The 56975-nt window shown below is 68.9% G+C and carries 52 protein-coding genes, 1 tRNA gene and 1 pseudogene (1 of these 54 running past the window's edge); 27 read left to right on the top strand and 27 right to left on the bottom strand.

The genetic code is table 11. The annotated features are described in order from the left end of the window. Nucleotides 1-1436, bottom strand: the 5' portion of a protein-coding gene (locus tag AC0Z36_RS11730; protein WP_485462735.1) for a hypothetical protein. The gene continues 868 nt to the left of window position 1, outside the view; 1436 of the gene's 2304 nt are visible here — the first part of the coding sequence; it begins with the start codon at nucleotides 1434-1436; its stop codon lies off the left edge, out of view. 330 nt (nucleotides 1437-1766) lie between these two features. Between AC0Z36_RS11730 and AC0Z36_RS11725 the strand changes: the two genes are divergently transcribed. Together AC0Z36_RS11725 and AC0Z36_RS11720 are read left to right on the top strand one after the other, a co-directional pair. Continuing rightward, on the top strand, nucleotides 1767-2597 hold the full coding sequence (locus AC0Z36_RS11725; RefSeq protein ID WP_485462734.1) for an LLM class F420-dependent oxidoreductase: 831 nt from the start codon (nucleotides 1767-1769) through the stop codon (nucleotides 2595-2597). A 210-nt stretch (nucleotides 2598-2807) separates the two neighbouring features. Continuing rightward, nucleotides 2808-5381, top strand: coding sequence for a bifunctional FO biosynthesis protein CofGH (locus AC0Z36_RS11720; RefSeq protein ID WP_485462733.1), 2574 nt, complete (start codon nucleotides 2808-2810; stop codon nucleotides 5379-5381). Between the two features lie 77 nt (nucleotides 5382-5458). Here the strand turns inward: AC0Z36_RS11720 and AC0Z36_RS11715 are convergent, their stop codons facing one another. Beyond that, complete coding sequence (locus tag AC0Z36_RS11715; RefSeq protein WP_485462732.1) at nucleotides 5459-5962, bottom strand: hypothetical protein; 504 nt, start codon at nucleotides 5960-5962, stop codon at nucleotides 5459-5461. 244 nt (nucleotides 5963-6206) lie between these two features. On the opposite strand from AC0Z36_RS11715, the gene AC0Z36_RS11710 reads away from it, so the two are divergent. Continuing rightward, nucleotides 6207-7313: an ADP-ribosylglycohydrolase family protein gene (locus AC0Z36_RS11710; protein WP_485462731.1), complete on the top strand. Its 1107-nt coding sequence runs from the start codon at nucleotides 6207-6209 to the stop codon at nucleotides 7311-7313. 344 nt (nucleotides 7314-7657) lie between these two features. On the opposite strand, the gene AC0Z36_RS11705 is transcribed toward AC0Z36_RS11710, so the two are convergent. Next, entirely contained in the window at nucleotides 7658-8683 is a 1026-nt protein-coding gene (locus AC0Z36_RS11705) for a LacI family DNA-binding transcriptional regulator (RefSeq protein ID WP_485462730.1), read from the bottom strand. Between the two features lie 412 nt (nucleotides 8684-9095). On the opposite strand from AC0Z36_RS11705, the gene surE reads away from it, so the two are divergent. Continuing rightward, the gene (surE, locus tag AC0Z36_RS11700; RefSeq protein ID WP_485462729.1) at nucleotides 9096-10082 is read left to right on the top strand and encodes a 5'/3'-nucleotidase SurE; all 987 of its coding nucleotides are present in this window, start codon (nucleotides 9096-9098) and stop codon (nucleotides 10080-10082) included. Between the two features lie 66 nt (nucleotides 10083-10148). On the opposite strand, the gene AC0Z36_RS11695 is transcribed toward surE, so the two are convergent. Beyond that, complete coding sequence (locus AC0Z36_RS11695) at nucleotides 10149-10916, bottom strand: acyltransferase (protein WP_485462728.1); 768 nt, start codon at nucleotides 10914-10916, stop codon at nucleotides 10149-10151. A 121-nt stretch (nucleotides 10917-11037) separates the two neighbouring features. On the opposite strand from AC0Z36_RS11695, the gene AC0Z36_RS11690 reads away from it, so the two are divergent. Continuing rightward, nucleotides 11038-12078 (top strand): zinc-binding dehydrogenase, encoded by a 1041-nt coding sequence (locus AC0Z36_RS11690; RefSeq protein ID WP_485462727.1) that lies wholly within the window; start codon nucleotides 11038-11040, stop codon nucleotides 12076-12078. 100 nt (nucleotides 12079-12178) lie between these two features. On the opposite strand, the gene AC0Z36_RS11685 is transcribed toward AC0Z36_RS11690, so the two are convergent. Next, the gene (locus AC0Z36_RS11685; protein ID WP_485462726.1) at nucleotides 12179-12613 is read right to left on the bottom strand and encodes a YidB family protein; all 435 of its coding nucleotides are present in this window, start codon (nucleotides 12611-12613) and stop codon (nucleotides 12179-12181) included. 192 nt (nucleotides 12614-12805) lie between these two features. Between AC0Z36_RS11685 and AC0Z36_RS11680 the strand changes: the two genes are divergently transcribed. The 7 genes and pseudogenes from AC0Z36_RS11680 to AC0Z36_RS11650 all read left to right on the top strand — a co-directional run bounded on the left by AC0Z36_RS11680 (nucleotide 12806) and on the right by AC0Z36_RS11650 (nucleotide 19518). Further along, nucleotides 12806-13987, top strand: a complete 1182-nt coding sequence (locus AC0Z36_RS11680) for a thiolase family protein (RefSeq protein ID WP_485462725.1) — start codon at nucleotides 12806-12808, stop codon at nucleotides 13985-13987. Between the two features lie 2 nt (nucleotides 13988-13989). Continuing rightward, nucleotides 13990-14703 (top strand): protocatechuate 3,4-dioxygenase subunit beta, encoded by a 714-nt coding sequence (pcaH, locus tag AC0Z36_RS11675; protein WP_485462724.1) that lies wholly within the window; start codon nucleotides 13990-13992, stop codon nucleotides 14701-14703. Nucleotide 14704: 1 nt separating this feature from the next. Continuing rightward, nucleotides 14705-15283, top strand: a complete 579-nt coding sequence (pcaG, locus tag AC0Z36_RS11670) for a protocatechuate 3,4-dioxygenase subunit alpha (RefSeq protein ID WP_485462723.1) — start codon at nucleotides 14705-14707, stop codon at nucleotides 15281-15283. After that, complete coding sequence (gene pcaB / locus AC0Z36_RS11665; RefSeq protein WP_485462722.1) at nucleotides 15273-16604, top strand: 3-carboxy-cis,cis-muconate cycloisomerase; 1332 nt, start codon at nucleotides 15273-15275, stop codon at nucleotides 16602-16604. Before pcaG ends, pcaB begins: the two co-directional genes overlap by 11 nt. Continuing rightward, nucleotides 16601-17742: pseudogene (gene pcaDC, locus AC0Z36_RS11660) on the top strand (bifunctional 3-oxoadipate enol-lactonase/4-carboxymuconolactone decarboxylase PcaDC). The gene pcaB and the pseudogene pcaDC overlap by 4 nt, the downstream one beginning before the upstream one ends. Nucleotides 17743-17777: 35 nt before the next feature. After that, a complete protein-coding gene (locus tag AC0Z36_RS11655; protein WP_485462721.1) occupies nucleotides 17778-18569 on the top strand; it encodes an IclR family transcriptional regulator in 792 nt (263 codons plus the stop codon). A 202-nt stretch (nucleotides 18570-18771) separates the two neighbouring features. Then, complete coding sequence (locus AC0Z36_RS11650; protein WP_485462720.1) at nucleotides 18772-19518, top strand: SDR family oxidoreductase; 747 nt, start codon at nucleotides 18772-18774, stop codon at nucleotides 19516-19518. Between the two features lie 137 nt (nucleotides 19519-19655). Here AC0Z36_RS11650 and AC0Z36_RS11645 read toward each other — a convergent pair whose 3' ends face one another. Together AC0Z36_RS11645 and AC0Z36_RS11640 are read right to left on the bottom strand one after the other, a co-directional pair. Further along, complete coding sequence (locus tag AC0Z36_RS11645; protein ID WP_485462719.1) at nucleotides 19656-20300, bottom strand: hypothetical protein; 645 nt, start codon at nucleotides 20298-20300, stop codon at nucleotides 19656-19658. Between the two features lie 137 nt (nucleotides 20301-20437). After that, nucleotides 20438-21151 carry a hypothetical protein gene (locus AC0Z36_RS11640; RefSeq protein WP_485462718.1) on the bottom strand — a complete coding sequence of 238 codons (714 nt, stop codon included), beginning with the start codon at nucleotides 21149-21151 and terminating at the stop codon, nucleotides 20438-20440. Between the two features lie 245 nt (nucleotides 21152-21396). Here AC0Z36_RS11640 and AC0Z36_RS11635 point away from each other — a divergent pair, with 245 nt between their 5' ends. After that, nucleotides 21397-22566: a 4-hydroxybenzoate 3-monooxygenase gene (locus tag AC0Z36_RS11635; RefSeq protein ID WP_485462717.1), complete on the top strand. Its 1170-nt coding sequence runs from the start codon at nucleotides 21397-21399 to the stop codon at nucleotides 22564-22566. A 110-nt stretch (nucleotides 22567-22676) separates the two neighbouring features. Here AC0Z36_RS11635 and AC0Z36_RS11630 read toward each other — a convergent pair whose 3' ends face one another. Continuing rightward, on the bottom strand, nucleotides 22677-23252 hold the full coding sequence (locus tag AC0Z36_RS11630) for a TerD family protein (protein WP_485462716.1): 576 nt from the start codon (nucleotides 23250-23252) through the stop codon (nucleotides 22677-22679). A 335-nt stretch (nucleotides 23253-23587) separates the two neighbouring features. Here AC0Z36_RS11630 and AC0Z36_RS11625 point away from each other — a divergent pair, with 335 nt between their 5' ends. The 9 genes from AC0Z36_RS11625 (at nucleotide 23588) to AC0Z36_RS11585 (ending at nucleotide 32254) form a co-directional block, all read left to right on the top strand. After that, nucleotides 23588-24088, top strand: a complete 501-nt coding sequence (locus AC0Z36_RS11625) for a flavin reductase family protein (protein ID WP_485462715.1) — start codon at nucleotides 23588-23590, stop codon at nucleotides 24086-24088. A gap of 111 nt (nucleotides 24089-24199) precedes the next feature. Further along, complete coding sequence (locus AC0Z36_RS11620; protein ID WP_485462714.1) at nucleotides 24200-25183, top strand: ABC transporter ATP-binding protein; 984 nt, start codon at nucleotides 24200-24202, stop codon at nucleotides 25181-25183. Beyond that, complete coding sequence (locus AC0Z36_RS11615; protein ID WP_485462713.1) at nucleotides 25183-26031, top strand: ABC transporter permease; 849 nt, start codon at nucleotides 25183-25185, stop codon at nucleotides 26029-26031. Before AC0Z36_RS11620 ends, AC0Z36_RS11615 begins: the two co-directional genes overlap by 1 nt. After that, nucleotides 26028-27218 carry a sensor histidine kinase gene (locus tag AC0Z36_RS11610; protein ID WP_485462712.1) on the top strand — a complete coding sequence of 397 codons (1191 nt, stop codon included), beginning with the start codon at nucleotides 26028-26030 and terminating at the stop codon, nucleotides 27216-27218. The genes AC0Z36_RS11615 and AC0Z36_RS11610 overlap by 4 nt, the downstream gene beginning before the upstream one ends. Nucleotides 27219-27223: 5 nt before the next feature. After that, nucleotides 27224-27847, top strand: coding sequence for a response regulator transcription factor (locus AC0Z36_RS11605; protein WP_485462777.1), 624 nt, complete (start codon nucleotides 27224-27226; stop codon nucleotides 27845-27847). A gap of 105 nt (nucleotides 27848-27952) precedes the next feature. Continuing rightward, complete coding sequence (locus AC0Z36_RS11600) at nucleotides 27953-28696, top strand: PIG-L deacetylase family protein (protein ID WP_485462711.1); 744 nt, start codon at nucleotides 27953-27955, stop codon at nucleotides 28694-28696. A gap of 225 nt (nucleotides 28697-28921) precedes the next feature. Further along, the gene (locus tag AC0Z36_RS11595) at nucleotides 28922-29902 is read left to right on the top strand and encodes a Zn-ribbon domain-containing OB-fold protein (protein WP_485462710.1); all 981 of its coding nucleotides are present in this window, start codon (nucleotides 28922-28924) and stop codon (nucleotides 29900-29902) included. Nucleotides 29903-29922: 20 nt separating this feature from the next. After that, a complete protein-coding gene (locus tag AC0Z36_RS11590) occupies nucleotides 29923-30990 on the top strand; it encodes a lipid-transfer protein (protein ID WP_485462709.1) in 1068 nt (355 codons plus the stop codon). Nucleotides 30991-31090: 100 nt separating this feature from the next. After that, the gene (locus tag AC0Z36_RS11585) at nucleotides 31091-32254 is read left to right on the top strand and encodes a thiolase domain-containing protein (protein ID WP_485462708.1); all 1164 of its coding nucleotides are present in this window, start codon (nucleotides 31091-31093) and stop codon (nucleotides 32252-32254) included. 68 nt (nucleotides 32255-32322) lie between these two features. Here the strand turns inward: AC0Z36_RS11585 and AC0Z36_RS11580 are convergent, their stop codons facing one another. Next, a complete protein-coding gene (locus AC0Z36_RS11580; RefSeq protein WP_485462707.1) occupies nucleotides 32323-32916 on the bottom strand; it encodes a Uma2 family endonuclease in 594 nt (197 codons plus the stop codon). Nucleotides 32917-33259: 343 nt separating this feature from the next. On the opposite strand from AC0Z36_RS11580, the gene AC0Z36_RS11575 reads away from it, so the two are divergent. Further along, the gene (locus AC0Z36_RS11575) at nucleotides 33260-34384 is read left to right on the top strand and encodes an NAD(P)H-dependent flavin oxidoreductase (protein ID WP_485462706.1); all 1125 of its coding nucleotides are present in this window, start codon (nucleotides 33260-33262) and stop codon (nucleotides 34382-34384) included. 78 nt (nucleotides 34385-34462) lie between these two features. Here AC0Z36_RS11575 and AC0Z36_RS11570 read toward each other — a convergent pair whose 3' ends face one another. From AC0Z36_RS11570 to AC0Z36_RS11555, 4 genes are all read right to left on the bottom strand, one after another. Next, the gene (locus AC0Z36_RS11570; protein ID WP_485462705.1) at nucleotides 34463-35290 is read right to left on the bottom strand and encodes an MHYT domain-containing protein; all 828 of its coding nucleotides are present in this window, start codon (nucleotides 35288-35290) and stop codon (nucleotides 34463-34465) included. Between the two features lie 401 nt (nucleotides 35291-35691). Then, a complete protein-coding gene (locus AC0Z36_RS11565) occupies nucleotides 35692-36402 on the bottom strand; it encodes an MHYT domain-containing protein (RefSeq protein ID WP_485462704.1) in 711 nt (236 codons plus the stop codon). Nucleotides 36403-36694: 292 nt separating this feature from the next. After that, nucleotides 36695-37783, bottom strand: coding sequence for a P1 family peptidase (locus tag AC0Z36_RS11560; protein WP_485462703.1), 1089 nt, complete (start codon nucleotides 37781-37783; stop codon nucleotides 36695-36697). Then, the gene (locus AC0Z36_RS11555; RefSeq protein WP_485462702.1) at nucleotides 37780-38670 is read right to left on the bottom strand and encodes a TetR/AcrR family transcriptional regulator; all 891 of its coding nucleotides are present in this window, start codon (nucleotides 38668-38670) and stop codon (nucleotides 37780-37782) included. Before AC0Z36_RS11555 ends, AC0Z36_RS11560 begins: the two co-directional genes overlap by 4 nt. Nucleotides 38671-38884: 214 nt before the next feature. Between AC0Z36_RS11555 and AC0Z36_RS11550 the strand changes: the two genes are divergently transcribed. Beyond that, nucleotides 38885-40498 (top strand): MFS transporter, encoded by a 1614-nt coding sequence (locus tag AC0Z36_RS11550; protein WP_485462701.1) that lies wholly within the window; start codon nucleotides 38885-38887, stop codon nucleotides 40496-40498. Nucleotides 40499-40671: 173 nt separating this feature from the next. On the opposite strand, the gene AC0Z36_RS11545 is transcribed toward AC0Z36_RS11550, so the two are convergent. Further along, nucleotides 40672-41613: a threonine/serine dehydratase gene (locus tag AC0Z36_RS11545; RefSeq protein WP_485462700.1), complete on the bottom strand. Its 942-nt coding sequence runs from the start codon at nucleotides 41611-41613 to the stop codon at nucleotides 40672-40674. A 189-nt stretch (nucleotides 41614-41802) separates the two neighbouring features. Between AC0Z36_RS11545 and AC0Z36_RS11540 the strand changes: the two genes are divergently transcribed. After that, on the top strand, nucleotides 41803-42573 hold the full coding sequence (locus AC0Z36_RS11540; RefSeq protein WP_485462699.1) for a restriction endonuclease: 771 nt from the start codon (nucleotides 41803-41805) through the stop codon (nucleotides 42571-42573). Between the two features lie 397 nt (nucleotides 42574-42970). On the opposite strand, the gene AC0Z36_RS11535 is transcribed toward AC0Z36_RS11540, so the two are convergent. The 13 genes from AC0Z36_RS11535 to AC0Z36_RS11475 form a co-directional block, all read right to left on the bottom strand. Further along, the gene (locus tag AC0Z36_RS11535) at nucleotides 42971-43486 is read right to left on the bottom strand and encodes a Rieske (2Fe-2S) protein (RefSeq protein ID WP_485462698.1); all 516 of its coding nucleotides are present in this window, start codon (nucleotides 43484-43486) and stop codon (nucleotides 42971-42973) included. A gap of 247 nt (nucleotides 43487-43733) precedes the next feature. Beyond that, complete coding sequence (locus tag AC0Z36_RS11530) at nucleotides 43734-45074, bottom strand: vWA domain-containing protein (RefSeq protein ID WP_485462697.1); 1341 nt, start codon at nucleotides 45072-45074, stop codon at nucleotides 43734-43736. Continuing rightward, a complete protein-coding gene (locus tag AC0Z36_RS11525; protein WP_485462696.1) occupies nucleotides 45074-46384 on the bottom strand; it encodes an AAA family ATPase in 1311 nt (436 codons plus the stop codon). Before AC0Z36_RS11525 ends, AC0Z36_RS11530 begins: the two co-directional genes overlap by 1 nt. A gap of 92 nt (nucleotides 46385-46476) precedes the next feature. Further along, nucleotides 46477-47883 carry a hypothetical protein gene (locus AC0Z36_RS11520; protein WP_485462695.1) on the bottom strand — a complete coding sequence of 469 codons (1407 nt, stop codon included), beginning with the start codon at nucleotides 47881-47883 and terminating at the stop codon, nucleotides 46477-46479. A 235-nt stretch (nucleotides 47884-48118) separates the two neighbouring features. Beyond that, nucleotides 48119-48183 (bottom strand) — tRNA-OTHER (locus AC0Z36_RS11515). A gap of 154 nt (nucleotides 48184-48337) precedes the next feature. Further along, entirely contained in the window at nucleotides 48338-49201 is an 864-nt protein-coding gene (locus AC0Z36_RS11510; protein WP_485462694.1) for a GNAT family N-acetyltransferase, read from the bottom strand. An 84-nt stretch (nucleotides 49202-49285) separates the two neighbouring features. Further along, nucleotides 49286-49468, bottom strand: coding sequence for a hypothetical protein (locus AC0Z36_RS11505; protein ID WP_485462693.1), 183 nt, complete (start codon nucleotides 49466-49468; stop codon nucleotides 49286-49288). Nucleotides 49469-49473: 5 nt separating this feature from the next. Then, nucleotides 49474-50592 (bottom strand): radical SAM protein, encoded by a 1119-nt coding sequence (locus AC0Z36_RS11500; RefSeq protein WP_485462692.1) that lies wholly within the window; start codon nucleotides 50590-50592, stop codon nucleotides 49474-49476. Nucleotides 50593-50780: 188 nt separating this feature from the next. Next, on the bottom strand, nucleotides 50781-51890 hold the full coding sequence (locus tag AC0Z36_RS11495) for a methyltransferase domain-containing protein (RefSeq protein ID WP_485462691.1): 1110 nt from the start codon (nucleotides 51888-51890) through the stop codon (nucleotides 50781-50783). A 244-nt stretch (nucleotides 51891-52134) separates the two neighbouring features. Further along, nucleotides 52135-52686 (bottom strand): hypothetical protein, encoded by a 552-nt coding sequence (locus tag AC0Z36_RS11490; RefSeq protein WP_485462690.1) that lies wholly within the window; start codon nucleotides 52684-52686, stop codon nucleotides 52135-52137. A gap of 35 nt (nucleotides 52687-52721) precedes the next feature. Further along, nucleotides 52722-53147 (bottom strand): ATP-binding protein, encoded by a 426-nt coding sequence (locus tag AC0Z36_RS11485; RefSeq protein ID WP_485462689.1) that lies wholly within the window; start codon nucleotides 53145-53147, stop codon nucleotides 52722-52724. An 11-nt stretch (nucleotides 53148-53158) separates the two neighbouring features. Beyond that, complete coding sequence (locus AC0Z36_RS11480; RefSeq protein ID WP_485462688.1) at nucleotides 53159-53872, bottom strand: hypothetical protein; 714 nt, start codon at nucleotides 53870-53872, stop codon at nucleotides 53159-53161. A 337-nt stretch (nucleotides 53873-54209) separates the two neighbouring features. Beyond that, nucleotides 54210-54590 (bottom strand): hypothetical protein, encoded by a 381-nt coding sequence (locus tag AC0Z36_RS11475; protein ID WP_485462687.1) that lies wholly within the window; start codon nucleotides 54588-54590, stop codon nucleotides 54210-54212. 244 nt (nucleotides 54591-54834) lie between these two features. Between AC0Z36_RS11475 and AC0Z36_RS11470 the strand changes: the two genes are divergently transcribed. Then, nucleotides 54835-56178 (top strand): NsdA family TPR-like regulatory protein, encoded by a 1344-nt coding sequence (locus tag AC0Z36_RS11470; protein WP_485462686.1) that lies wholly within the window; start codon nucleotides 54835-54837, stop codon nucleotides 56176-56178. Between the two features lie 76 nt (nucleotides 56179-56254). Continuing rightward, nucleotides 56255-56791 carry a UTRA domain-containing protein gene (locus AC0Z36_RS11465; protein ID WP_485462685.1) on the top strand — a complete coding sequence of 179 codons (537 nt, stop codon included), beginning with the start codon at nucleotides 56255-56257 and terminating at the stop codon, nucleotides 56789-56791. The last annotated feature ends 184 nt before the right edge of the window (nucleotides 56792-56975 follow it).

Here is a 56975-nt window from a genome sequence, read left to right as displayed (position 1 = left end):
AAGCGGGCCAGACGGTCCAGGCTGAGCGCGGCCAGCGGAACCGCACAAACGTAGGTCAACAGGATGTACCGGGCCCACCAGGGGGCCGGGCTGGCCAGCAGGGTAAGGATTCCGGTGACCGCCAGAGGCACGACGGGGCCGTGCCGGTGGGTGCGGGAGAACATCCACATCCCCACGGCGGCCAACGAACCAGGCAACACCAGGAACAGCCACAGGGGCCCGAACCCGCCGACGCGGACGTCGTACCCCGGCGTGGTCGCCGGACCGGTCAGGCCGGTGGTCCAGGATTGCCACACCTGCTGCAGGTCGCTCAGGCCACGGAGTTCGGGAGGCGTGTTGGACACGATGATCACGTCGAAGACGGTGCCCGTCCCGGTGAACCCGAAGACGGTGAACGGGGTGAAGGGGTTGCCGACGGTGACCAGGTTGCGCAGATACCAGAAACCGCCGAGGGCCAGCGCCGGAGCCAGTACGAGGGCGATCCCCACCCGCAGGGAGAAGGAGCCCAGGGGGGAAGCGTTACGGAACGCGCCTACCGCCGACACTGCGACGACCAGCACGACCGGCAGCACGACCAGGATGGTGGGCTTGGTCGCGCAGGCCATGCCGGTGGTGGCGCCCAGCAGCGTCAGACGCATGACAAAGGCGGCACGCGGCAGTTCACCGACCTGCCGCAGCGCGCAGGCCTGGTAGAGCGCCGCCACCCCGAGCGCGGCGGCACCGGCGTCGACGTAGGCGGTCGGGGCCTGACCCAGGACGGCCGGGGTGCCGAGGAACACCAGTGCACCCAGCAGGGCGTACGGGCGCCGGGCGCCGAGCAGCCCGGCGAGGCCTGCCACCGACACCGCGCCCAGCGCGAGCACGGGGAACTGTGCCAGGGCTGCGTACCGCATCGTGTGCAGGAACACCCCCGGCCACGCCATGAGCAGTTCCATGTTCAGCGGATAGGCGTCGGTCCACTTGTTGATGCCGCCCTGGCTGATCCGGCCGCTGGTGATCCAGTGGTCCGGGCCGGTCAAGTGGTACATCAGACCGTCATAGTCCAGGTTCGGCAGGTAGAACACTTGAGCGGCCGCCGCCACGTACAGACCGCCGACCACAACTGCCAGGGCGCAGGTCGCGGGGTGGTGTACCACCGCGCGGACCAGACTTCGGATGGGGCGTCGGCCCTGGGGGAACCGGGCGGTCACCGGTCGCCGCACCGCGAAGACGGCGCAGACGACCGCAACACCGCAGCAGGTGAAAGTCAGGGCTACGGGGTTGTACGCGGTCACGACGCCGCCCACGGCCAGGGAGATCAACACGACTGCGGCCAGGAACGCGGACAGGATGAAGGTGGCGCTCTCACGGTAACCCCGGGGGTTACAGCGGGCCGCCAGGAAATAGGCCGCGAACAACAATGCGGCGCTCGATACAAGCAACTGGGTTAGTGGCACATATTCACTGTGCCTATGACAGGCGATACTTCGTGTCGGACACACTTGGTGCAGCAATTTTTCAGCCTGTTGATGCTTTCCCAGGGCTGATTCCACTGGTGATGCCGGGAGGACCGCATCCCGCCCGGTCGCGGGCACCCCCGTCCGGAGGCTGGGGGAGGATCCAGCCGCGGAGGGCCGCGGGGTGGACGCCGGAGGCGAGTCGGAGGCGAGTCGGAGGCGAGTCGGAGGTAAGTCGGAGGTAAGTCGGAGGTAAGTCGCGACACCGTTTCTGACTAGTCGTCAGCCCCTGGTTATGGTGGGCTCCTCGCACCACTCCGGGAGGCCCCAATGCGCATCGGCGTGACCATTTTCCAGACCGACCTGCTCATCAACCCGGTCGAGCTGGCCCGCGAGGCGGAGGCCAGGGGCTTCCACTCGCTCTACCTCCCCGAGCACACCCACATCCCCGTCAGCCGGCAGACGCCGTGGCCGATGGGCCGCGATGAGGACCTGCCGGCGGCGTACTCCCGCGTCCTTGATCCGTTCATCTCACTGGCGGCGGCGGCGAGCGTGACTTCGACGATCATTCTCGGTACGGGGATCAGCGTCGTCGCCGAGCACGATCCCTTGTCGTTGGCCAAGGCGGTCGCGACCCTCGACCACCTGTCCGGCGGGCGGTTCGTACTCGGCACCGGATTCGGCTGGAACAAGGAAGAGATGGCCGGCCACGGGGTGGACTTCGCCCAGCGCCGTGAGGTCACCCGGGAGTACGTCCTGGCGATGCAGTCCCTGTGGCGGGACGAGGTCGCGGAGTTCCACGGGGAGTTCGTGGACCTGGAGCCGAGTTGGGCCTGGCCTAAGGCGCCGGGCGTGCGGACGCTGCTCGGCGGCGGGGCCGGACCCAAGATGTTCGCGCACATCGCGGAGTACGCGGACGGCTGGCTGCCGGTCGGCGGCGGCGGTCTCACCGAGGCGCTGCCGAAGCTGCGTACGGCCTTCGAGGAGCGCGGGCGCGACCCGGAGACCCTTGAGGTGATCCCGTTCGGCACACTGCCGAGCGAGGCCAAGCTGGCCCACTACCGGGAGACCGGCTGCACCGAGGTGGTCCTGCGACTCCCCGAGGGCGGGCGGGACGAGGTCCTGCGGGCGCTCGACGAGCACAGCGAGTATCTGGACTGACGGGGAATAGTCCGACTCAACGGCTGTTGTCGCAGGTGCTGTGCATATCTAACCGTGTAAGTGATGTGGAGCACCTGTGATGGAGCCGCACCACCCGGCTGCCTACTCTGGGTCTGTTCGGTGCCTGTTCGAATCGTGGGTCCCGTACGTCCACAATCTGTGCTCCGGCACAGCGCCCTTGAAAGAACGACTGACAGCGAAGGTTGTCGAATGACCCAGGCACCGGCGGACGCCGTACCCACCCAGAACAGCATGCGGCGCGCCCTGCGCCGGGCCCGGGACGGGGTCATGCTCGACGTCGCCGAGGCCGCGGTGCTCCTGCACGCGCGGGGGGACGACCTCAAAGATCTGTGCGCGTCGGCGGCCCGGGTGCGGGACGCTGGGCTCGACGCCGTCGGCCGGCCTGGTGTCATCACGTACAGCCGTAAGGTCTTCATCCCCCTGACACGGCTCTGTCGGGACAAGTGCCACTACTGCACCTTTGTGACCGTTCCCGGGAAGCTCAAAAAAGACGGCCACGGGATGTTCCTGTCGCCCGACGAGGTCCTGGAGATCGCCCGGCAGGGGATGGCGATGGGCTGCAAGGAAGCCCTGTTCACCCTCGGCGACCGGCCCGAGGACCGCTGGCCCGAGGCGCGTGAGTGGCTGGACGCGGCCGGTTACGACGACACGCTCTCGTACGTCCGCGCCATGGCGATCCGGGTGCTTGAGGAGACCGGCCTGCTGCCGCACCTCAACCCGGGTGTCCTGTCCTGGACGGACTTCCAGCGGCTCAAGCCGGTCAGCCCGTCCATGGGCATGATGCTGGAGACCACCGCGACGCGTCTGTGGTCGCAGAAGGACGGGCCGCACTACGGTTCGCCGGACAAGGACCCGGCCGTGCGGCTGCGCGTCCTGGAGGACGCGGGGCGCTCCAACGTGCCGTTCACGACCGGCATCCTGATCGGCATCGGCGAGGACAAGACCGAGCGGGCCGAGTCCATCTTCGCGATGCGGAAGGTCGCCCGGCAGTACGGCGGCATCCAGGAAGTCATCGTGCAGAACTTCCGCGCCAAGCCGGACACGGCGATGCGACACGTGGACGACGCCGACCTGAACGAACTGGCCGCGGCGATCGCGGTGACCCGGATCGTGCTCGGCCCGAAGGCGCGCGTGCAGGCACCGCCGAACCTCGTCGGCCAGGAGTACGCGCTGATGATCGACGCGGGCATCGACGACTGGGGCGGCGTCTCGCCGGTGACCCCGGACCACGTGAACCCGGAGCGTCCGTGGCCGAACATCGACGAGCTGGCGGCAAAGACCGCTGAGGCCGGTTTTGCGCTCAAGGAACGTCTCACCATCTACCCGGAGTACATCCAGCGCGGTGAGCCGTGGATCGACCCCCGGGTGCTGCCGCACGTGCGGGCGCTGTCGGATCCGACGGGGATGGCGATTGAGGGGAAGAAGCCGGTCGGCCTGCCGTGGCAGGAACCGGAGGACATCTTCACCGCTACGGGCCGTACGGATCTCCACACGACCATCGACTCCGAAGGCCGTACGACCGACCGCCGCGACGACTTCGACAACGTCTACGGCGACTGGGAGTCCCTGCGCGAGCAGGTGGCGGCGGGCACGTACGAGCGGGTCGACGGTGACCTGAAGGGCGCACTGGCGCAGGCTGCTGACGATCCGTCAAAACTGACGGACAGTGAAGCGCTGACCCTGTTCTCGGCGGACGGCCCCGCGCTGGAAGCGCTCTGCGGTATCGCCGACGACCTGCGCCGCGACACGGTGGGCGATGAGGTCACCTACGTCGTCACGCGGAACATCAACTTCACCAACGTCTGCTACACCGGCTGCCGGTTCTGCGCGTTCGCACAGCGCCGTACGGACGCCGACGCGTACACACTGTCGTTGACCCAGGTCGCCGACCGGGCCGCGCAGGCCTGGGAGGTCGGTGCGACCGAGGTGTGCATGCAGGGCGGGATCCACCCGGACCTGCCGGGGACGGCCTACTTCGACATCGTCAGGGCCGTCAAGGAACGTGTGCCCGGGATGCACGTGCACGCGTTCTCCCCGATGGAGATCGTCAACGGCGCGACGCGCACCGGCATGTCGATCCGCGAGTGGCTGACGGCGGCCAAGGAGGCCGGGCTCGACTCGATCCCGGGCACCGCCGCTGAGATCCTCGACGATGAAGTCCGCTGGGTGCTCACCAAGGGCAAGCTGCCGGCCGCCACCTGGGTCGAAGTGGTCTCCACCGCACACGAGTTGGGCCTCCGCTCGTCGTCCACGATGATGTACGGCCATGTGGACAACCCGAAGCACTGGGTCGGTCACCTGCGGCTGCTCGGCGAGATCCAGGACCGCACCGGCGGCTTCACCGAGTTCGTGACGCTGCCGTTCATCCACACCAACGCGCCCGTCTACCTGGCCGGCATCGCCCGCCCGGGGCCGACGACGCAGGAGAACCGCTCGGTCATGGCCATGGCCCGGATCCTGCTGCACGGCAAGATCCGCAACATGCAGACCAGCTGGGTCAAGCTCGGTACGGAGGGCTCCCGGCAGGCGCTCACCGGCGGGGCGAACGACCTCGGCGGGACGCTGATGGAGGAGACCATCTCCCGGATGGCCGGCTCTGAGTACGGCTCGTACAAGTCCATCGCCGAACTGGAGGAGATCGCCTCCGGCATCGGCCGCCCGGTGCGGGTCAGGTCGACGACGTACGGCGAGGTGCCGCAGGAGCGCATCGACACCGCGCGCAGGCACGACGGGAAGCTGCCGGACCTGTTGCCGGTGGTGTGAATGTCTTAGCGGTCGCTTGAGGCTCCTCCGCCGGTCTGTGACTGGCGGAGGAGCCTCTTCTTTGTGTTACTGAACCTCTACGGCTGGAAACTCGCGTAAACCTGGTCGTAGGTGTTGCGGACCGTGATCAGGCCGCTCTCCGGTCCGGACACCCAGAAGTCGTAGGTGTGGCCGCCCACGACGTAGCTGAGGTTGACCGACCGACGCGGTGTCCCCTTGTCGTTCCAGCTGAACTCCCGCTTCGCCGCTGTGTTCCCGCGGTAGGTCGTCCGGATCAGCCCGATGAGTTTGTAGCCCGGGTTGTCCTTCGCCCCTGAGGCGTCGTCCCTGCTCAGGTCGGCGTACGGATCACCCGATGCGTCGCGTGCGTCGACGCGCGCCCCGAGCCGGAAGACGTTGCCTGGGCTGTGGTGGAAGATCCGGCCGTCGCTGTCGGTGGACCGCTCAGTCCAGTCGACCGGTACCAGAACCGAGAAGCCGGCCGGGTCGTTGATCCGCTGATAGCCGGACTGCGCAGGGGTGTTCGTGGCGGTCAGTGTGGTGGAGCCGGTGAGCGTCGCGATGCCGAAGTCGGTCAGCACCGCCCGGCCACGATCCGGTGTGCGCTGTCCACAGTGGTCCCCCCGATCTGTGGCAGCCTTCGGTCCGCTGCCCACACTGTCGGAACGAATGTACTGATGCCCGCGTATGCCGATGGCGTGAAATCGCTTCCGCGGCATGGAATCCGGGGTGTGACCAACGAGACGTCAGGCACCGCGCCGACCCCCGGTGTCCGACCGCGCCGGTACGCTGCGGCGGACAATGGGCAACGGGGGAAGCGGGTAGATGGCGGTGGAACTACCGATGGCCGGACTGTGGTCCCGGGGACAACAGCAGGATTTCCGGTCGCGGATCCGCGGCTGCCTGCTCGGTGGGGCGGTGGGGGACGCACTCGGGGCGGGGATCGAGTTCCTCAGCCTGGACGCCATCCGTGAGCAGCACGGCTCCGACGGAGTGACCGGTTACGTCCCGGCTTATCAGCGCATCGGGGCGGTGACGGACGACACCCAGCTGACCTTGTTCACCGTCGACGGGCTGATCCGCGCGCATGTGCGGCGGGACGTCACCGGCGGGTGGCACCCGCCGACCGACGTCCACGCCGCCTACTTGCGCTGGCGTTCCACCCAGACCGAGTGGGGACCCGACGAGCGGCTCAACGACGGCTGGCTGGTGCGTGAGGAGTGGCTGTACGCGGTTCGGGCCCCCGGGCACGCGACCGTGCGCGGCCTGGAGGACGGTCCGCGCGGCACGCTCGACGCGCCGCGCAACCCGGATGCGAAGGACGTCGGCGCGCTGATCCGCTCCGCGCCGTTCGGCCTGTTGGCCGGCTGGGAGCCTGAGCTCGTCTTCCAGCTCGCGGTGGAGAGCGCCGTGCTGACGCACGGACACCCCACCGGCTACCTGGCCGCCGGCGTGTTCGCGTCGATCGTGCACGGAGTCCTGCGCGGAAGACAGTTGGAGGACGCCGTACGGACCGCTCTCGCGCAGGTCGAAGCAAGACCCGGGGGCGGCGAGGTGGCGGCCGACCTCTACCGGGCCCTTGAGCTGGTGCGTGACGGGATGCCCAGCACGGAGCGGGTGGAGTCCCTGGGCAGCGCCTGGGTCGCCGAGGAGGCTCTGGCCATCGCCGTCTACTGTGCCCTGACCGCGCCTGACATCCGTACGGGAATGCTGACCGCCGTCAACCACTCAGGTAACAGTGACTCCACCGGGGCGTTGTGCGGGGCGCTGCTCGGCGCGGTGCACGGGGAGACGGCGCTGCCCGCCGACCTGGTGGCCGAGTTGGAGGGCCGGGGCACGATCCTGGCGCTGGCCGACGACTTCGCGATGGAGCTGACCCACGGAGCCGAACTGCACGGCGAGAGTGCCTGGCTCAAGCGCTACCCGGTCTGACCGTACGGCTGCGTGGGCGCGGCCCGTAGGGGAGGCCGGTCGGTGGTCTTGAGGGAACTGCCCGCGCGGGGCGCGGCTTCGGATCGGCAGTCGCACACCGAGCGGTACCGGCAGGTCTTGACGGGAGCGCCCGGCCTTCATGTCGACACGACTCACGCCCCGGTGTGTTCAGCGTCGAGGGGGATTCCGAAATCCCCCGGGGCGGTTGCCGCCGGGGCGGCTGAAAGTCGTAACAGTGTTCGCGTTTTCGAGCGGCCCTGCGTTCGGGCTCATCACCGTACGTTGACGTATGGAAAATTGGTCAACGGCCTTGTGTTCAAGTATGAATTCTAGTCAGATCGACACTATGTGGTCGCCCGGACAATCACATGCGGAATCAGCAGCGGCTGGGGAGCCGTTTCGGCGGCCCCGGCCACCATTCCCAGGCGTTCGCGGACGACTTCGGCGATGGCCTCGCCGAAGTCCTTCACCGGCCACGTGACCGAGCTGAGCGCCGGGGTCACCGCCGCCGCCACCGGGATGTCGTCCACGCCGACCACGGCGACGTCCGCCGGCACCCGCAGGCCCTGCGCGTGTACGGCGGTGACCACCGCGAGGGCGACCTCGTCGTTGTACGCGCACACCGCCGTGGCGCGGTCCGCGCCGCCGGACAGCACGCAGTCGGCCACCGCGGTGGACGCGGCCGCGGACTCCAGCGGCACCCTGCACACCTGCGGGGCGGGCGCGCCAGCCGCCGCGCAGGCGTCCCGGATCGCCGAAAGACGCAGGTCACGCAGGCGCTGTAGGTCGCGGGAGTCAGCGTCCGCGTAGACGAGCCGCCGGTGCCCCAGGGCCAGCAGGTGCTCGGCCTGGGCCTGGCCGATGGCGTACTGGAATCCGTCGAAGGTCAAGTCGTCGTGCGGCCCGCCGTCCGCGAACGGCTCGACCAGCTCGACGTCGGCGTTCTCCAGGAGCTGCCGGGCCTCCGGAGTCATGTCGTCGGTCAGCAGGACCACCGCCGCCGGGCTCATCCGCAGCCAGGCCCTGACCGTGCCCGGGTCCACCAGGCCGCGCCCCAGCGCGGCGACGCACACCAGGTCGCGGCGGGCGAGGGCGTGCCCCGTCTCCTCCATGATCGTGGTGATCGCGTGTCCGAGCGGGAGTATGGGAAGCGCCATCAGGACGACGTCACTCCGTCCCTTGCGCAGCGCCCTGGCGCCCGCGTGCGGGTGGTAGTCGAGGCTGTCCGCAGCCTCTTTGACGCGTTGTCGGGTGGCTTCGGAGATGTGCTGGTCCGGGGCGTCGTTGAGGACGTAGCTCACCGTCGCGCGGGACACACCCGCGAGTCGGGCGACATCGGCGCTGGTGGCCCTGGTTCGGCTGGTCTTCACCACTCCATGATCTGTCTTTCAAGGGGTGAATGATTGGCGGGGCATTGCAATGTCCGCGTGTTCACCTTAGTTTCGCTACCCGCAGGACGACACGTGTCCGGTACGCCCGGTCGGGGTTCGCAATCCGGACGCCCGTTTTCCCGTCCCGCGGAGGATTCCGGCCGCCGAATACGACTCGGTGACACGTGTTCTTTCCCCATCGGCAAGGTGCGCTCCATCCGTGCCCGACAAGATCGTCAGCAGTCGCTCCGAGTGATCCCAGCTGCGCAGCCGACCCGTGCGCAGCCGATCCGTGCGCGGTCGGCATCGGCCGAGCTCAGATGTGAGTCACCGACTGAATCCGCACCGCCCCGCACCGCCCCGCACCACACCGCCCCGCCCCGCATCTCCCCAGGCTTCGGAGGCTGAAAAAATGGTACGCAGCGTCAGAAAGACCACACTCCTCATCACCAGCGCTGTGGCCGCTACGGCGGTTGCCGTGGCCGTACCCGTGGCGATGGCCGACGGTGGCGCCAAGGGCAACGTCGAAGCGACGCAGAAGCACGGCAAGCCCCCCACCGTGCCGAAGAAGCTGAAGATCCTGCTCAGCAACGACGACGGATACCGCAGCCCGCTCCTGCGGGCGATGCAGAAGGCCCTCCAGGCCGCCGGCCACGAAGCGGTCATCGTGGCGCCGGCCGGCGATCAGTCCGGCAAGGGCACCGGCATCAACGCCTCGCCCGGCTCCACCGTGAAGGCGTTCCAGGCCGAACCGGGTATCTGGGCGGTCGAGGGCACCCCCGGCGACGCCGTGCAGTTCGGCGTCGCCAACGTGTTCACCGACGGCAAGCCCGACCTGGTGGTCTCCGGCGTCAACTTCGGCCAGAACGTGGGTGGTTCGACGAACCACTCGGGCACGGTGGGCGCTACCGTCGCGGCCAACGACAAGGGCATCCCGGGCATCGCGATCAGCGCCGAGTACAACTTCTCGGACCCGACGAACCTTTTCCCGTCAGGCCCGGCCGCCGCCGCCTTCGCGCCGGTCCTGGTGCAGAAGCTCATCGACACGGCGGGCCGCGGGCCGCTGCTGCCGCCGCACACCTCGCTGAACGTGAACTTCCCCGTCAAGCCGACCGGCAAGGTGGAGTTCACCAACGTCGGCCAGGCGGACAACATCGTCACCAAGTACGTGCCGGACCCGGGCAACTGCGCGACCTGCTTCAAGGTCGACCTGAGCCTGGACCCGAAGGCGGTCGAGCCGGTCCGCAACGCGGACACGACGGCGATCTCCAAGGGGTCGGTGAGCGTTTCGCTGCTGACCGCCGACTGGACGGCGTTCGGCTGGCAGTGGGGTCAGCCGCTGAGCATGTTCGACGTGCAGGCGACCAAGTGGCGGCTGGACGACCTGAAGATCAAGTAGCCCCTCCGGCCACTACTGCCCCTGTCCGGTACGGCCCGCCGCACAGGCGGCCCGCATCGGACGGGTTCAGGCGTTGTCCTTGACCGCAGCGCTGTCCGGCACTCCCGCTTCGGCCTCCAACGAGGCGATCAGCGCCAGGAGTTCCCCGTGCGTCACGCCCTCAGGGACCGGCTTGGGGAGGTTCCGCAGCGGCGGGTCCCACGTCTTCAGCTCCGGGTCGTAGCGCCGCACGACCTTGGCGGGGACGCCCGCGAGCACGGCGTGGTCCGGGTGTTCACCCCGGACGACCGACCCGGCCGCGACCACGGTGTTCCGGCCCAGCTTCACGCCCGGCAGGATGACCGCTCCCGCGCCGATCCAGCTGCCTGGCCCAATCTCGACGGCTTCGTTGATCGGCCACTGCCGCCCGATGGGCTCGTCAGGGTCGCCGTACGAGTGGTTCTGGTCGGTGATGTAGATGTATGGGCCGGTCCACACGTCGTCGCCGAGGGTGATCGAGTGGTGTCCGACGATGTGCGAGCCGCGGCCGACGGTGCAGCCGTCGCCGATCCGCACGACGGCGTCCGGTCCCAGATCGTGGTCCGGGGACAGTCCGGCGGACAGGGTCACCTGGTCGCTGATGACGCAGCCGGAACCGATGGTGATCCACCGCTCGCCGAAGACGTTGCCGAGCGGGAAGGCGAGGCGGGTCCGGTCGCCGAGGGCGCGGAAGCGGTACGGGCCCGGGTGCTGTGCCGTCACTGATCCGTGGTGCTGCGCGGCCCGCCAGCCGGCGTGCACGGCACGGGACACCGCGCGGCGGCCCAGGGCGCCCAGGGCTGTGGTGATCGACATGGGTTCACCGTACCTACGTGACCGAACAGTGCGCAGTGATCCCTGTCATGTCTACTGACGGTCCGTTAGATTTTTGGTGTCGAGTCGGACTGTAACGCTGTCACAGAAAATCGGAGGGGCCATGCGCGCCGCAGTCATCAACGGAGTCAGGGACGTCACTGTCGAGGAGGTCCCTGACCCGGTCCTCAAAGACGCCACCGGCGCGGTGGTCAAAGTTGAGGCGAGCGCGCTGTGCGGCTCCGACCTGCACTTCTACGATGGTGAGTTTCCCGTCAGCGGCCTGATCCCCGGGCATGAGGTCATCGGCACGGTCGTCGAGGCGGGTGCGTCGGCTGAAAAGGTCAAGGCCGGTGACCGGGTGCTGGTCTCGCCGGTCCTGGGCTGCGGGGTCTGCGCCGGGTGCGTCGCGGGGAACCCCGTGGACTGTGTGGCGGGTCTCAAAGTCCTCGGCGCCAGCAACGACCTGCCCGGCGGGCACGCGGAGTACGTGGCGATCCCGGCGGCGGACCGGTTCCTGCTGCCGGTCCCGGCGGACCTCAGCCTCGACCACGCCGTGCTGCTCACCGACGCACTCCCCACCGGGTGGACCGCCGCGTCCCGCGCCGACATCACGCCCGGCTGTACGGTCCTGGTCATCGGACTGGGCCCGGTCGGGCTGTACGCACTCCAGTCCGCGCAGGTGCTCGGTGCCGGCCGGATCTTCGCCGCGGACCGGGTCCCGGAACGCCTGGCGATCGCCGAGAGCCTCGGCGCGGAGCCGGTGGACGCGTCGGCGGGCGACCTGGCCCAGCAGATCAAGGCGCTGACCGGCGGTCGCGGCGCGGATGTCGTCATCGAGGCGGTCGGCCAGGACGCGACGCTGACCGCGGCGCTCAACGCCGTCCGTACGTCCGGCACGGTCTCTGTGGTCGGCGTCAACGCCAACTTCGCGTTCCCGCTGGCCGCGCCGCTGGTGCTGATCCGCAACACGACACTGCGGTTCACGACCGCGCCGGTCCCGGCGACCTGGCCGGTGCTGCTGCCGCTGATCCAGCACGGGCGGCTGAAGCCGGTGGACGTGTTCACCCACCGGCTGCCGCTGTCCGACGCGGCTGAGGGGTACCGGCAGTTCGCGGACCGGGAGAACGGGTGCCTGAAAGTGCTGTTCGACCCGGCGGGGTGAAGCATCCCGCGTTGACCATGGGAATAGCGCGTCGTAATCCGGGCAGTCCAGCCGCCCGTTTCGCAATATCCCCACGATCAACACGACGTGCGGTGCGGGCTCAGGTCGCCGGCTTGTCCAGCAGGCCCTTGAGGTCGGTGCTCAGCGCCTCCTCGGAGGGGAGCTCCCCCTGCGGACTGACCTCGTTCACCAACTGCGGGAGCGCCGCCGCGAGTTCCGCCGCGGCTTCCTCACGGGTGACACCGGCCTGGGCCGCGAGCTTGTCGATCGCCTCAGTGCCCAGTGCCTCAGTCAGCTCCTTGCCGCTCACTGGCTGATTGTTGCCGGTGTCCACCCAGGACTTCACCTGCGGACCGAGGCCGCCTGCCTGGAGCTTGCCGAGCATGCCGCCGAGGCCGCCGCTCAACGCCTTCCCGGCCAGCGCGCCGAGCACGAGTTTCATCACCATGCTCTGCACGCCGCCGCCCTTGCCGCCGCCGAGCAGTCCGCCCAGCAGTCCGCCCAGGCCGCCGCCCATGCCACCCATGCCGCCCATCGTGTGCTCCTCTGCTGCTTGCCCGAGGGGAACTTCAGTTTCATCGTGGGCCAGAAGTGGTCACTGCGCGCGCTGAGCGGATTGCGGGACGTGCGCTTCCGTTCACCGGAAGAGTCAGTCGTACGGAGATCCCACAGCGGGCATCGTGTGGACTGAGCACCCACACCTGCCAGGACTAGGGACGGACACCCGATGAACGGTCTGAAGGACGTCTACATCGTCGACGCCGTGCGCACGCCGATCGGGCGGTACGGCGGCGCGCTCGCCGGTGTCCGGCCTGACGACCTCGCGGCAGCGGCCGTCCGCGCGCTTGTCGCCCGTACGCCCGGCCTTGACCCTGTTCTCATCGACGACGTCTACTTCGGCGCGGCCAACGGCGCGGGGGAGGACAACCGCAACGTGGCCAGGATGGCCGCGCTGCTCGCGGGGCTGCCGACCTCCGTCCCCGGGGTGACCGTCAACCGGCTGTGCGCATCCGGCATGGAGGCCGTGATCCAGGCGGCCCGCGCGGTCGCCGTCGGCGACGCTTCGATCGCCGTCGCCGGCGGGTCCGAGTCGATGTCCCGCGCCCCGTGGGTGCTGCTCAAGCCCGGTAAAGGCTTCCCCGCCGGGCACGAGACCCTGCACTCCACCACCCTCGGGTGGCGCATGGTGAACCCGCGGATGCCGCCGGAGTGGACGGTTTCGCTCGGCGAGGCGACTGAAGGCCTGGCGGCGGCGTACGGGATCAGCCGCGACGCACAGGACGCCTTCGCTGCGGAATCGCACCGCAAGGCCGATGCGGCCTGGAACGCGGGACTGTTCGATGCGGAAGTGATCCCCCTGGAAGGCCTGACACGGGACGAGTCGATCCGGCCGGGGACTTCGGTGGCGAAACTCGCCACGCTGAAGCCCGCGTTCAGGCCGGACGGGACCGTCACCGCGGGCAACGCCTCACCGCTCAACGACGGTTCGGCCGCACTGCTCATCTGCGACGAGGCAGGACTGCGCGCAACCGGCCGCGAGCCGCTGGCCCGCATCCGCTCCACGGGTGTCCACGGCGTCGACCCGCAACTGTTCGGCACCGGTCCGGTCGAAGCGGTCAACAAGGCACTGGCGAAGGCCGGGCGGACGTTCGCGGACGTTGACGCTTTTGAACTGAATGAAGCCTTCGCGGCGCAGTCGCTGGCCTGCCTGAGCGACTGGAAGGACCTCGACCCCGCTGTCGTCAACCAGCAGGGCGGAGCCCTCGCACTGGGCCACCCCCTCGGCTGCTCGGGGGCCCGGCTCCTGGGCACCCTCGCCCACCAGCTCGCCCGGCGCGGCACCGGCTTCGGCCTGGCCGCCCTGTGCATCGGCGTCGGCCAGGGCCTGGCCGTCTCCCTCGAAAGGTGAACATGACCCACGCTGAGTCCGTTCGGGTGACGACCCCAGGAACCCCGGACCACCACCCCGACTACGCCTTCGCGGACTACCGCAGCACGGCGCTGCGCTCGCCGCAGCAGGCACTGGTCATCCCGCCGTCCCAGGAGTTGGAGCTGACAGGTCCGACTTTTGGGCACGCTGACGTCCACCCGTTGGACAGTGACCTCACCCGGCAGCACAACGGTGAACCGCTCGGCGAGCGCATCATCGTCACCGGGCGGGTCCTCGACGCCGGCGGGCGCCCGCTGCGCAACCAACTGGTGGAGATGTGGCAGGCCAACGCGGCGGGCCGCTACCAGCACAAGGGCGACCAGCACCCGGCCCCGCTCGACCCGAACTTCACCGGTGCGGGGCGCTGCCTGACCGACGACGAGGGCCGCTACCGGTTCACGACGGTCAAGCCGGGCGCCTACCCGTGGAAGAACCACCACAACGCGTGGCGGCCCGCGCACATCCACTTCTCGCTGTTCGGGACGGCCTTCACCCAGCGGCTGATCACCCAGATGTACTTCCCGGGTGATCCGCTGTTCGCGTTCGACCCGATCTTCAATTCCGTACGGGACGACAAAGCCCGCCGCCGCATGATCGCGTACTTCGACATGACGGTGACCGAGCCCGCGTGGGCCCTGGGCTACCAGTGGGACATCGTGCTGAACGGTGCCGCGGCCACCCCGATGGAGGACTGACATGGCTGTCGACACGGTGGGTCCGTGGGACACGGACACCCAGCCCAACCGGGACCTCGGCCCTACCCCGTCGCAGACCGTCGGGCCGTTCTTCGGCTACGCGCTGCCGTTCGACGGCGGCGCTGACCTGGTGCCGGCGTGGAGGAACGATGCCGTACGCATTCACGGCACGGTCTTCGACGGAGCCGGTGTGCCGGTCACGGACGCGATCGTGGAGATCTGGCAGGCCGACGCGGCGGGGGAAACCGCGTCGGTGGAAGGGTCTCTTGTGCGGGACGGTGCCACGTTCACCGGCTGGGGCCGGGCCGCCGTGGACCGCCTCGGGCACTACGCCTTCACTACCGTCCGGCCCGGTGCCGCGCATCCGTACATCGCGGTGTCGGTCTTCGCCCGCGGCATGCTCAAGCGCGCGGTCACCCGGATCTACTTCCCGGGCGCACCGGGCGCACCGGACGCGCTGCTCGACATGCTCCCCGCGGAACGCCGTGACACGCTGATCGCCCAGGACGAAGGCGGCGCGACCTACCGCTTCGACATCCGCATCCAGGGCGAGCGGGAGACGGTCTTCCTTGCTGTGTGACTTCTCTGACGGGCTTTTGGAGCCGGTGCGCGCGGGCGCGGCGGTTGAGTCGGCGACGTCAGACACGGCCTACCTGCAAGCGATGCTGGACGCGGAAGCCGCGCTCGCCCGTGCGCAGGCCGGACTCGGGCTGATTCCGGCTGAGGCAGCGGCGGCTATCGGAAGCGTCGCTGATGCGGGGCGCTACGACCTGCCGGCCTTGGCGGTGCGGGCGCGCGGGGCGGGCAATCCGGTTGTGCCGCTGGTCAAGGACCTGACTGCGTTGGCGGGACCGGCGGGGGAGTACGTCCATCGCGGGGCCACCAGTCAGGACATCGTGGACACCGCGACGATGCTGGTCGCGGCCCGGACGCTGGACCTCGTCCTGCCCGAACTCGGCCGTACAGCAGGCGCGTTGGTCAGGCTTGCGGAGGAACACCGCGACACAGTCATCGCCGGGCGCACCCTCAGCCAGCACGCGGTCCCGACTACCTTCGGCCTGAAGGCGGCCGGATGGCTGACGCTGGTCGACGATGCGATCGAAAGAGTGACGGGAGTACGGGAGTCGCTGCCGGTTCAGCTCGGCGGCGCGGCGGGGACGATGGCCGCGCTGAGTCTCCATCAGCTCGCGCCTTTCGCCAGGGAGTTGGGCCTGGCCGAGCCGGTCCTTCCGTGGCACACACTCCGTACGCCCATCGCCGATCTCGGCGCGGCGCTGTCGTTCGCCTCCGGTGCGCTGGGCAAGTTCGCCACCGATGTGGCGCTGCTGGCACAGACGGAGGTCGGGGAAGTCGCGGAGCCTGCCCTTGCGGGGCGGGGTGGCTCGTCCGCGATGCCGCACAAGCGCAATCCGGTCCTGGCCACGATGATCGTGACCGCGGCGCGGCAGGTCCCGGCATACGCCTTGATTCTGGCCCAGTCGATGCTGGCCGAGCACGAACGCCCCGTGGGGGCCTGGCACGCCGAATGGCAGCCACTGCGGTCGGCGCTGCGCCTGGTGGGCGGGGCGGCAGCCACAGCTGCCGAGTTGGCCGGGGGCCTGACGGTCGACGCCGCCCGGATGCGCGACAACCTGGACCTGACCCACGGGCTGATCGTCTCCGAGCGGGTGGCGGCGGAGTTCGCTTCCGTGCTCGGTGTGAATGATGCGAAGAAACTGCTGACCAGAGCGGCTGCGGAAGCTGTGGCAGCCCGGCGGCACTTGCGGGATGTCCTGGGCGGTGAGCCCGCTGCGCAGGGTCTTGACCTGGATGACTTGTTCGATCCGGCAGCCTATACGGGTGCTGCGGGGAAGCTTGTGGACCGGGCGCTGGCAGCCCATAGGAAGAGGAGCAGCGGATGACGGCGAAGCTCAACCACCGGTTCGACGGGCCCGCGGACGCCCCCGTCCTGGTGCTCGGCCCCTCGCTCGGCACAACGTTGGAGATGTGGGACGCCCAGGTCGCCGAACTAGCTTCGCGTTACCGGGTGTTGCGCTACGACCACCGTGGTCACGGCGAGTCGGAGACCGCGCCCGTGACGTCCTCGGTCGGGGACCTGGCGGCGGACGTCATCGCGCTGGTGGACACGTACGCTGTCGACCGGTTTTTCGTCGGTGGTGTCTCACTCGCCGGCGCTGTTGCGCTCTGGATCGCCGTCGAGCACCCGGAACGCGTCAACGGCCTGATCATGTCGTGCAGTTCGGCCCGCTTCGGGGATCCGCAGCTGTGGCAGGACCGGGCCACGCTGGTCCGGGACCAGGGTATGGCGCCGCTGGTCGACGCCACCCTCGGCCGCTGGTTCACACCTGGATTCCGTGAGCGGGAACCGCAGCTTGTGCAGCCGGTCCGCGGGATGCTCCAGGGCATGGACCGGGAGGGCTACGCCGGGTGCTGTGACGCACTGTCGACGTACGACCTGCGCGGGGAGCTTGGCCGGGTCACCGCCCCCACGCTGATCATCGGCGGCGAGGACGACCCCTCGACCCCGCCGGAGCACGCGCGTGAGCTGGCGGACGGGATTCCCGGGGCTGAGTTGTTGATCGTCGCTGATGCGGCGCACCTGGCGAACATCGAGCAGGCGGCGGCTGTTACTGCGGCTGTGAACACCTTCCTGGAGAAGAACGCGTGAGTGATTCGTACGACGAAGGCATGAAGGTCCGCCGCGAGGTCCTCGGCGACGCGCACGTGGACCGCGCGGTCGCCAACACGACCGAGCTGACCGAGGACTTCCAGAACCTGATCACCCGCTACGCCTGGGGTGACATCTGGACCCGCCCGGGCCTGGACCGCAGGATGCGCAGCTGCGTCACCATGACCGCACTGATCGCGCACGGCCACTACGACGAGCTGGCCATGCACCTGAAGGCGGCCCGCAACAATGGCCTGACCTGGGACGAGATCAAGGAAGTCCTGCTCCAGACGGCCGTCTACTGCGGCGTTCCGGCGGCGAACTCAGCCTTCGCGGTGGCGCAGCGGGTCCGTGCCGACCTGGGCGAATAGTCTGCCGGGGACACTGTCTGCGGAAGGACCCCGTCATGCCCGATCCCGTTCAGGGGGTGAGTGCCGCGCCGATCACGGTGACCGGCAAGGTCATGGCGATCCTGGAGGCGTTCACGGCCGGTGACGTACGGCTGACGCTGACGGAGGTCTGCCGGCGTTCGTCGCTCGCGCTGGCCACGGGGCACCGGCTCATCGGTGAGCTGACCGAAGGTGGATTCCTGGAGCGGCTGCCGGACGGCACCTACCGGGTGGGCGTGAAGCTGTGGCACATCGGCGCCCAGGCGCACGCCGCCACCGGGCTGCGGGAGCTCGCGCTGCCGTACATGGAGGACTTGTACGAGGCCACGCACGAGAACGTGCAACTGGCGGTCCTCCGGGGGACCAGGGCGCTGTATCTGGAGCGGCTGCGCGGCCCCCGCTCGACTCCGGTCCTCACCAGGGTCGGGGTCGAACTCCCGTTGCACGCGACGGGCGTGGGCAAGGTGCTGTTGGCGTACGCGTCGGCTGAGGTCCAGCGGGAGGTGCTCGGGGGAGTGCTGGTGGCGGTCACCGCGCAGACCATCACCGACCCGGCGGTGCTGCGGGACACCCTGGAGCTGATCCGCAGCAACGGTGTCGCGACCACAAACGGTGAGATGACAATCGGGGCGCACTCGGTCGCGGCTCCCGTGCGGGACGCGGCCGGGGAGGTGGTGGCAGCGCTGTCGCTGGTGACGGCGCGGCGTGGAGCCGACCCCCGGCGGCTGGTCCCCGCGGTGACGACGGCGGCGCGGGCGCTGTCCCGGGATGTGGCGCAGCACTGGAGCGGGGACTTGACGGTGCGGTAGCGGAAAATGCGCCGGCGGTAAGAAAAAGCTCGGTAGTAGGAAAAGATGCATAAGTGCTGGTCAGGGCGTTCCACGTGGAACAATCGGACAGTTCGGACATTTGGCGTGGAGAGTCCAGTCCGTACGGATTGGCCCGGGCGACTGTCGATCGTGTGTCCGTAGGCTGACTTCCGCCGAAGCAAGCACGATGAGAGGCCCCGCCATGTCTGAGTCCATCCGTACCGCCGTCGTCACCGGGGCCAGCAGCGGAATCGGCGCCGCGACCGCGCGGAGCCTGGCCGAAGCCGGTTTCCACGTCGTGCTGACCGCCCGTCGCGCGGACCGGATCGAGGCACTGGCCAAGGAGATCGGCGGCACCCCCTACCCGCTGGACATCACCGACCGCGACGCCGTGCGGGCCTTCGCCGCCACGCTGGACCGCTGTGACGTCCTGGTCAACAACGCCGGTGGCGCGTTCGGGGCGGACAGCGTCGAGACCGGCGACCCGGCCGACTGGCGGGCGATGTACGAGGTCAACGTGCTGGGGACGCTCAACGTGACCCAGGCGCTGCTGCCCGCGTTGAAGGCCGGCGGTGACGGCACGGTGGTCGTGCTGTCCTCGACCGCCGGGTTCGTCGCGTACGAGACCGGTGGCGGATACGCCGCCGCGAAGCACGGCACGCACGCGCTGGCGGCGACGCTGCGCCTGGAGCTGTGCGGGGATCCCGTCCGGGTCATCGAGATCGCCCCCGGCATGGTCAAGACCGACGAGTTCGCGCTGAACCGCTTCGGCGGTGACACGGCCAAGGCCGCCGCGGTCTACCAGGGTGTCGCCGAACCGCTGCTCGCCGCCGACGTCGCCGACACGGTCGTGTGGGCGGTGACCCGGCCCTCGCACGTGAACATCGACCTGCTGGTTGTCCGGCCGCGTGCGCAGGCCGCGCAGCACAAACTCCACCGGGGCAACTGAGCTGGGGCAACTGAGCTGGGGCAACTGAGTCGAGGCAACTGAGCCGGGGGAATGAAGACCGCGATGACCGAGCTCCTGATCATCAGGGGGGATGATCAGGAGCTCGGTCATCGCGGTCTTCGGCCGACGGTCGCGCGTTACATGTTCAGCAGCGCCGTGATGTGGTCCCGGTGCCGCAGCAGTGCCTGACGCAACTGCTCGGTGTCACCGCCGGTGTCGCGGCGGGCCTGCTCCAGCTCGTGCCGGCGCTGTTCAAGCGAGTCCGCCAGGAGTTTGCTGACCTGCTGGGTGACGCCTTCGGCCTCGGCGACGGCATCCGTCGGGCTGTCGACGAACGACGCGACGATGTTGCGCATGCGGTCCTTCAGGTCGCCGGTGACGTCCTGGGCGAGCAGCGGGTTGCGGGCGGCCTGCGAGGCGGCGGACCCGGTGTTCCCGGTGGTCTTGTCCGCCCCCGTTGTCCCCGTTGTCCCCGTCGTGCCGGTCGTGCCGGTCGTGCCGGTCGTGCCGGTCGTGCCGGTCGTGCCGGTCGTGCCGGTCGTGCCGGTCTTTCCGATGCCCGTGCCGGTGAGCGGTCCCTGAGTGGAACGCTCCTCGCCGCGCAGGGTGCCACTGGGCACCCGCGTCTCGCCGGTGGTGTCCGGAACGGGGGTCTCGGGACTGGCCTGGTCGTGCACCCGGGCCCGCAGGGCGTCCGGGTCGCGCTCGTCACGCTCGACGAACGGTGGGTCGTTCTCGCGGGTGTTGCGCGGGCCTTCGGCCGGAGTGCGGCGGATCGGCATGGAGTCCTCCCTGGGGAACCGTGCGCGAATGCGGTGGTGAAGCGAACTGTGGCGCTGGACCGGTGAACTGTAGTGCTAACCGAGCGAACTGCCTTACGGGATAAGCGAATTGCGGTACGGGTGAACAGGCCCGGAGGTCAGTTCGTCCGGCCGTCGTCGCGGTTGCGGCTGCGCTCGGCGGCATCGTCGGAGGCCTGCCACTCGGCGGTCGAACCGTCCTTGGCCGCAGCGGGAGCGGAGCCGGGCGCGGGAGCGGAGCCGGGCGCCGGTGTCGTGCGGTCGGCGCTGGCGCCGGTCTCGACACGGCCGGTGGTGTGGCCGTTGCCGGCGCTCCCCAGCACGTCCTCGAACAGCGCGCGGTGGTGGATCATCGCCTGGCGGAGTTCCTCCGTGCCCGCTTCACCGGCGGCGGCGCGGCGGCCGATGGTGTGCGCGGCGCGGTAGTGCTCCAGCGTCTCCGAGTGGCGCACCGACAGCATCTCCACGCGCTTGTCGTGCGCGCCGGTCGGGTAGCCGCGCTCGTGCATCAGCCGGGTGATCAGCTCATCGGCTTCGGCGACTGCGCTCTCCGGCTGGTCGACGAACCGCTCCTGCACACCCGCCCACTCCATCGAGTACTTCTCCCGGGCGGACGGGGAGAGTTCGCGCAGATCCAAGTCCCGGTATTTACGGTCCCGTTCGGTCAGTACTTTCTCGCCCTCGCGGCGGCCGTGCTCCTGCACCGCCCTGTCGTACTCGGGGCCGAACTGCTTGCGCAGTCGCTGCCGGCGCATCATGGGGATGGCCAGCGCGGCTGCGGCGAGCACCACGACAACGGCGACGATGATGATGACGATCGCGGTAGTGCCCATGATGCAACTCCAGTGGTGGGTCGTGTCGGAACGGTTGCTTGTGCACGGTGCGTTGCTGAAGTCCTGTTGTGGCGTCCTGCTCCCACGTTCCCGCTGGACCGCCTTCCGAGGCAACGCCTTGCCCGGATTCGGCCGGGCAAACACAATGCGGGGCTTTCACCCACCGGAAGAATCCGACCGCGTCGGGGCGACCCGTACGCGAGCCTTGACGGGAAGGACACACAGGATCGAAGGGCTGTCAGCCAATGCGCACCAAAGTCGGGATCATCGGAGCAGGGCCCGCGGGTCTGCTGCTGTCGCAACTGCTGCACCGGCAGGGCATCGACGCGGTTGTCCTGGAAGCCCGGACCAGGGACTACATCGAGGCCAGGCAGCGCGCCGGGATGCTCGAACAGGGGACGGCCGACCTGCTGCGCTCGTGTGGCGCGGGGGAGCGCCTGGACCGTGAGGGCCTGGTGCACCACGGTATCCACCTGCGGTTCAACGGTGAGAACCACCACTTGGACTTCCCGGAACTGACCGACGGCTCTTCGGTTGTCGTGTACGCGCAGACTGAGATCGTCAAGGATCTCGTCCAACTGCACCTGGACCGCGGCGCGGAACTGCGCTTCGAGGCGAAGGTCACGTCCGTCGACGGCGCGGACGGCGACTCCCCGAAGATCCACTACTCACAGGACGGCGTCGAGCAGGTCCTGGAGTGCGACTTCATCGCCGCGTGCGACGGTTTCCACGGCGTCGGCCGCCAGTCGATCCCGGCGGAGATCCTGCGGACGTACGAGCGGGCCTACCCGTTCGCGTGGCTGGGCATCCTGGCCGACGTGGCACCGTCCACCGACGACCTGATCTACGCGTACAGCGAGCGCGGCTTCGCGCTGCACAGCATGCGTTCGCCCACCGTCAGCAGGCTGTACGTGCAGGTCGAGCCGGACGCGGACCTCGCCGACTGGCCCGACGAGCGCATCTGGTCCGAGCTGCACGCGCGGCTCGCACTGGAGGGCTGGAAGCTCGAAGAGGGCCCGGTCACCGAGAAGAGCATCACGCCGATGCGCAGTTCGGTGTCCGAGCCGATGCGGTACGGAAAACTCTTCCTCGCCGGTGACGCCGCGCACATCGTGCCGCCGACGGGGGCAAAGGGCCTGAACCTGGCGGCGGGCGACGTGGCCGTGCTGGCGCAGGCACTGACCCTCTTCTACGCCGACGGCTCCGAAGAACTGCTCGACGGCTATTCGGAGACCTGCCTGGAGCGCGTCTGGCGGGCGGAGCACTTCTCGTTCTTCATGACGACGCTGCTCCACAAGGACGAGTCGCAGGACGCGTTCGGGCAGCGGCTTCAGCTGTCGAACCTGGCGTACGTGGCGTCATCGCGCGCGGCGGCGGCCTCGCTGGCGGAGAACTACGTCGGCTACCGGCGCTGACAAGGGTCCTTGAAGCTGACAAAAAGCCTTAAAAATGCCAACAAGTCCTTGAAAACGACTGAGGGGGCCGTCGCACAGTGCGACGGCCCCCTCCGGTCCTGAGACTTACATCAGACGCTGACGCCGTAGTCCTTGGCGATGCCCGACAGGCCCGAGGCGTAGCCCTGGCCCAGCGCGCGGAACTTCCACTCGGCACCGTTGCGGTACAGCTCGCCGAAGAGCATCGCGGTCTCGGTCGACGCGTCCTCGGAGAGGTCGTAGCGCGCGAGCTCGACACCGTCCGCGGCGTTCACAACGCGGATGAACGCGTTGCGGACCTGTCCGAAGGACTGGCTGCGGGCGTCGGCGTCGTGGATCGACACCGGGAACACGATCTTGTCGACGTCGGCGGCGAGACCCGCGAGGTTGACCTTGATCTGCTCGTCGTCGCCCTCACCCTCACCGGTCTTGTTGTCACCGGTGTGCTCGACGGTGCCGTCCGGCGTCTTCAGGTTGTTGAAGAAGACGAAGTGCTGGTCGGAGATGACCTGGCCGGCCGGGTTCACGACGAGGGCGCTGGCGTCCAGGTCGAAGTCGGTGCCGGTGGTGGTGCGCAGGTCCCAGCCGAGGCCGACGATCACAGCGGTCAGGCCGGGGGCCTCCTTGGAGAGGGAGACGTTGCCGCCCTTGCTCAGACTTACGGCCATGGCTCGTTGTCCTTTCCTGCAGTGGGTCCCGAGTGGCTCCCGACTGATGTCGGGGCTCCGGTGACGACGCTACCTGTTTGACGAGGGGGAGGGGGGGATGAGTTCCCGGATGCCCGAATCGTTGGTCGACACGGGGCGACGCGAGTTGACACGTGTTACGTCGTTGCAACGACGTGCTTTACACCACATTCGGCCGTTCGCGCAATAAAATCGGCAGATACTTCTTGACGACCCGTCAGTCCGGCCATTGAATAGATGCACCAAACCGACATATGACTAATTGTCATAGTCACTGCGGAGAGAGCAGTGACTGCTGAGACCGTGGGGGCCAATCCATGACCAGCGCTTCAACCTCTGCTCCGGCCTTCGACCAGGCCCGGATGCGGCATGTCATGGGCAACTTCGCGACCGGGGTCACCGTGATCACGGCCATCTACGAGGGACAGCCGGTCGGAATGGCCTGCCAGTCCTTCGCGTCACTGTCGCTGGACCCGGCGTACATATCCTTCGCCCCGGCGCTCACCTCCACCACCTACCCGAAGATCCAGGCGGCGGGGAAGTTCGTCGTCAACGTCCTCGCCGAGGACCAGCAGGACCTGTGCACGGCGATGGGCCGCAGCGGCGGTGACAAGTTCGCGGGCATCGACTGGAAGCCCGCGGGCAACGGCGCGCCGCTGCTCGGCGGTGTCATCACCGGCATCGAATGCGACATCGAGACCGAACTGCCCGGCGGCGACCACACCATCGTCATCGGCCGGGTGACGGCGCTGGACATCCCGCGCGACGTGAACCCGCTGCTGTTCTTCAAGGGGAAGTACGGCCGTCTGGCGGTCTGACCCCGCCACCTGCCCGGCCCGAGTGACAGCGGCTGTCCACCGATCGGTGGACAGCCGCTGTCCGTCTGTCGTACGTCCCTGTCCGGGCCGCGGAAAACCAGACTTGTGGGCATGCGGACGACAGTAGAACAGCCGACAGCGGACCAGCCGACAGCGGACCAGCCGACAGCGGACCAGCCGACAGCAGAACAGCCGACAGCAGAACAGCCGACAGCAGAACAGCCGACAGAGCGCGCGACGGGACGGGCGGCGACGGGACTGGCGGTCCGGGTCCGGGGCCTCACCCGGACGTACGGCACCCACACCGCGGTCGACGGCCTCGACCTCGACGTGCGCACCGGCGAGATCTTCGCCCTGCTCGGCCCCAACGGCGCGGGCAAGACGACCGCCACCGAGATTCTGGAGGGCTACCGCCGCAGGGACAGCGGGGAAGTGTCCGTCCTCGGCGCGGACCCGGCGAAAGCGGGTAGCGCCTGGCGGTCGCGGATCGGCATCGTCCTCCAAGACTCCAACGACGTCGGCGGGCTGACGGTCCGCGAGTCCCTGCACCACTTCGCCGCCTACTACCCGGGGCCGCGCGACCCCGACGAGGTCATCGAAGCCGTCGGCCTCGCGGACAAGTCGGGGGCCCGCGCCGGGCAGCTGTCCGGCGGCCAGCGACGCCGCCTCGACGTGGCCCTGGGCATCCTCGGCAATCCGGAGCTCCTCTTCCTGGACGAGCCGACCACCGGGTTCGACCCTGAGGTGCGCCGCCGCTTCTGGGACCTGATCGCCGGGCTGCGGGACGCGGGCACGACGATCCTGCTCACCACGCACTACCTGGACGAGGCCGAACGGCTGGCCGACCGGGTGGGCGTGCTCAGCGCGGGACGCCTGGTGGACGTCGACACACCCGCGCGGCTCGGCGGCCGGCACCTGGCCAGGGCTGTCGTGCGCTGGACGGTCGAGGGCGTTGCGTACGAGGAACTCACAGCAAAACCGGCGGAGTTCGTTGGTGGTCTGGCCGCCCGACTCGGCGGCGAGGTCCCGGACCTGACGGTCACCCGGCCCTCGCTCGAGGACACCTACCTCACCCTGATCGGAGAGCAGCTCTGATGACTGCCGCCCTGAACCGCGCCACCGCTGTCTCCCATGCTGAGCCGAAGTCGCCGCTGTCCGAGACCCTCCGGATCGGCCTGCTCAGGATCAGCCTGGAACTCAAGGAGTTCACCCGCCACAAGGGGCAGATGCTGGTGACCTTCGGCATGCCGGTGGTCATGCTCGGCCTGTTGTCGCTCATCAGCAGTGGCACGGTGACCGGCACGAATGTGCCGACCAGTCAGGTGTACGCGGCCGGCATGCTCGCCGTCGGCATCGTCTCGGCCGGCTTCCAGGGCCTGGCCATCTCGGTGGCCGACGAGCGGAAGAACGGCACACTCAAGCGGCTGCGCGGCACACCGATGCCGCCCGCGGCGTACTTCATCGGCAAGATCGGACAAGTGCTCGCGGTCAGCTTTGTGCAGGCCGGAGTCCTTATCGGCATCGGCACCGCCCTGATGGACCTTCAGGTCCCGGCCGGAGTCGCCCCCTGGCTGACCTTCGCCTGGGTGTACGTCCTGGGCGTGTCCATCGCCACCCTCCTCGGCCTGACCCTCAGCAACTCACTGAAGAGCGGAAACGGAGCCGCGATCCTGCTGCCGTTCACCGCATTGCAATTCGTCTCCGGGGTGTTCGTCCCCTTCAACGAACTGCCCGGGTCCGTCCAGCAGGTCTCGGCCCTCTTCCCGCTGAAGTGGCTGTGCCAGGGCATGCGCTCAGTGTTCCTGCCGGACTCGTTCGCCGCCGTCGAACCGGCCGGATCCTTCGAACCCGCCCGGGTCGCGCTGGTGCTCGGAGTCTGGCTTGTGGTCAGCTTCGCGCTGTGCCTCAAGACCTTCCGCTGGAGCCAGGACACCGACAGGTGAGCGTGGACATCCACGGCATCACCGAAGAGAACCGGCGGATGACCCGCCGGCTCCTCTTCGTCTACCGGATCGCGTACGGCCTGCTCGCGGTGTTCTCCGGAGTGCAGTTGTCCGGGCGCGACGCGCCTGTGTGGACGTACGTGGTGCTGGCGTCGGGCCCGGTGGCCTTCCTGGCGATGCTGCGCCCGGCGTACAACGAGGGCGAGTGGGACCGGCGCGGGCAGCAGCACCTGGTCATCGCGTACGCCGGCGTCATCGCACTGACCATCGCCGGCCACAGTGTGGTCCTGGTGGCGTACATGCTGCTGCCGCTGACGTTCACCTTCATCGATCGGGTGGCCGTGGCGGCAGTGGTGATGATCGCGTTCAACGTGTTCAGCGGCCTCGTGCGACTAGCCCACGACGGCTGGGGCCGGGACAACAGTTTCAGCATGGCCGCCGAAGTCGCCGTCATCAGCGCCTTCAGCGTGCTGACCGCATCGCTCATCCAGTGGTCGATGGGACAGGCCAGGACCCGCGGCGAACTGGTCCAGCAACTGGAGTCCACCCGCGCCGAACTCGCCGAGGCCAACCACGATGCGGGAGTACGGACCGAGCGCGAACGGATGGCCCGGGAGATCCACGACACCCTCGCGCAGGGCTTCACGTCAATCCTGATGCTCCTTCAGGCGGCAGACGCCACAGTCGATTCCGACCCCGTCGCCACCCGGCACCGGCTCGACCTGGCCCAGCGGGCCGCCCGCGACAACCTCGCGGAGGCCCGCGCACTGGTCGCCGCGCAGGACCCGGAGCGCCTCGCGGCGGACACACTGCACGAGTCGCTGGGCCGCACGCTCGCCGGGCTCGGCGAGGAACTGGACATCGCGGCTTCGTTCACGGTCAGCGGCCAGGTGCGCGAACTGTCCGCCACCGCACAGGTGATCCTCATCCGGGCGGTCCAGGAGTCCGCGGCCAACATCCGCAAACACGCCGCAGCCGACGCGGTCGCGGTCGACCTGGCGTACCGCGTCTTGTGTGTCCGGCTGACGGTGCGGGACGACGGCAAGGGTTTCGACCCAGCGGTGATCACGGACACCGGCTACGGTCTCCGGGGTATGCGTGCCCGCCTGGCCCAGGTGGACGGAACCGTGGAGGTCGACTCCGCGCCCGGCCGGGGCACCACCGTGACCGTGGAGGTCCCCCTGTGACCACAGTGATCCGCCTGGTGCTGGCCGACGACCATCCTGTCGTCCGCGAAGGCCTGGCCGGCATGCTCGCCGCCGAAGCGGACCTGGAGGTCGTGGGCACGGCCGCCGACGGCGCCGAAGCGGTCGAGCTGGCCGCCGAACTGCGCCCCGACGTCGTCCTGATGGACCTGCGCATGCCCGGCACCGACGGGGTCGCGGCCACCCACCGCATCACCCGCGAGCTGCCGGGGGTCCGGGTGCTGATCCTCACCACGTACGACACGGACTCCGACATCGTCCGGGCCGTCGAAGCCGGGGCGACCGGCTACCTGCTCAAGGACACTCCGCGCGCCGAACTCGCCTCCGCCATCCGCTCGGCGGCCCGGGGTGAGACAGTGCTCGCGGGACCTGTCGCGGCAAAACTCGTCACCCGCCTCCAGACGCCCGTACGGGACAGACCCAGCCCGCGCGAGACCCAGGTGCTCTCCCTGGTGGCCCGCGGCCTGACCAACGCCGACATCGGCCGCGAGCTCTACATCTCCGAAGCCACCGTCAAAACGCACCTCCTGCGGGTCTTCAACAAGCTCGGCGTGGACGACCGGACGGCCGCGGTGACCGCCGCGCGCAAACTCGGGATTCTTGAAGGCTGACGGTCCGCCAGGCCCGGCCCGGGCGGGGCGGGGCGCGGCACCCTCGACTCGCGGTGGAGCCGCTGCGAGGATGACAGGATCCGCGCAACGACAGGAGTCGTCACCGTGACCGTCGCACCTGAACCGTTCGAGCCGCTCAACGAGGACTGGACCGTGGGGCTGGCGATCGTCGCCCACCCCGACGACATGGAGTACGGCGCCGCAGCAGCGGTGGCCCGCTGGACCGACCAGGGCAAGAGCATCACGTACTGCATGGTGACCAGCGGTGAGGCCGGTATCGACGGCATGCACCCGAAGAAGGCCCGCCCGCTGCGCGAGGCTGAACAGATCGCGTCCGCCGAAATCGTCGGCGTGGACACCGTCGACTTCCTGGGCTACGCCGACGGGGTCGTCGAGTACGGTCTGCGGCTGCGCCGGGACATCGCGAAGCTGGTGCGGAAGTACCGTCCGGAGATTGTCATCACCGGCAACTTCCGGGAGACGTACGGCGGTGTGGTGCTCAACCAGGCCGACCACATCGCCGTGGGCCGGTCCGTGGTGGACGGCGTCCGCGACGCGGGGAACCGCTGGGTGTTCCCGGAGCTGGTGGAGGAGGGCTTCGAGCCCTGGGGTGGTGTCCGCGAGGTGTGGGCCGGCGGTTCCCCCGACGCGAAGCACGCCGTCGACACGACGGACGGTTTCGACCGGGGTGTCGCCTCCCTGGAGGCGCACGCCGCCTACCTGGCCGGGCTCGGTCCCGACCACGGCATGGCGGGCGCCGCCGAATTCCTGGAGGCGGGCGCCCGGCTGGCCGGGACCCGCCTCGGCACGCGCTACGCGACGGCCTTCGAGGTGATCCGGCTGGGCTGATCCCACCGTATCGGTCATGTACAAAAATCCCCTTAACGATCTCTATGGGGGGCTTTTGTACATGATCGACGCGGTAGATCGCGTGGCCTGCGTCACCATCATCGTCTGCGGGATGCCATTGACCTAGTCAAGGAACCTTCCTAAGTTTGGCACGCTCACCCACCGCCGTGCAGGGCGTGGCCCCGGCCCGCCATGGACAGAGTGCAGCGCGCCGAGAGGAAGACCGTGACGACGAAGTCCGTCAGCACCATCACATTCCCGTACAAGAGGTCCCTCGGGCCGGTCATCAGCCACTTCTTCTCCGAGCTCACCGCTCAGAAGATCGTAGGCATCCGGGCCGGCGGGCGGGTCATCGTGCCGCCGCTCGAATACGACCCCGAGACCGGCGACCAGCTCGCCCCCGACTACGTCGAGGTGGGCCCCGCCGGGACCGTCGAGTCCTACACGTGGGTAGCGACGCCCGGCGAACACCACCTGCTCGACCGGCCGTTCGCGTACGCGCTCATCAAACTCGACGGCGCGACCACCCCGCTGATCCACGTGATCGACGCACCGGAGGACACCCTGTCCACCGGGATGCGGGTCGCGCCCCGCTGGGTGGCCGAACCCGTCGGCGGCATCACCGACATCGAGTGCTTCATCCCCGGCGAGACGCCTTCGGGAGTCCGCGCGACGGAGCCGCAGGACATCCAGACCATCGACTTCCTGTCGAAAGTCACGTACACCGACTACCTCTCGCCGAAGCTGGAACGGTACGTCGCCAACCTGCGGGCCGGAAAGCTCGTCGGGCAGAAGTGCCCCGTGTGCGAGCGGGTGTTCCTCGGGCGCGGTTACTGCTCGGTCGACGCGCTGCTGCTCGACGAGAGCCACGAAGTCGAACTGCCGGACAGCGGCGTGGTCACCAACTTCACCATCGTCACCCCGACGCCGTACCCCGGGCAGCAGGAGACCGAGCCGTTCGGCCGCGCGTCCGTGGTGCTCACCGACGGTTCGGTGGTCATCTCGCAGCAGGTCGTCCTCGGCATCCCCGTGTCCGAACTGCGCGTCGGCCTCCCGGTCGTCGCCGAGTGGGCGCCGGTCGACGAGCGCGACGGCGCGGAGATCAGCAACAAGGGCTGGGGCACGGTGAGCGGCTTCATCACCGGCTGGCGACCCACAGGTGAGCCCGACCTGCCCGCCGAGCAGTACATGAACCGGGTGTTCTGATGGCAACTCAGGAGACTTCCATGCGCCAGGATTCCGACATCGCGATCATCGCGAGCGCCCAACTGCCGCTGGTCCGGCGGCAGGAACTGACCGAGACCGAGATGCTGCTCACCGTTGTGGACGACGCGCTGGGCCAGGTCGGCCTCAAGCGCTCGGACGTGGGCTTCAGCTGCCAGGGCAGCTGTGACTACATATCCGGCGGCACCTTCTCGTTCATCCCGAACCTCGACGCGATGGGGGCCTGGCCGCCCATCCACGAGTCGCACGTCGAAATGGACGGGGCCTGGGCGCTGTACGAGGCGTGGGTCCGGATGAAGCACGGCGACGTCGAAATCGCCGTCGCGCTCGGCTCGGGCAAGTCGTCCATCAGCGACCCGACCGAGATCTACCCGCTGGAGCTCGACCCGTACTACCTCGCTCCGCTGGGCCTCGACCCGGTGTCGCTCGCGGCCCTCCAGGCCCGGCAGCTCCTTGACGCCGGCCGTACGACCGAACGCGGTCTTGCCGAGATCGCCGCCCGGTCGCGCCGGGACGCGGCACAGAACCCGTACGCGCAGATCCGTAACGGCGAGACGGACGTCGACAAGCTGCTCAGCGCGGGCTACTTCCGTTCTCCACTGCGGGTCAGCGACCTCCCGCCGATCAGCGACGGTGTCTGCGCGGTAGTCATGGCCACCAAGCGCCGCGCAGTCGAACTGGTCGACCGCCCGGCGTGGATCACCGGCATCGACCACCGCAGCGAGGTGCACAACCCGGCGCTGCGCGACCTGACCGACTCGAAGTCCACCCGCCTCGCGGCGGAGCGGGCCGGCGGGATCGAAGGTGTCGAGGTTGTTGAACTGATGGCTCCGTTCACCTCGCAGGAAGTGATCCTGCGGCAGGCGCTCGGCCTCGGTGATGACGTGGTCGTCAACCCGTCCGGCGGGCCGCTGACCGGCAACCCACTGATGGCCACCGGCCTGATCCGGCTGGCCGAAGCGGCGAGGCAGATCACCGTCGAAGGACGCAACAAGGCGTTGGGACACGCCACTTCGGGACCGGCTCTACAGCAGAACCTGGTGTGCATTCTGGAAGGCGGCAACTCGTGAGCGAGCGAGGCGAGGTCACCCACAGGCGCTGCGGCCCTGACGAATACGTGTCCAACCACAATTGTGTACGTGAATGCACCAAGATCGAGGGGGGTGGCGCATGAGTCATGAGCCAGTAGCCATCGTCGGCATCGGCCAGACCAAGCACAAGCGCAAGCGCGACGACCTGTCGATCGCCGGGCTGGTCCGCGAAGCCGCGCAACGCGCCCTGGACGACGCACAGATGACCTGGTCGGATATCGACGCTGTGGTCATCGGCAAGGCGCCGGACATCTTCGAAGGCGTGATGAAGCCCGAGCTCTACCTGGCGGACGCGCTGGGTGGTGCGGGGAAGCCCGTCTTCCGCGTCCACACCGCAGGGTCGGTGGGCGGCTCGACGGCCATCGTCGCCTCCCACCTCATCAGTTCGCGCGTCCACAAGCGCGTTCTGGCCGTCGCGTGGGAGAAGCAGTCCGAGGGCAACGCGCAGTTCGGCCTCGGCGGCGGCAAGTCCGGGTCGATCGGCGCGGGCGGGGCGTTCGCGCCGTGGATCCGGGCGTACATCGCGAAGTCCGGTGCCCCCGAGCACATCGGCTGGCAGGTCGCAGTCAAGGACAGGATCAACGCGCTGCGCAACCCGTACGCCCATCTTCAGCTCAAGGACATCTCGATCGAGAAGGTCCGCGACTCGCCGATGATGTGGGACCCCATCCACTTCCTGGAGTCCTGCCCGTCCTCGGACGGCGCCGGCGCGATCATCCTGACGGACCGGGCCGGTGGCCTCGCCGCCGAGGCCGACGGCCGCCGCCCCGCGTGGGTGCTCGGCACGTCGATGCGCTCGGAGCCGTCGTCCTTCGCGGGCCGCGACCCGATCCGCCCGCAGGCGGGCATCGACTGCGCGTGGGACGTCTACAAGCAGGCCGGGATCACCGACCCGCGCCGGGACATCGACGTCGCCGAACTGTACGTGCCGTTCTCCTGGTACGAGCCGATGTGGCTGGAAGGCCACGACATCGCACCGGTCGGCGAGGGCTGGAAGATGGTCGACCGCGGGGAGACCGCGTTCGACGGGTCGTTCCCGGTGAACCCGTCGGGAGGTGTGCTGTCGTCCAACCCCATCGGGGCGTCCGGGATGCTGCGCTTCCTCGAAGCGGCGCTCCAGGTGCGCGGCACCGCCGGTGAGCACCAGGTGGACGGCGCGCGGGTGGCGCTGGCCCAGGCGTACGGGGCCGCTGCGCAGTACTTCGCGATGTGGGCGGTGGGGTCGGAGCAGCCGACCAGCTGACGCACCGTTGAATCCGTCCTGGTCCGATGCGGGCCGGGGCGGATTCTTTCAGCTCAACGTCTTTTAGGTCAGTGCCACTTCGAGGTGTCCAGGTCGAGCATGATCGGCTCGGGGAGCCTGACCGTCTCGCCGAAGCTGAACGGGCGCGTGCTTTCGTACCACGCCTTGCCCTTGTCGGGGTTCCAGCGGACCTCGCCGGTCTTCTTCGCGTAGTCGATGAGCAGGTAGACCGGGACACCCTCGCGGGCGAGGATCGCTGGTTTGGCCGTGTAGTCACGGGCGGCGGCGGCGGCGGCGGCGGCACCGGTGGAGACGACCTCGATGGACAGGCTGATCAGCGGGAGCGGCACCTTGTCCGGCGCGGTCTCCGAGGCGACAGTGGGCAGGTAGAAGGTGTCCGGGGTGTGCCACGTGCAATCGGCGTGCAGGGCGTAGCTGTTGCGGCCCTCGGACCAGACGTCCCAGCCGTAACGCTCTTCGATCTGCCGGTGGATGCCGTTGAGGATTCTGGTGTGCGCAAAGCTGTGTGGGCCAGTGATGACGATCTCCCCGTCGATGATCTCTGTGTCGAACCCGTCGGGGAGTCTTGTCGACTGGGCGATCGCGATCAGGTCGGTGGGGGACAGGCCGGTGGTGCTGAATGGTCCGTTTGGCACGGTCATGGCGAACGAGCTCCTGTGTTCCGTACGGGATCTGTTGTGTCCTTCGGGTGGCGAGTCTCACCTGACGCAACATTCACCCGCCCGTGGAACCTGCGTGAACCACTCGTATGGGCCTGTTGGTTGTGGAGTTGGCGCTGCGGTTCGTCTGAGTGGGAGCGCGGGAGAGTAAGGCTTCCTGACCTTGATTTGGTCAAGCTTCCTGTCTAAACTCGCGGTGCCGTTCCGGGCTGAGTCGTTTCCGGGCCGAGTCGTTTCCGGGCTGAGACGTTTCTGAGCTGAGTTCTTCTGAGCCGGGTCCCCGCTCAGCCAAGCCATGCGTACCGCCGTGGAGGTCGATGCCGCTGTGAAGCCACCCATCTGCGAAAAGCTCGGGATCGAATTCCCGGTCTTCGCCTTCTCGCACTGCCGCGACGTGGTCGCGGCCGTCAGCAAGTCCGGCGGTTTCGGCGTGCTCGGCGCGCTGGCCTTCAGCCCGGACCAGCTCGAAGTCGAGCTCGCCTGGATCGACGAACACGTCGACGGCAAGCCGTACGGCGTCGACCTGGCCATCCCGATGAAGTACATCGGCAAGGGCGGTGGCGACGAGGCCCTCCCGGCGAACCTGGAGAAGCTGATCCCGGCGGCCCACTGGGAGTTCGTGGACCGGCTGCTCGCCGAGTACGGGATTCCCGAGCTGCCCGCGGAGTTGAAGAACAGGGCCGCTAAGGCGGCGGGGCTCAACGTCGACCTGGAGTCGCGCGAGCAGATCGCGGTGTCGCTCAAGCACCCGCTGGTCAAGATGTTCGTCAACGCGCTCGGTCCGCCGCCCGCCGACATCATCGACGCCTGCCACGACGCGGGCGTCCTCGTCGGGGCACTGTGCGGCAGTCCGCGGCATGCGCAGAAGCAGGTTGAGGCCGGGGTCGACGTGGTCGTCGCGCAGGGCACCGAGGCCGGCGGCCACTGCGGTGAGATCTCCACGATGGTGCTGATCCCGCAGGTCGTGGACACCGTCGGCCCGGACATCCCGGTCCTCGCGGCCGGTGGCATCGGCGACGGACGGCAGATGGCGGCGGCGCTCGCGCTGGGCGCGCAGGGCGTGTGGACCGGCAGCCTGTGGCTGACCGTCGCGGAGGCGGACACGCACGAGGCGGCGGTGCAGAACCTGTTGGCGGCCAAGTCCACCGACACCACGCGCTCGCGCTCGATGACCGGTAAGCCGGCCCGGCAGCTCAAGAGCGCCTGGACGCAGGCGTGGGAGGACCCGGCGAACCCGGACCCGCTGCCGATGCCGCTGCAGGGCCTGATCTACAACAAGGCCGCGCGCCGGTTCACCCGTACTCAGAACCGTGATCTCAACGGCTGGCCGGTCGGCCAGGTCGTCGGGCAGATCGACAAGGTGCGGTCGACGCAGGAGGTCGTGCTGTCCCTGGTCGAGCAGTGGATCGAGACCACGGAGCGCCTGGGCCGGCTCCTCGAAGAGGACTGATCCCGCAGGGCTTTCGCAGGAGGATTACGTTGTACGGTCGGCCCGCGCGCAAGCGGCACTGCGCGCGGGCCGACGCCGTCAGCGCCGGGTGTTGCCGAAGAGGTCGGAGTCCGCGGTGACGACGGGGCTGTCTCCGGTCAGCCGCTGGAGGCGGTAGGTCACGTCGGCCTCCTCACGCAGTTCCTCAGGTGTGGGGGACAGGCCGATGATGAACATGATGATGACCGTGAACAGGCTGATGCCGATGACCAGCGGGGCCAGGAGGTCCGTCATCGGCGCGCCGTCGGGCTTCGCGTGCGCGCCCGTCATGTCCACGCTCATCGAGGCCATGGCGGTGTAGTGCATGCCGGTGACGGCGACACCCATGAGCAGGGCGGCCCCGGTGATCATGATCGGGCGGCGGACGTTGGCGGTGAACCACAGCGCCACCGTGGCCGCCACGACGGCGATCAGCACGGAGGTGGCGACCAGGCCCGAGGAGTAGTCGACGTCGCCGTTCATCTCCATCGCGGACATGCCGAGGTAGTGCATGGAGGCCACGCCGACTCCGGTGACCACTCCGCCGAGGAGGAGCGGCGCGATCCGCTGCCCGGCGAACCCGACGATGGTCACGCCGATGCCGACGACCACAACGGCTACGAACAGGCTGAGGAAGGTGCGCGGGAGGTCGTAGCGGATCTCGGTGCCGGACACCGAGAATCCCAGCATGGCGATGAAGTGCATCGTCCAGATCCCGGCGCCGCCGATGGCCAGGGCGGCCAGGATCAGCCAGCGGCCCCGCACCCAGCCGTGCGTGGCCCGCGCGCGCGACGTGCACAGGAGGCCGAGGGCCGAGCCGACACAGGACATGGCATAGGCCAGGAGCGGGGTTACCGCTCCGGACGAGAAGTGATCTATGTGCCCCATGCACGTTCCGATCCGGTTGATGTTCGGGGGATGCGCGCAGGCGCCGACTTCTCCCGGACCGGGGTGTGGTGGGGGTGTGCGACTGCGGCGATGGGGGTGAACGAGTCTCCGTACGCCACCGGATGGCAATGTTACTCGTGAGTCAGGTAAGGCTCGTGGCAAGCCTCTTGATTTGAGCAGGAAGCCTGCCGAAGTACACGGCCACCAGGGGCGCGGGTTGGAAAATTTATCTTACTTGTCGGTAACTTCACTTGTGGTCTGCTGGGGCATCGCAGACCAACGAGAAGTCCCTACGACCGACCTGGTGCCCGCCGGGCCCCGGGTGGGCGCTGTCCGGTGGGCCCTGGGTGGGCGCTGTCCGGTGGGTACTGTCCGGCGGGCACCGACCGTAACCGCAACCGTCAGCGGACGGACTGCCGCGCTGAAATCCGGGCGAGCCGTTCGTCGAAGTCCCGGTCGTCGGCGATCTCTTCGACACTCGGCCACAGGGCGATGACGAACAGGGTGATCAGCGTGATCAGGCTGATGCCGACGGTCATCGGGGCGAGCAGTTGGACGGGCTGGACACTGTTCGCAGCGAGTTGGAGTCCGTGCGTGCCGTGGCTGGACATCCTCATCGAGGACATGCCGGTGTAGTGCATTCCGGTCACCGCCACACCCATCACGGCCGCCGCGCCGGTCATCGTCAGCCGGCCACTGAAGTTCCTCGTGCACAACCACAGTGCGGCGGTCGCGGCGAGGACCGCGATGACGGCCGAAAGCGCGACGAGTAGCGGGTTGTAGCTGACCGGTGTCCCGGTCTGAATCGCTGTTGTGCCCAGGTAGTGCATACCGGCGACGCCGAGCCCGGTGAAGGTGCCGCCGAACAGGAGCGGGGCGGGACGCGGCCCCTTGTGGACCACCAGGGTCAGCCCGACCGCGACCGCCGTCACGCCGATGAGCAGGCTGATGAACGTGAGCGGCACGTCGTACCGGATCTTCTGGCCGGTGATCGAGAAGCCGAACATCGCGATGAAGTGCATCGCCCAGATCCCGGTCCCGCCGAGTGACAGGGCGCCCAGGGTCAGCCAGCGTATTCGCGCCGCTTTGCCGGTCACCGTCGCCCTGGCCATGCACATCAGGCCGAGCCCTGACCCTGTGCACGACATCAGATACGCCAGGACAGGGGGTACAGCTCCATAAGTGAAGTGGTTCATTGCCGTCGCCGCGCCGGGGGGTTCGGGGTTGCGGTGTCGGGGTGTCCCCCGGCGGCAAGGCGGGTGCATCCCTCCCTTCCGCAAAACAGCGTGACTGTAGGTCAGATGGCGATTCCGGAAAGTGTTCGAACTGAAGACGTGACCGTACGGCCGGGAGTAGGGTGCTCCGCCGCCGGCGGCTCATCAGGCCGGGGCGTACGGGTCTTTCTCAGCCCTTGAAAGCGGCTGTGGCCTGCGGGTACAGCTCGCGGTACGACGGTGCGAGGCCCGGCACCCCGGTTGCCGCGAGCACCGCGTGCACCATCGCCCGGCTGAAGACGTCCGCCGCGGCGGCGTGCAACAGCGTGACCGCCATGGTCTGTTCCTGGACTCCGTACGGATCGGCCGGATCGACCGCGGGGAGCGGAACGGCGCCGGTGGAGACGCCGAAGATCGTGTCGCCGTCGTACAGGGTGTGCACCGGGCGGCAGGCGCGCGCGAGCCCGTCGTGGGCGACTCCGGCGAGCTTCTGGGTCTGGGGCCGGTCGAGGGCCGCGTCGGTGGCGACGATGCCGATGGTCGTGTTCAGCGGGGGGACGGCCGGGTCCGCGAACGAGGCCAGCGCTGCCGCGTGCTCCGCGTGCGACGGCGGGGCCAGGGGGAACTCCCCAGCCAGGCCCAGGTGTACGCCGTACGGCAGTCCGGTCAGCGGATCCACCGCGGAGCCGGCCGCGTTCGCGACCACCAGCGCCGCGACGGTGTAGCCCCCGGGCAGGACCACGCTCGCGGTGCCGACGCCACCCTTGAGGTCGCCGATCTTCGCGCCGGTGCCCGCGCCGACGTTACCCTGCTCGACCGGGGCGAAATCCCCGGATCCATACGCATTCTGAACAGCCGTCAGGCCCAGGTCGGCATCCGGGCGGCGGCGGAAGTCGCCGCCCCGGCCCAGGTCGAAGAGCACCGCGGCGGGAACCACGGGGACCACGGCGTCCGGGCCTACCGGGAAGCCGCGCCCCTGGGACTCCAGCCAGTCCATCACTCCGTCGGCGGCCCGCAGGCCGTACGCGCTGCCGCCGGCCAGGATGATCGCCTCAACCCGGGGGACCAGGTTGCGCGGGTCCAGTGCGTCGGTCTCCCGTGTGCCGGGTCCGCCGCCGCGCACGTCCACCGCCGCGGTGAAGCCACCTGCCGGGCCGAGCAGGACGGTGGCGCCGGTCAGCGCTCCGGCGCCGGTGTAAGCGGCCTGTCCGACGCGTAGCCCGGCGATGTCGGTGATGGCGTTGTTCCGTCCCGGGACGGGCTGCTGATGAGTCGTCACTTCTCTACCGCCTTCGCGTCGCGCTGACTGGCCTGCGTGGACTTCTTGGCCTGCTCGGTCGCTTTCAACTGTGCGCTCTGCTTGGCCTGTGCGCTCTTCTTAGTCTGTGCGCTCTTCTTAGCCTGTGCGCTCTTCTTGGCCTGCGTGGCGTACGCCTCGATCCCGTGGAGCAAGACCTCCAGGCCGAACTCGAAACGCTCGTCGCCGTCCCCGGCGGTGAGCTCGGGCACCATGGACGTCAGTACGGGGAACCGGTCGACGGGCAGGTTCTGCATCAGCTCGCCGATCTCCTGGAAGTACCTTCCCATCGAGCCTGGTTCGGCGCGCTCCTGCATGTCGTGCAGCCCCTGCTCGTGGGCGACCGAGGTGGCGTAGAGCGCGAGCATGTCCACCGCGAACGCGGAGACCTGGTCCGGGATCCCGCCGGCCCGCAGCACCCCGAGCAGCCATTCGGTGGCGGCCAGGGAGTTCGGATTGGTGGGGATCCGGCCGATGGCGGTACGGGCCAGGTCGTTGTGCGCCGCGTAGACGTTGCGGATCGCCCGCAGGGCTTCCTTGAGTTGCTCCCGCCACCGGGCGGGCTCGATCGGTGCCAGCACGAACTCACCGGTCACCCGGTCGAGGATCAGGTCGATCAGCTCGTCCTTGCCGGCGACGTGCGCGTACAGCGACGCCGGGCCGGTCCCGAGCCGCTGGGCGACTGCCCGCATGCTCATCGCGTCCAGGCCCTCGGCGTCGAGGATCTCCAGCGCCGCGTCGACGATCGTGTCCTGGGACAGCGGCGGCTTGCGGGGGGCTTTGGCCGTTTTGCGCGGGGTGCGCCAGGGGGGAGTCGGGGCTCCCGGCTTCTGGCCGGGTCCGACATCGGCGGTGGAATCCCTGGTCACAACGTGCCTCCTGGAAATTTACGAACAGCGTACTTGACGCGAACGGTGTTCGTAAGTAGAACAATGTTCGTAGATGACGAACACTGTTCTTGATCACGAACAGTGTTCGGCACGATCTTTCGGGGATTCGCGGCACAGGCCGCCACTAAGCGCAGGCCGCTGCCAAGTGCGGAAGCCGCCGCCAAGCACAGGCCCTCACCTCTAGGAGCTCGGGATGACCGCCACATCGAACAGCAAGGACGACACGACGCACAACACCGCAACCACCGGCATCGAAAGGGTCGCTGCAACAGTCGCTGGCTCTGGCTCCGGCTCTGGCTCTGACGTCGGCCCCGACGTCGGCCCCGACTTCGGCCTCGGCTCCGGCCCGGACCCCGGTTCCGGTTCCGACGAGCCGCCGCCCTACCGATGGCGTTGGCTCGGCCTCGCCGTAATCCTCGGCGCCGAAGTCATGGACCTGCTCGACTCCACCATCGTCTCCGTCGCCTCACCCGCCATCCGCACGGAACTCGGCGGCAACTACAGCCAGTTGCAGTGGTACGGCGCCTCATACACGCTCGCCTTCGCGATGCTGCTCATCACCGGAGCCCGGCTCGGTGACATCTACGGGCGCCGCCGGGTGTTCCTCATCGGCACGGTCGCCTTCACCCTCACCTCGATGCTGTGCGGACTCGCCCAGTCACCCGAGATGCTCATCGGCACCCGCGCCCTCCAGGGACTGGCCGCCGCCGTCATGGTCCCGCAGGGCTTCGGCCTGCTGCGCGAGATGTTCCCGCCCCGCGAGATAGGCGCGGCGTTCGGCATCTTCGGCCCGGTAATGGGCCTCGCGGTCGTCGGTGCGCCCATCCTCGGCGGCGTCCTCGTCGACGCCGACCTGTTCGGCAGTCACTGGCGGTCGATCTTCTTTGTGAACGTCCCCGTCGGCGTCCTGGCCTTCCTGCTGGCCCTGCGCATCCTCCCCAAGCCGGACCCGGCGGCCGATCGTGCGCGCGCTGTGAGCATGGACCTGCTCGGCACCGTCCTGCTCAGCACCGCGATGCTCTTGCTCATCCACCCGCTGGTCCAGGGCCGCGAAGCCGGCTGGCCCGCCCGCTATTTCGTCGAACTCCTCGCCGCCGTACCGGTCCTGGCCGGGTTCATCGCCTACGAACTGCGCCGCGTCCGGGTCGGCCGGTCCCCGCTGATCGAGCTCAGCCTGTTCCGCAACCGCGGCTTCACCGCCGCGCTCGCGGTCGGTATGGTCTTCTTCGGCGCGATGATCAGCTTCTTCCTGATCCTCACCCTCTACCTGCAGATCGGCCTCGGCTGGACGGCGACCAACGCGGCCTATGCGATGATCCCGTGGTCGCTGAGCTGCGCCGTCGGCGCCGGACTCTCCGGTGGTGTGTTCGGCCCGAAGTACGGCCGCAAGGTGCTGCACACCGCACTGCTCTTCATGGCCGCCGGCACCATGTACCTGTGGTTCACCGTCCACCACGCCCCGGACAGCGTCAGCGGCTGGGCCCTCGCCCCGGCCCTGGTCGTCAGCGGCATCGGCGCGGGGCTGTTCATGGCACCGTTCTTCGACATCGCGCTGGCGGGCGTGTCCGACCATGAGACCGGTTCGGCCTCCGGAAGTCTGAACGCGGTGCAGCAACTCGGCGGCAGTGCCGGTGTGGCAATCGTGGGCACGATCTTCTTCGGCTACGCGGACGACCGGATGACGACCGGCCCCCGGCCCGCCTTCACACACGCGATCACCAGCACGCTGCCGGTGCTCGCCGCGACCGTCATCGGCGTGTGGCTGCTGGCCTTCCTGCTGCCGAAGCGGGCCCGCGAACACGTATAGCGATTCCGTACAGAACAGATCGCCGGTAGAGCCCGTTCTGAAGGGGACCGGTTGAAGGGGACCGGTTGAAGGGGACCGGTTGAAGGGGATCTGTTGAAGGGTGCCACTTGAAGGGGCCTTTCGGGAGGGGCATTCGTTGAAGTCCCCTCCCGGTCCTTGCTTCTGGCGGTACGTCAGTTCAGGTCCCCGGGGTCGGTGTTCCCGCCGCACACCACAACCGCGACCCGCTCCCCGGGGGCCGGCTTGTAGGCCCCGGTCAGCAGCGCGGCGAGCCCGGTGGCCGCCGCGTACTCCGAGGCGATCCGCAGCCGGTCCCACAAGAGGTGTCTGGCCTCCACGATCGCCTGGTCCGGCACGAGGACGCTCTGCACACCGGCCACCGAGCAGATCTCGTACGCGAACTGCCCGATGCGCTTCGCGCCCAAGGCGTCAGCGGCGATGCCGGACACCTGGACGTCCACCGGTCCGTTGTGGGCCAGTGCCTGATGCAGCGTCGGAATCCGCTCGGGTTCAACCGAGACGACCTTCGCCCGCCCGTCGAGCGCCGACGTCACCCCGGCGATGAGTCCGCCGCCGCCCACCGCGATCAGCACGGTGTCCAGATCGGGCATTTGCTCGAACAGCTCCAGGCCGAGAGTTCCCTGCCCGGCCACAACATCGAATTGGTCGTACGCGTGGACTTGCAGCGCGCCGAGAACTTCCGCGTGGTCCACCGAAGCCGCGTACGCGTCCGCGTAGTACGCGCCGGTCACATGCACGTCCGCACCCAGCGCCCGCAGCCGGGCGAGCTTCACCGGACTGGCCGACAGCGGTACGAAGATGGTTGCCGGCACGCCCAGTTCGCGCGCCGCGTAGGCGACCGCCGCACCTGCGTTGCCGCCGGACGCGGCCACCACACCGACCGGGCCGAGCATTCCGTCCGCGCGCGCGGCGAGCAGCGTGTTGAACGCGCCGCGGGCCTTGAACGAGCCGGTGTGCTGCAGGAGTTCGAGCTTCAGCGTCAGCGGTGCCGGGCCGAGAGCACCCGCCTCCACCTCGACCACCGGGGTGCGCCGGACGTACCCGGCGATCCGCTCGGCTGCGGCGGTGGCGTGCTTGCGGGACGGGACGTCCATCCGAGGCTCCTCGACTGTGCGGCGGTTCACTGCTCTGACTGACCGTACCCGTACCACCAGTCAAGGGGTCTGACCTGCGCATTCCGCGACACGCGTCACCCGTTCGGTCCCACAGTGCGGGGCCGCGCTGGGATACCGTCGGGCCTCTACATATGCGGCACAACGGGCAGACCAGGGGGCGGGACGCAGATGGCACGCGGTCCGGTGCAGCGCCGACCACGAAGTGGCACTGGCCGCGCGGTTCGTTCGCGCACCGGGAGAATCCCCGGGCAGCGCTCCGAGGCCCCGCCGCCCGGCTCGCAACTCCGCGGTCCGTGGCGCCGGTTCTTCGCCCGCGCCTACTGGTCAGGGCTGGCCGCCGCGTGCCTCGCAGCGATCGTCTCCGGCTACCTGCACGCCTGGGACGCGCTCCTGCTGGTCATCGGCGCGGGCACCGTGCTGGTCCTCGCCGCGTCCGTCGTACGCATCGTCGAACAACGGGCGCCGGAAGCGCTGGCGTTCCTCGGCCTGCGGGAAGGCGGGCCCACGCCGCGCCGGGTCCGACGCACGAGCCTGGCTGAAGTCGACGCGATGACCGGGCCCGAGTTCGAGCAGCACGTCGCGAGCCTGTGCAGGAGAGACGGCTGTACGGAGATTCAAGTCAACGGCGGGGCCGGAGACCTCGGTGCGGACGTCGTCGGCCGGCTGCCCGACGGCAGGCTCTTGGTGATCCAGTGCAAGCGGTACGCCCCGACCCGCAGCGTCGGCAGCCCCGACATGCAGCGCTTCGTCGGCACTGCCCGCCCGGTGCACGATGCCGACGTGGCGGTCCTCGTCGCCAGTTGCCGGTTCACCGCACCGGCGCAGAATCTCGCGGCGAACCAGGACATCATCGCGCTGGACCGTGAACTGCTGGCGGAGTGGATGGACGGCGCGAGGATCACCGCGATCGTCACCGACGCGGAGCGGCAGTCCGCGTAGGAGGGCGTTGAAGAACCCGACCGGGTAGCGACCCCCGCTGGGGTTGACGTCGGCCGGGCCCGTGACGCCCGCTGGGGTTGACGTCGGCCGGGCCCGTGACGCCCGCTGGGGTTGACGGTCTGCGAGGGGCAGTTCCACCGTTCGAACGGGGCCCAGTCGGGCCCGGACCCAGTCCACCCGATCAGCGTCATCGCCGGAGTGCCCGGCCCCAGAGCTGTCGCAGCTGCACCTCCTCGCGGAGGAGGCCGTCCCGGTGGTGCGGGCCGCAGTGGCGGAGCATCGCGCCGGGTAGTCGGTTCAGGGCGCGTGTTGACCATGGGGATTCCGCGGACCAAGGTGGAGTGTCCGGTTGTCGGAATCGCAGAATCCCCACGGTCAACGCGCATTCACGAGGCTGTCAGTCCGTGACGCTGATCGAGTCGCCGGTCACGGTGACCTTCTTCGCCTTCAACGGCAACTTGGCGGGGTCGTGGGTCACTGAGCCGTCAGTCGCGGAGAACCGGCTGCCGTGGCACGCGCACTGGATCTCCCCGTCGGAGACTTTGGCGACCAGGCACTGCTGGTGCGTGCAGACCGCGGTGAACGCCTTGAACACACCCGCCGTCGGCTGGGTGACGACGACTTTCTGCTTATCGAAGATCTTCCCGCCACCAATCGGGATGTCCGAGGTCTTGGCGAGTCCCGCAGCCTGGGCGGCGGCTCCTGCGCTGGAACTGGGGGTGCCGTTCCCGCCGGTCGTCCCGCTGGCAGCCTGGCCGCCAGCGGTGTCCGTCGGTGTTGTGGCATTCGATTTGTTGTCCTTGCCTCCGCACGCGGCCAACGCCGCGGCACCAACGACCGCCGCCCCGACCGCGAGCACTCCGCGGCGCTGCACCCCGGGTGCCCGCCCGCTGTCCTGTTCGACTGCGTCCATCGTTGTGCTCCTCCGTCGATCCGTACGGCTGCTCCGGTCTCTGGTACGTACGCCGGAGCTGTCTGGTTCGAATCAAACCCGACGGGTTCCGGATCCGCGCGCGGAAACGGAATCACGGTCGAATGCGGAAGCATCCAGGACTCGGACCAGCCCAGGGTGGTTCGTCGTACTGATGCTGGGAGTTCACACGATGGGCCCGGGCAGCCAAGTCACGTCGAGCTGTTGGACCCATGCCACCCCGGGGGGCTCACCGGACAGCGGGAGCCGAACCGATTTCAACCACTCGGGCCCAAACAGGCGGCGAGTCCGGTACGTAGTCGGGATCGTCCTCGTCCCACGACGAGCCTCCCCGCAGCCGGGGGAACAGACCCACCACGGTCCGGCACGGTGGTCGTGTGTCCGGCCAGGGGGTCTGTCCGTCGGTCAGGACCACGATGACATCCGGTCGGGGACTGACCCGGAGCGCCTTGGCGAAACCCGTGCGTAGATCCGTACCTCCACCGCCCAGCAGCGGTATCCCCTCGGCACGGCACAGCGGGTGCACCACCTGGGCCGCCGCGTCGCACGGCAGCACGGTGACCAGGTCGCGACGGCCGCCCACCGCACGGGAGATCGCGGCGACTTCGAGGAGCGCACTGCCCAGTTCGGTGTCGCTGACCGACCCTGAGGTGTCGATGACGACGCAGACCCGGGGCGGCCGGCGGCGCAGACTCGGCAGGACCGTGCCAGGCACACTGGCCGAGCGCCGCGACGGCCGGCTGTAGGTGTAGTCCTCGCCCGCACCGGCCCCTGAGGTTGCCGAGCGGACGGCCGCTCCGAGCAACTGCCGCCACGGCTGCGGCGGGTGGAACGCCTCATCCGCCCAGCGCTTCCACCCCTTCGGCGCGTCCCCCGGACGGGCCGTGATGCCCTGCGCCACCCGGAACCGGACCGCGTCGCGTTCCTGCGCGCTGAGGCCGTGCGCGCCGTCCGGGCCCACCTCCCACTCACGGTCCAGTCCGTCGGCACCACTGCCACAGTCCAGCCAGACCAGGCCCTGCGTATAAGGACCGAGCCGGAACTGGCGCAGATAGTCCTCCATGAGCTCACCCTCGGACAGCCCCAGGGACTTCGGATCGACAGCGCCGTCGGGCCGGACCAGCCCGTCACCGAACACGTCGTCGTTGATCTCGCAGTCCGCGGCGATGTTCATCCGCAGCCGTTCCCCCGGGCCGGTCAGCCCGCGCTCGCGCGCGACCCGGTCGCTGCGCCCGTGGTGATCGCGCAGCAGGTGTGACACCTCGTGCACCCATACCCCGGCCAGTTCCTCCACCGGTGTCCGAGCCACGAACGTCGGTGAGACGTAACACCGCCAGTGCCGGTCGACGGCCATCGTCGGCACCCGTCGCGACTCCACGGTGTGCAGGGCGAACAGCGCCGTCGCCAAGTAGGGCCGGACCCGGGCGGCGTGCAACCGGGCGGCGAAGAGCTTGTCGAGGTCCAATGGCTCCGGTGCGGTCGGTGCGGTCGGTGCGGTCGGTGCGGTCGGTGCGGTCGGTCCGGTCGATGTCCCTGATGTACCCCGGGTGTTCGGTGTTCTGTGGGTCATCAGTATCGGCCGGCCTTCGCGGCGACTGCGGCCCGAGCCGCCGCCTGGTCCGCCCGCCGGGACAGGGACACCACTCCGGCGAGCCGCTCGATCGATGCCGGTACGTCCCAGTCCGGTCGGCGCAGCGCGGCGAGTGTGGTCGCGGGGACGACCAGCAGATCGGGTGCCCCGGTCTCCATCGCCCGGACCAGGATTGCCCACGCCGCGTCCCAGCGGGACTTCTCCGGGCGGTTGCGGACCGCTTCCACCACACCGTCGAGTACCGCTTGTCGTAGATCCCCCCGCTCGGGCAGCACGGCACCCGCGGGGTCGGCGAGAAGCACCTCAGGGTCCGGGAGGTCCATCCGGTCCAGACTGGCCAGCAGCTCCAGCCCCGGGCCGTCCCCCACGGTTCCCCTGACCAGCAGGGAAAGCACTTCCCGAGAGGATCCGGCGGCAGTCGCGAAGGCGATCAGGTGCAGCGTCATCTCCCAGCTCCGGGGGGACGGCCAGGGGCCGCCCCGGCGTGTCTCATTGCTGGGCAACCGGTGCACGAGTGCGGGGCGGGCGGCGAGGAGCCCGCACACCGCACGGCGGGCGAAGCCCACGGCCTCCGACAACCGCTCAGGGGCGAGCCGGGGCAGTGTTGCCCGGGGCCACGTCCCACCGAGGCCGCGAACCACGACCTCGTGGTCGTGGGTCCACTGAAGATGAACAAATCGATTGGCCAGTGGCGGGCTCAGTTCCCAGCCGTCAGCCGCCGAGGAACGCGGATTGGCGGCCGCCACGATCCGGACTCCGGGCGGCAGTTGCAGGCTGCCGATCCGACGCTCCAGCACGAGGCGGAGCAGGGCGGCTTGAACGGCCGGCGGTGCGGTGGACAACTCGTCCAGGAACAGCAGCCCCCGGCCGGCCCGTACCAGGCGCACTGCCCAGTCCGGCGGGGCCATCGGGACGCCGTGTTCCGCGGGATCGTCTCCGACTATGGGCAGCCCCGAGAAGTCGGACGGCTCATGCACGCTGGCGATCACTGTGGTCAGCGGAAGGTCCAGGGCTGCGGCAAGTTGCGTCAGCGCCGCGGTCTTGCCGATGCCCGGCTCACCCCACAGGATCACGGGCAGGTCGGCGGCTACGGCCAGCGTCAGGGCCTCAAGTTGTGCGTCGGGGCGCGGTTCAGTGGTCGCGTCGCGCAGCAGGGCCAGCAAGTCGCCGGCGACGTCGAGCTGGGTGGCGTGGGTCACTTTGCCGCCGGTCGCTTTGCCGCCGGTCGCTTTGCAGTGGGTCGGGTCGGCGTGGGTGTCGATTGCGGCGAACGGGGTGTACGTGGGCATGTTTGATCACCTGTTGGTTGGTAGTGGGTACGCAGGGGCACCTCCCGTCCGAAGGACGGGGGAGCGGCGGGGGGGACGGAAGTCCCCCCGGGTCAGCGGGACATCGTGTTGCGCGGGTGCGAGCGGAGGTCTCGGGGACGGGGACGGTCAGGCGGGGGGATGCGGTCGGGCCCGGGTCCGGCCAGGCCAGCCCTGAACAGTCCGTACGTGACCCGCCGTAGCGCGGCGGTCTCCAGTTCGTCCCGCAGATCGCCGCTGCGCAGCAGTGCGTCGGGACCGAGGAGGCCCTCGACGACGGCCAGCGCACCGACGGTGTCGCCGTGCTCTAGGCGTTCGCGAACGCCGGGGAGGCAGTCCGGACGACGGTGCGCCTCATCGATGGCCTGCAGACAGGGAACCGGTGTGCCGGTCAGCGCGGCCAGGAGTTCCTCCCGGCGGAGCTCGCCGGGGTCGTGGTCCAGTGCGGCCAGCACCCCGTTGACCAGGCCGATCCGGTGCGGGGCTCCCCGGCACTCCACGAGGCGCGGCTGTCCTGCCCGGTTCGGAACCCGGGGCGGAGCGGCCGGTGAATGATCCGCTACCAGCGCCGATGCGACCAGCGGGTGCAACTGGCCAGCCTCGATCAAACCGGTGCGGATCAGTGCCAGGTCGGGCAGTTCCCAGGTCGCCGCGTCGGGAAGGACGGGCAGCGCGGAAGCGCCGCCACCGGTGGATGCCGCCGCGATCCGCAAGGCGGGCGGCCCGACGCCGTGGCTGTCCGCGACCAGGTCCAGACCCAGCCGAAGCCGGGCCCCGAACCGTACGGTGACGGTGCCGGTGGGCCGCCCCTCGGTGCGCAGGAGAATCCCGGCCTCGGCCGCCCACCGGTCGACGGCGCAGCGGCGCCCCCGCGGCAACATCTCCAACAGGTCCGGGTTCAGCACAGGGCGGTCATCGGCGGGCGGCCGATCAGCCCCGGACCGGATCCGCAGCTCATCGGTCCTGCGCGCGTCCCACAGGTGGCGGTGCAGGTCGAGGCGGAAGCGCCGGTTCGGATGGGGATGTGGATGACGGCGGGCACTGGCCTCGGAGTGGGATCCGTCCCACAGTGTGAGGCTGATCCGCTGACCGGACTCCGCCCAGGCTGGCGGAGTCCGGGCCACGAGGTGCACTGTGCATTCGCCAGCATGCCCCACCGTGTCGTACCGGGCCAGAGCGATGGTCAGTCCTGGGCGCAGCAGTCCGTCAGGAGCGATCCTCGGCATGTGCCAGCGCAACAGGTCGGGCACCAGATGGCGGAGATCAGCCCGGATTCGGGTTGTGAGTTCCTGGCCACGGGCGCGCGCCACGGAACGCAGATTGAGGTCGACATCAATGCCTGCGGCGGCGCAGGCCCCTGCCCAGTCCCCGGCACAGCGGCGGGCGGTCGCAGTCTCGATCATGGAGGGTGGCACGGCGAACTCTCGCACGCGCAGCCAGCGGGAAAGGAGGGAATCCTCGTTCGCGATCTGAGTGAGCATCAGCACTCACCTTGCGCGGACGGGACCCCCGATCTGTGAGCAGAAAGAGTCATCATCGCGGGGAGCGTATCGCTCCCCACTCCGATCTGCCAGGTGTTTCCTGCCTCCCCCGCGCCTCCCCTGACCCGCACTCCAGCGCGAATCAGCCCCGAAACGACGAGATCCCACCCGGCCCTGAAGGACCGTGCGGGATCTCGTCAATCAACCAAGGACCGTCTCAAGAACGGCCCCGCTGTGCCCTAGGCAGGATTCGAACCTGCGACACCCGCTTTAGGAGTGGAGGCGGGTTCGTGCCAGGGCGGGGTGGGTACTGCCGTGTGGCGCTGATTTGGCTGGTCAGCGCCACACGGTGGGTTGGTGTGTCCTGGTGGGAGAGGGGTGTGTTCGACGGTCCGCTCACGCATGGGGGCTGTCTGACCTGCTCCCTTCCGAGGCTCCGCGTCTCTTTGGCAACTCAGACTTTCGTAACGCTGACGAACCCCAGCGACCGCAGGCCCTCGGCCTGGCACAAGCAGTCGGACGCTCCGCCGACCTCGGTCTGGAGGAGCTGGTAGTCAGCGCCGTGGGTGGCACCCCAATCCATGGCCGCCCGCCACAGCGCCCGTCCGTGCCCGTGTCCTCGGTGTTCGGGCAGGACGCCGAAGTACTGCGGCAGGAGACGGGTGCCTCCGGCGGAGTCGGTCATGGTCTCCATCGGGCCGATTGCCCCGACGACTTCGCCTCCATTGGTGACAGCGAGGACGGGCCCGACAGTGTCGGCCTGCATCTGGGTGTGGAGGAACGCGAAACCGTCACCAGCGAGCCGCTGGGCGAAGGCCCCGAACGTGTCCCCGACCGGCTGGGGAAGACGGTCCACGGACTGAACCGGCCCGTCTGGAGGAGAACCACCGGAAACGAACTCGTGGAGCTGGACGCGGGTGACCGCTGCCCCGTAAGGGAGTTCGTCACCGGGCCCGTGGAGCCTGACCACGCGGGACGTTGCCGCGGAATGGCCGACGGCAAGCTTGGCCGCCAGATCGGCCGCTTCATCCTGACCGGGCCCGTAGGTGTAGACGGTGAGGACGCCGTTGCCGCGACGGGACACTGTCGGGATCAGGGTCCGTACGCTCGTGTGTTCGATGCGGTCGGAAAGGACCGTCTCGTCCTTGAGCTCGAACCACCGCCGGTCCTTGTCGTACGGAAGGAAGTCTCCGGTCCCGGCGACGCGGAGGACGTCCGAGAAGAGTTCGGGGGTGAAGGTGTCGGGGTGGACGGGCCCGAGGGTCGGCACGTACGGCACCGGAGCCGTGGCCCGCAGCCAGTCCCACTGGAAACGCATGCGCGCACGCTACCCGCCCGGCACACAGGGCTCAGGCCCCAACACGAAAGTGTCGGGGCCTGAACGGTATTGACCGGTTGGCGGTCAGTGCGGGTTGTCGTCACCTGCGTTGCACGAGCAGCGGACGCTCTCCAGGACGCCGTCCAGGTCCGCGACGGGCGTGATCACGGTGACCGGCGGTACGGCGTCCTCGATCGGACGGGTCAGGTACGGCTGGCCGCCCAGGGGCGGGCGCTGCTTGAGGATCTTGACGGTGACAGCGGACATTGCCTTCACCCTGCTTTCTTGATTCCGTGCTGGCAGTAGCTGGACAGTGGTGCCTTCGCCTCCTGGTAGTGCTTGGCCAGGGGCCTGCACACCGTGCAGGCGCCCGAGAGCTGGCAGCCGGAGCAGCCACCGGTGCGAAGCATGAGGCGGTCCGCGATCTCACCCAGCCGGGCCAGGCCCTCGATCCCCTCGGCGGGGAGGCTGATCTGGTCGTCGCGGCCGATCTTGCAGATGGACACCAGCCCGTGCGGGTCGGTGTGGAAGAAGGTGTGGCCGGCGTTGCAGCCGCCGAACGGCTTGCGCATCTTCAGGTGTTCTTTGGACTGGGCGGTCAGGGACTCGCCGCCGCCGTAGATCGTCGGCGTCATGTTGGTGAAGACGTTGTGTTCGACGCCCCACTCGCGGCGCAGGTCGATCATGGCCTGCTCTTGGTGGGCGTTGTCCTCGGTGACGATGATGCTCATCCGCAGCGGTAGGCCGGCGGCACGGGCGGCGTCCATGCCCCGCACGAACAGGGCCCAGGCTCCCGCGCGTTGGGTCAGCTCGTCGTAGCTGTCCCGCGTCGCCCCGTAGATGGAGACGGTGATCCGGTACGGCGGGAACCGGTCGAACATCTCCAGCAGGTCTTCGCGCCACAGCAGGGAGGCGTTGGTGGAGACACTGAGCATCATGCCCATCAGCCACGCGGCTGTGTACGAGGGCTTGAAGTCCTTGTCGACCGTCGGCTCGCCGCCGGTGATCTGGAGCCACAGGACCCCGGCGTCGTGCATGATCTGCAAGCACCTGAGCTTGTCCGTCAGCGGCATCCCGGAGTACTGCTTCACGCCCAGGTAGCAGTGCTTGCACGCGTAGTTGCAGCCGAGGTTGATCTCCCAGCTGGCCCGTGAGTAGCCCCACGTGGACGGCTCCCGGATCAGAAGGAACGAACCCGCCGCCCGGCCTTCGACGTCGAGGTCGGCCCACTGGGTGCGGACGGTCTCGGTGAACCAGTCGGGCGCGGACTCGGCGGGGCTGCGGCGGCGCAGTTCCTCGTACCGGGCTTCGGGCAGGAGGAGCCCGCCGCGACTGCCGGGCCGCAGGAGAAGGTGTTGTTCGAGGAACGGGCTGGCGATCAGTGTGTGCACGGGGTGCCTCCCGGGTTCCAGGGCCGTCCGCCACCGAGCGGGGCGGGTCGGCCGTTCAGGTGTTTCCGGTGGTGCCGGTGGGTGCTTTACCGCAGCGGTGCTTTCTGGACGCAGCATGTATCCATGGGTCTGCTGTCGGTGCAGCCCTCAGCCTTGGTATTGGCATCCAGAGCTGAGGGCGGTAGGGGCTACAACGTGAGCACCCCGTCCTTTGGGTCGTCCAGCCAGAACCTGTGGCCCTGCGGCGTCACCGTGATACCGAACCGGTCACGCGACGGGCACTCCAGACGCTCCCAGCTCTGGTAGACCGCCAGAATTTCGTCCCACAGCGCGCGCGGCCCGTACTGCTCCACCACGTAGGCGGTGGCATCCACGGCGTACACCACCCGCGCCCAGCTTTTCCCGACATCGGCGAACAACCACAGCGTGGCGTCCTCACCCGTCGGCGCGGGAACCCAACTGGACCGCACGTCACCGATGGTCAGACTGATGTAGAACGCCGGATCGGTTTGCAGGACGTACTGCGGCGCGGTGCGGGTACGCGTCTTGGTGCCCTCCTCCCCGTGGTAGAAGTCCCGCACGAACCCGCTGCGGGGCCGCTGGTTGCGGTCCCACATGAAGTCCGGGTTGCCGGAGAACCGCCCGGTCCCCACCCCGTCGCGTACGTCCAGGGCCAGATACGACCCTTCGAAGTACGACGATCCGAACGGGGTGACGATCCGCCCACCGTTGCGGACCTGATCCAGCAGCCCGCGGTGGAGGCTCCGCTGTGTGTACGTGAAGAGCATCCGGTCGTACGGGGCCTTCTGCGGGTGCCCTGCGGAAGCGTCACCGGTCAGGAGCTTGGGGTGGAATCCGGCGGCGGCCAGGTTCTGGCCGGCGGTCCGGGCCAGGAGCCCGTCGTACTCCACGGACGTGACGTTCCCGTCGCCCACCCTGTGGGCGACAAGCGCCGCGTTGTACCCGGTGGCGGTACCGCCCTCAAAGACCCCCATGCCGGGCTCAAGCCCGGTCAGGGCCAGCATCTCCAGCATCACCGAGGGCTTCGAAGACGACGACGTCGGCAACTCGAACACCCCGCACGGGGTGTCCAGTCCATCGTTTGTCTGGATGACGATCGAAGTGTCGGAGTACACCCGGCCACACCACGCGTCCGGGTCGATTCGGAAGTCGAAGTCCCCGAACCTCTCGGGAATGAAGCCGCCACGGTCCACCTTTGCGACTGTGTTCCGCCACCCCGGGGGGATGGCGTCCTTCGCGTCCAGCTCCGCGAGGAGTTTGGCCGTCGTCGCCGTCATCGGATGCCCCTACTTCTTCTTCTCGTCCTTCTTCGGCGGGTTCGGCGGCTTCTCGCGGTGCCCGTCGCTCCCGGCGGTGTCCGGCTTGCCGGAGTGGTCGCCGCCCTTTTTCTCACCCATGGTGTTCTCCTCATTCGTGTTTGTTGTTTCCCCGGTCGGCGCTTCGGCAACGGGGCTGGAGGCCGCCCGGCTCCGGTGGGGGCGCGGAGCCGGGCGGCGGATCGGGGGGCCGTGTCCGGCCGTGTCAGTGTCGGACCGCCTGAGCGGCTGGTCGTCTCGCGGTCAGCCCTGGCGTCGGTGTCTTCCGGGCGACGCGGGCCCGGGGGATCTGCGGGCCGGGCTCTACCTGCGATGCGACGACCGCGACGACGGTCGTGACTCCGGCGTCGACGTGTGAACTCCAGGCCGTGGCCAGTGCCAGGACGGCGTGGATGTCGTCCGGTGTGCGCTTCGGCCAGGAGCTGTAGGGGAGCGGCTGGGGCATCAAAAGGCAGCAGATCTTGACCTCCCACGCCCCAGGGCGGTAGGAGATCACGGACAGCCGGACCATGCTCGCCTCGCTGTGCTTCACCGCGTACGCCACCAGCCCGGTGGCGATCTTCACGATGGCCTCGGCCCTTTCCAGCGGCCGGATGCGGGCCTTGGCCGCCGCCTGGTGCGCCGCGTTCCAGGCTTCGCGGACGGACGCGTGCTCGACGGGCAGGTCGACGGTCAACACAACGGCGGCGAACGCCGGTTCTGGTTCCGTCGTCGACAGGCCGGTCCAGGGGGTGGCCGACACGGGCACTGCCTTCACCGTCTTGGTCCTTTCCAGTTGGCGGTTACGGGGTTCTACAGGGGCAGGGTGACGACGATCGTCTTTCCGCTGCCGTCGTCGTCGGCCGGTACGGCGGTGCTGCCTCCGACGTCGTCCACCAGCGCCCGGACGATCGCCAGGCCACGTCCGCCCAGTCCGTCCACGTGGGCGACGAGCAGTGCGCTCGGCCGGTAGGGGTGGCGGTCGTGGACCGCGATGGTCAGGAACCCGCCCTCGACCACCAGGCGCACGTCGAAGTACTCGGAGAGCAGCGCCGCGTGCTGCACACAATTGGTCGTCAGCTCGTTCAGGACCACCAATGCCACGTCCAGCAGCGGATGGTCGCGGGCCAGACCGCACTCGACCAGCGCTTCGCGCACCTCCCGGCGAATCCGCGGCACGGAGACCGCCACCGTGGGCAGCGAGCGTTGGTACTCCAGCGGGGTGTGCACGGCCGTCACGCCCGTCCTGGTCACGCGATCCCGCCCAGGTTGACGAACACGTCCCAGTCCACTGCCGACCACCGCGCACAGTCTTGGTGGCTGGGCCGGAAGTCCCGCAGGGTGAACGGGGGTTTCTCCGCGTACGGCGCGAGATTGCTGTGGGTCCGCTGTGCGGACGCCCTCACCGGGTGATCACCGGGCTTGGTGAACCAGCCGGCCCAGCCACGGGCTGGGCTCGACTGGGCAAGGCGCCGCAGTGCTTCCCCCGGAGTGCGCTGTGGGAGCGGTAGAGGTTCCTTGTCGCACTCCAGAGCGGACGTCCAGAACGCGTCAACGTCCTCCTCTTCCCGCTCCTGGAAGCCAGCCGTGTTGGTGAATGCCCCGAGCGCCGCGGTGTGTCCCGCAACCAGCGTGTACAGGGCATCGCGGTCGCCGAGGACGAGATGATTGATCATGGCGTCGACGCTTTCGGGACAGGCGCGGTAACCCGGGTCAAGGGCCTGGGCCTTGTCCAGGACATCAACAATGTGCGCGGTGTTAGTGCCGCGCGGGTTGCAACTGCCCCGGCCGAAGGCGCGCAGTGCGCAGCTGATCCGCCCCGTGGGGTCGAGCTGGTGGGCCGCGAGGCCGCGGACCGCCCGCTCCGCCCACGCCGCCGGGTCCCCGAACCACATGGCGGAGGGTTTGACCGCCGAAGCAGCACGGAGGATGGGCAGCGTGGTCGGGCTGAGGAAAGTGGGCACGGAGAAGTCCCTGTCGTGGAGTGGCGGTGGGTGAAGGATTCCGCAAGTTCCTGGGCGGGCTGCGAGAACGGGGGTGGTGGTGGCACCCCGGAGCAGGAGGCCACCAACCTCCGCCGGGGAACAGGGGTTTCCCCGGCGGAGGGAACTGGACCGGATCGGCGTTCTGGAGCCGGTCAGTTGTGCGGGCAGGCGGGTCGTACGAGCCCTCACGGGCGACGGTCCACCCGCCCGGTCCCGTACGCCTCGAACCGGCCACGACAGCGGAGCCGGTCCTCAGGGTGGAGGCGTCGGGTGATGCCCGTCTGGTGCCCGTGGATCGCACCGGCACCGGACGGAGTCATAGAGCAGCGACGAGGTCCACGGCTCCGGGTCGGGAAATGGGTCCGGGGGTCGTCGGCGCTGGAAGTCCGAGGAGTCGGCGGCCAGTGTGGAGGTCGGCGGCGAGCCGCCGAAACTTGTCCGCGGCTGCTGACATCTCCACAACGACCCGGCTTTCCAGGGGCCCGCCGAGGTCGTTCACCAACGCTGTGAGCCGATCGGCGGCGATTATCGCTTTGCCGGCCATCTGCTCGGCTTCCGCCGGCGTCAATGCGGCTCGTTCATCGGTCGGATGATCGACATCGGTCAGCAGTATGTGAAACGCGGTGGGGTCGACGGTGACGATGATGGTGGTGCCGAGCAGTGGTTCTACCAGCGACGTTGCATCGTTGTGGTCCATGTGCACCCCCTCGGTTCGAGTACACACAGTGCATCGCTCGTCACACCATGATCGGCAGGTGTGGAGTAGTTCCCTCGGTTTCTTCGAGGTTGCTTCGGTTTCCTGGCGGGCCTCAAGGGTTTCCTCGGTTTCCTCAGCGGCACGGCCGGTGATTCGGGTGCGACACGCCGGTATGCGGTGGCATCGTGGTGGCGACCGTTCCGTCTCGCTGGCAGTGTGCTCGTATGTACCGGAAGGCACCGCGATGTCAGACCCGCTGGCCGACTACCTCAGGCAGCTGAACTGGACCCCCGGCAAACTCGCCCGCGAGATCAACCGTCTGTGCGGTGAGGGAACCGTCGGCGACAAGACGCCGTTCAAATGGCTGCGCGGGGCCAGGCCCCGCCAGCCGGGAATCCGGGCTGCAACCGCCCAAGTGATCGGCCGAGCCTTAAGCCAGCGGATCACCGCGGAGGAGCTTTGGCCCAGCGGTTGTTCAGACGATGAGGACGTCTTCGCAGACGACGGGTTGGACGCGCCGTGGACGCAACTCGGTACGCGTGTCGTGGCCAACACCGTGACCCGGAGGCATCTGTCAATGAACCGCCACAAAATGCTCACCCTGGCCGGCAGTGCTCTGCTGAAGGCAGTGGTCAACGGCTGGCTGCTCCAGCCGTCCGAACCATTTCGACCACACCACGGCGATGAGCCGGTCAGCCCGCTGATGTTGGACACCGTGACCCGCCGCATCGCTGACTTGCGGCGGCTTGACGATAACCAGGGAGGAGGCCCGCAGGTCCTGGCCATGGCCACCCACGACCTGGAATGGATTCTCCGGCTCGTCTCCGATGGCTCCTACGACGTGGAGACCGGCCGCCACCTGCATGAAGTCGCCGCCGAACTCGCGCAGCTCGCAGGCTGGCTGGCGTTCGACTCCGGAGACCCAGCCCGCGCCCAGTACTACTGGCTCACGGCCCTGAAAGTCGTCCACACCATCGACGACGGGCTTCTCGGCGCGCACATCGTCTCCGGAATCGGCTACCAGTCCGTGTGGATCAACCGACCCGAAGACGCCGTCCCGATCCTCCAGGCGGCCCGTGCCGGCATCCGCCACCACCCCCTCGGCGCCGTCCACGCCCTCCTGGCCTCCCGCCAAGCCCGCGCACACGCACTGCTGCGCCAACAGCGGGAGATGCAGGCGTGCCTCGACGAGGCGGAACGCGCGATAGCCGAGGCAACGTCCGCCGACCCGGACTGGTCCTACTGGATTCAGCCTGCCGTAATCACGGGAGACACCGGCCGCGCCTGGGCCGATGCCGGTGACCACGCACGCGCCGAGGCCCTCCTTGTCCAGGGACTCGCCCAATTCGGAGCGGACCAACCTCGCAACCGCGCACTCCATCTCGGGTCGCTATCCATGATCCGACTGCAAGCGGGAAGTATTGACGGAGCGATTGAGGCTGCCAACACGGCACTTGACATGGTCGAACACGTCCAGTCGCCTCGCCTTCTCACCCGTATGGCCGAAGTTCGCAGCGCGTTCTCCCAGGTGCAGACCGTCGGCGCACGTCAGGTCGTGGACCGGGCCAGAGCGGTTCTCACGACCTGACATCCAAATGGGATCAGTAGCGCCCTGAGCGGCCCGCAACTACGTTCGGGCCACCACTTTCCAAAAGGAGCAAGGCATGACCACCACACGCCCGATGATCCGTACCGCACGCAACCGCACGACGGGGACCGGAGACCAGCGCGGTTTCTACTACGACGTGCAGGAACGGGGTGAGACGCCTACCGTTACCACCGACATCACCACCGCCCCGGCCTCGGCCGGCATCGCCGAAGAACTCGGCGTTGAAGCCTCGACTCCGGTCCTGACCCGGACGCGGGTCATGGCCACGCAGGAGGCCGGCGTCTACCAGCTCGCCGCCACCTACTTCCCGCCTGCGGTATCCGAGGCGATCCCGCAGTTGGCGGAGCAGAACACCGGGCCCGGAGGAATGTACGCCAGGCTCGAAGAGGCGGGCCACACCATCGCGGGCAACCAGACGGACGCGCTTTCGTCGCGACCGGCCACCACCGAAGAAGCCGCGGCCTTCGGGCTGCCGGAGGGCGCGTGGGTGGTGGTCATCCGACGCATCACGCGCAACGGGAACGGCCAGGTCCTGGAGGTCACCCACCTTGTGGCAAACCCGCAGTTGAACGAGTTCCTGTACGCAGTGTGAACTGAGGTTCCCTCGAGATGCGGGAGGTTGCTCACCGTGGCCTGATGGTCACATGAGAGGAACCGGCGTCATGAGCGCACCGAGAAAGTACCCGTTGGAGTTGCGCGAACGCGCGATCCGGATGTACCGCACCACCGAGCCCAAACCGGTGATCCGCCAGATGGCCAAGGACCTGAACGTCCAC

This window comes from Kitasatospora sp. UYEF31, assembly GCF_057291755.1.
The sequence above is the reverse complement of the archived record's forward strand: the minus strand, read 5'-3'. Positions and strand labels throughout refer to the sequence as shown.

Coding starts and splice junctions, on each gene's coding strand:
- AC0Z36_RS11725 (WP_485462734.1), top strand. CDS start 1,767: ATGCGCATCGGCGTGACCATTTTCCAGACCGACCTGCTCATCAACCCG.
- AC0Z36_RS11630 (WP_485462716.1), bottom strand. CDS start 23,252: ATGGCCGTAAGTCTGAGCAAGGGCGGCAACGTCTCCCTCTCCAAGGAG.
- AC0Z36_RS11695 (WP_485462728.1), bottom strand. CDS start 10,916: ATGTCGATCACCACAGCCCTGGGCGCCCTGGGCCGCCGCGCGGTGTCC.
- AC0Z36_RS11635 (WP_485462717.1), top strand. CDS start 21,397: ATGCGCACCAAAGTCGGGATCATCGGAGCAGGGCCCGCGGGTCTGCTG.
- AC0Z36_RS11525 (WP_485462696.1), bottom strand. CDS start 46,384: ATGCCCACGTACACCCCGTTCGCCGCAATCGACACCCACGCCGACCCG.
- AC0Z36_RS11550 (WP_485462701.1), top strand. CDS start 38,885: ATGACCGCCACATCGAACAGCAAGGACGACACGACGCACAACACCGCA.
- AC0Z36_RS11690 (WP_485462727.1), top strand. CDS start 11,038: ATGCGCGCCGCAGTCATCAACGGAGTCAGGGACGTCACTGTCGAGGAG.
- pcaG (WP_485462723.1), top strand. CDS start 14,705: ATGGCTGTCGACACGGTGGGTCCGTGGGACACGGACACCCAGCCCAAC.
- AC0Z36_RS11475 (WP_485462687.1), bottom strand. CDS start 54,590: ATGGACCACAACGATGCAACGTCGCTGGTAGAACCACTGCTCGGCACC.
- AC0Z36_RS11505 (WP_485462693.1), bottom strand. CDS start 49,468: ATGTCCGCTGTCACCGTCAAGATCCTCAAGCAGCGCCCGCCCCTGGGC.
- AC0Z36_RS11590 (WP_485462709.1), top strand. CDS start 29,923: ATGCGCCAGGATTCCGACATCGCGATCATCGCGAGCGCCCAACTGCCG.
- AC0Z36_RS11535 (WP_485462698.1), bottom strand. CDS start 43,486: ATGGACGCAGTCGAACAGGACAGCGGGCGGGCACCCGGGGTGCAGCGC.
- AC0Z36_RS11545 (WP_485462700.1), bottom strand. CDS start 41,613: ATGGACGTCCCGTCCCGCAAGCACGCCACCGCCGCAGCCGAGCGGATC.
- AC0Z36_RS11650 (WP_485462720.1), top strand. CDS start 18,772: ATGTCTGAGTCCATCCGTACCGCCGTCGTCACCGGGGCCAGCAGCGGA.
- AC0Z36_RS11465 (WP_485462685.1), top strand. CDS start 56,255: ATGACCACCACACGCCCGATGATCCGTACCGCACGCAACCGCACGACG.
- AC0Z36_RS11580 (WP_485462707.1), bottom strand. CDS start 32,916: ATGACCGTGCCAAACGGACCATTCAGCACCACCGGCCTGTCCCCCACC.
- AC0Z36_RS11520 (WP_485462695.1), bottom strand. CDS start 47,883: ATGCTCACTCAGATCGCGAACGAGGATTCCCTCCTTTCCCGCTGGCTG.
- AC0Z36_RS11615 (WP_485462713.1), top strand. CDS start 25,183: ATGACTGCCGCCCTGAACCGCGCCACCGCTGTCTCCCATGCTGAGCCG.
- AC0Z36_RS11530 (WP_485462697.1), bottom strand. CDS start 45,074: ATGACCCACAGAACACCGAACACCCGGGGTACATCAGGGACATCGACC.
- AC0Z36_RS11645 (WP_485462719.1), bottom strand. CDS start 20,300: ATGCCGATCCGCCGCACTCCGGCCGAAGGCCCGCGCAACACCCGCGAG.
- AC0Z36_RS11565 (WP_485462704.1), bottom strand. CDS start 36,402: ATGGCCAGGGCGACGGTGACCGGCAAAGCGGCGCGAATACGCTGGCTG.
- surE (WP_485462729.1), top strand. CDS start 9,096: ATGGTACGCAGCGTCAGAAAGACCACACTCCTCATCACCAGCGCTGTG.
- AC0Z36_RS11685 (WP_485462726.1), bottom strand. CDS start 12,613: ATGGGCGGCATGGGTGGCATGGGCGGCGGCCTGGGCGGACTGCTGGGC.
- AC0Z36_RS11585 (WP_485462708.1), top strand. CDS start 31,091: ATGAGTCATGAGCCAGTAGCCATCGTCGGCATCGGCCAGACCAAGCAC.
- AC0Z36_RS11625 (WP_485462715.1), top strand. CDS start 23,588: ATGACCAGCGCTTCAACCTCTGCTCCGGCCTTCGACCAGGCCCGGATG.
- AC0Z36_RS11495 (WP_485462691.1), bottom strand. CDS start 51,890: ATGACGGCGACGACGGCCAAACTCCTCGCGGAGCTGGACGCGAAGGAC.
- AC0Z36_RS11640 (WP_485462718.1), bottom strand. CDS start 21,151: ATGGGCACTACCGCGATCGTCATCATCATCGTCGCCGTTGTCGTGGTG.
- AC0Z36_RS11570 (WP_485462705.1), bottom strand. CDS start 35,290: ATGGGGCACATAGATCACTTCTCGTCCGGAGCGGTAACCCCGCTCCTG.
- AC0Z36_RS11655 (WP_485462721.1), top strand. CDS start 17,778: ATGCCCGATCCCGTTCAGGGGGTGAGTGCCGCGCCGATCACGGTGACC.
- AC0Z36_RS11470 (WP_485462686.1), top strand. CDS start 54,835: ATGTCAGACCCGCTGGCCGACTACCTCAGGCAGCTGAACTGGACCCCC.
- AC0Z36_RS11710 (WP_485462731.1), top strand. CDS start 6,207: ATGGCGGTGGAACTACCGATGGCCGGACTGTGGTCCCGGGGACAACAG.
- pcaH (WP_485462724.1), top strand. CDS start 13,990: ATGACCCACGCTGAGTCCGTTCGGGTGACGACCCCAGGAACCCCGGAC.
- AC0Z36_RS11510 (WP_485462694.1), bottom strand. CDS start 49,201: ATGCGTTTCCAGTGGGACTGGCTGCGGGCCACGGCTCCGGTGCCGTAC.
- AC0Z36_RS11620 (WP_485462714.1), top strand. CDS start 24,200: ATGCGGACGACAGTAGAACAGCCGACAGCGGACCAGCCGACAGCGGAC.
- AC0Z36_RS11540 (WP_485462699.1), top strand. CDS start 41,803: ATGGCACGCGGTCCGGTGCAGCGCCGACCACGAAGTGGCACTGGCCGC.
- AC0Z36_RS11680 (WP_485462725.1), top strand. CDS start 12,806: ATGAACGGTCTGAAGGACGTCTACATCGTCGACGCCGTGCGCACGCCG.
- AC0Z36_RS11720 (WP_485462733.1), top strand. CDS start 2,808: ATGACCCAGGCACCGGCGGACGCCGTACCCACCCAGAACAGCATGCGG.